At 72.6% G+C, this 57,671-nt stretch carries 36 protein-coding genes, 1 pseudogene and 1 riboswitch (1 of these 38 only partly in view); of the genes and pseudogenes, 14 read left to right on the forward strand and 23 right to left on the reverse strand.

What is annotated here, in order from left to right; all coding sequences use genetic code 11:
• The 4 genes from NQO67_RS33410 to NQO67_RS33425 all read left to right on the forward strand — a co-directional run.
• Positions 1-979: the 3' portion of a putative baseplate assembly protein gene (locus tag NQO67_RS33410; RefSeq protein ID WP_255954127.1), read on the forward strand. It extends 2,990 nt beyond the left edge of the window; only the last 979 of its 3,969 coding nucleotides appear in the window; its start codon lies off the left edge, out of view; it ends in the stop codon at positions 977-979.
• Positions 979-3,207, forward strand: a complete 2,229-nt coding sequence (locus tag NQO67_RS33415) for a hypothetical protein (protein WP_255954128.1) — start codon at positions 979-981, stop codon at positions 3,205-3,207. The genes NQO67_RS33410 and NQO67_RS33415 overlap by 1 nt, the downstream gene beginning before the upstream one ends.
• 95 nt (positions 3,208-3,302) lie before the next feature.
• Complete coding sequence (locus NQO67_RS33420) at positions 3,303-5,003, forward strand: DUF6519 domain-containing protein (protein ID WP_255954129.1); 1,701 nt, start codon at positions 3,303-3,305, stop codon at positions 5,001-5,003.
• Positions 4,996-6,003, forward strand: a complete 1,008-nt coding sequence (locus NQO67_RS33425) for a peptidoglycan-binding protein (RefSeq protein WP_255954130.1) — start codon at positions 4,996-4,998, stop codon at positions 6,001-6,003. Before NQO67_RS33420 ends, NQO67_RS33425 begins: the two co-directional genes overlap by 8 nt.
• Positions 6,004-6,165: 162 nt before the next feature.
• Here the strand turns inward: NQO67_RS33425 and NQO67_RS33430 are convergent, their stop codons facing one another.
• The 5 genes from NQO67_RS33430 to NQO67_RS33450 all read right to left on the reverse strand — a co-directional run bounded on the left by NQO67_RS33430 (position 6,166) and on the right by NQO67_RS33450 (position 13,612).
• Positions 6,166-7,239 (reverse strand): hypothetical protein, encoded by a 1,074-nt coding sequence (locus tag NQO67_RS33430; protein WP_255954131.1) that lies wholly within the window; start codon positions 7,237-7,239, stop codon positions 6,166-6,168.
• Positions 7,240-7,377: 138 nt separating this feature from the next.
• Positions 7,378-8,409 carry a hypothetical protein gene (locus tag NQO67_RS33435; protein ID WP_255954132.1) on the reverse strand — a complete coding sequence of 344 codons (1,032 nt, stop codon included), beginning with the start codon at positions 8,407-8,409 and terminating at the stop codon, positions 7,378-7,380.
• A 192-nt stretch (positions 8,410-8,601) separates the two neighbouring features.
• Positions 8,602-9,795 (reverse strand): VWA domain-containing protein, encoded by a 1,194-nt coding sequence (locus NQO67_RS33440; RefSeq protein WP_255954133.1) that lies wholly within the window; start codon positions 9,793-9,795, stop codon positions 8,602-8,604.
• Positions 9,792-12,479: a DUF5682 family protein gene (locus NQO67_RS33445; protein WP_374119222.1), complete on the reverse strand. Its 2,688-nt coding sequence runs from the start codon at positions 12,477-12,479 to the stop codon at positions 9,792-9,794. Before NQO67_RS33445 ends, NQO67_RS33440 begins: the two co-directional genes overlap by 4 nt.
• Positions 12,476-13,612, reverse strand: coding sequence for an ATP-binding protein (locus NQO67_RS33450; RefSeq protein WP_255954134.1), 1,137 nt, complete (start codon positions 13,610-13,612; stop codon positions 12,476-12,478). Before NQO67_RS33450 ends, NQO67_RS33445 begins: the two co-directional genes overlap by 4 nt.
• A 145-nt stretch (positions 13,613-13,757) precedes the next feature.
• Here NQO67_RS33450 and NQO67_RS33455 point away from each other — a divergent pair, with 145 nt between their 5' ends.
• Complete coding sequence (locus NQO67_RS33455) at positions 13,758-15,128, forward strand: SWIM zinc finger family protein (protein WP_255954135.1); 1,371 nt, start codon at positions 13,758-13,760, stop codon at positions 15,126-15,128.
• A 301-nt stretch (positions 15,129-15,429) separates the two neighbouring features.
• Positions 15,430-17,172 (forward strand): DUF5691 domain-containing protein, encoded by a 1,743-nt coding sequence (locus tag NQO67_RS33460; RefSeq protein WP_255954136.1) that lies wholly within the window; start codon positions 15,430-15,432, stop codon positions 17,170-17,172.
• A gap of 315 nt (positions 17,173-17,487) precedes the next feature.
• On the opposite strand, the gene icmB is transcribed toward NQO67_RS33460, so the two are convergent.
• Positions 17,488-17,904 (reverse strand): coenzyme B12-dependent isobutyryl CoA mutase small subunit, encoded by a 417-nt coding sequence (gene icmB, locus NQO67_RS33465; protein WP_255954137.1) that lies wholly within the window; start codon positions 17,902-17,904, stop codon positions 17,488-17,490.
• A gap of 476 nt (positions 17,905-18,380) precedes the next feature.
• Between icmB and NQO67_RS33470 the strand changes: the two genes are divergently transcribed.
• On the forward strand, positions 18,381-20,396 hold the full coding sequence (locus tag NQO67_RS33470) for a M23 family metallopeptidase (protein WP_255954138.1): 2,016 nt from the start codon (positions 18,381-18,383) through the stop codon (positions 20,394-20,396).
• Positions 20,397-20,543: 147 nt separating this feature from the next.
• On the opposite strand, the gene pcrA is transcribed toward NQO67_RS33470, so the two are convergent.
• Positions 20,544-23,039, reverse strand: a complete 2,496-nt coding sequence (pcrA, locus tag NQO67_RS33475) for a DNA helicase PcrA (protein WP_255954139.1) — start codon at positions 23,037-23,039, stop codon at positions 20,544-20,546.
• A 268-nt stretch (positions 23,040-23,307) separates the two neighbouring features.
• Positions 23,308-23,535, forward strand: a riboswitch (cyclic di-AMP (ydaO/yuaA leader).
• Positions 23,536-23,543: 8 nt separating this feature from the next.
• On the opposite strand from pcrA, the gene NQO67_RS33480 reads away from it, so the two are divergent.
• On the forward strand, positions 23,544-24,677 hold the full coding sequence (locus NQO67_RS33480) for a C40 family peptidase (RefSeq protein WP_255954140.1): 1,134 nt from the start codon (positions 23,544-23,546) through the stop codon (positions 24,675-24,677).
• A 131-nt stretch (positions 24,678-24,808) separates the two neighbouring features.
• Here NQO67_RS33480 and NQO67_RS33485 read toward each other — a convergent pair whose 3' ends face one another.
• Positions 24,809-25,162, reverse strand: a complete 354-nt coding sequence (locus NQO67_RS33485; RefSeq protein WP_255954141.1) for a hypothetical protein — start codon at positions 25,160-25,162, stop codon at positions 24,809-24,811.
• Positions 25,163-25,467: 305 nt separating this feature from the next.
• Positions 25,468-26,514 (reverse strand): annotated as a pseudogene (locus tag NQO67_RS33490) (glycoside hydrolase family 10 protein); the annotation flags it as partial.
• A gap of 789 nt (positions 26,515-27,303) precedes the next feature.
• Between NQO67_RS33490 and NQO67_RS33495 the strand changes: the two are divergent.
• Complete coding sequence (locus NQO67_RS33495) at positions 27,304-28,068, forward strand: polysaccharide deacetylase family protein (protein ID WP_255954142.1); 765 nt, start codon at positions 27,304-27,306, stop codon at positions 28,066-28,068.
• A 255-nt stretch (positions 28,069-28,323) separates the two neighbouring features.
• On the opposite strand, the gene NQO67_RS33500 is transcribed toward NQO67_RS33495, so the two are convergent.
• Entirely contained in the window at positions 28,324-29,355 is a 1,032-nt protein-coding gene (locus NQO67_RS33500; protein ID WP_255954143.1) for a LacI family DNA-binding transcriptional regulator, read from the reverse strand.
• A gap of 193 nt (positions 29,356-29,548) precedes the next feature.
• Here NQO67_RS33500 and NQO67_RS33505 point away from each other — a divergent pair, with 193 nt between their 5' ends.
• Positions 29,549-29,686 carry a hypothetical protein gene (locus NQO67_RS33505; protein WP_255954144.1) on the forward strand — a complete coding sequence of 46 codons (138 nt, stop codon included), beginning with the start codon at positions 29,549-29,551 and terminating at the stop codon, positions 29,684-29,686.
• Between the two features lie 49 nt (positions 29,687-29,735).
• On the opposite strand, the gene NQO67_RS33510 is transcribed toward NQO67_RS33505, so the two are convergent.
• Both NQO67_RS33510 and NQO67_RS33515 read right to left on the reverse strand, forming a co-directional pair.
• The gene (locus NQO67_RS33510) at positions 29,736-30,512 is read right to left on the reverse strand and encodes a LuxR C-terminal-related transcriptional regulator (RefSeq protein WP_255954145.1); all 777 of its coding nucleotides are present in this window, start codon (positions 30,510-30,512) and stop codon (positions 29,736-29,738) included.
• Positions 30,509-31,804, reverse strand: coding sequence for an ATP-binding protein (locus tag NQO67_RS33515; protein WP_255954147.1), 1,296 nt, complete (start codon positions 31,802-31,804; stop codon positions 30,509-30,511). The genes NQO67_RS33510 and NQO67_RS33515 overlap by 4 nt, the downstream gene beginning before the upstream one ends.
• 203 nt (positions 31,805-32,007) lie before the next feature.
• Here NQO67_RS33515 and NQO67_RS33520 point away from each other — a divergent pair, with 203 nt between their 5' ends.
• Complete coding sequence (locus tag NQO67_RS33520; protein ID WP_255954148.1) at positions 32,008-33,501, forward strand: PspC domain-containing protein; 1,494 nt, start codon at positions 32,008-32,010, stop codon at positions 33,499-33,501.
• On the forward strand, positions 33,488-33,826 hold the full coding sequence (locus tag NQO67_RS33525; RefSeq protein ID WP_255954149.1) for a hypothetical protein: 339 nt from the start codon (positions 33,488-33,490) through the stop codon (positions 33,824-33,826). The genes NQO67_RS33520 and NQO67_RS33525 overlap by 14 nt, the downstream gene beginning before the upstream one ends.
• A gap of 51 nt (positions 33,827-33,877) precedes the next feature.
• On the opposite strand, the gene NQO67_RS33530 is transcribed toward NQO67_RS33525, so the two are convergent.
• From NQO67_RS33530 to guaA, 3 genes are all read right to left on the reverse strand, one after another.
• Entirely contained in the window at positions 33,878-34,477 is a 600-nt protein-coding gene (locus NQO67_RS33530; RefSeq protein ID WP_255954150.1) for a DoxX family protein, read from the reverse strand.
• A gap of 266 nt (positions 34,478-34,743) precedes the next feature.
• A complete protein-coding gene (locus NQO67_RS33535) occupies positions 34,744-36,012 on the reverse strand; it encodes a hypothetical protein (protein WP_255954151.1) in 1,269 nt (422 codons plus the stop codon).
• Between the two features lie 1,026 nt (positions 36,013-37,038).
• Positions 37,039-38,622 (reverse strand): glutamine-hydrolyzing GMP synthase, encoded by a 1,584-nt coding sequence (gene guaA, locus NQO67_RS33540; protein WP_255954152.1) that lies wholly within the window; start codon positions 38,620-38,622, stop codon positions 37,039-37,041.
• Positions 38,623-39,464: 842 nt separating this feature from the next.
• Between guaA and NQO67_RS44660 the strand changes: the two genes are divergently transcribed.
• Positions 39,465-39,698, forward strand: coding sequence for a chorismate mutase (locus NQO67_RS44660; protein WP_374119225.1), 234 nt, complete (start codon positions 39,465-39,467; stop codon positions 39,696-39,698).
• 711 nt (positions 39,699-40,409) lie between these two features.
• A complete protein-coding gene (locus NQO67_RS33550; protein ID WP_255954154.1) occupies positions 40,410-42,014 on the forward strand; it encodes a hypothetical protein in 1,605 nt (534 codons plus the stop codon).
• Positions 42,015-42,158: 144 nt separating this feature from the next.
• Here the strand turns inward: NQO67_RS33550 and NQO67_RS33555 are convergent, their stop codons facing one another.
• The 8 genes from NQO67_RS33555 to NQO67_RS44900 form a co-directional block, all read right to left on the reverse strand.
• Positions 42,159-44,108 carry an FAD-dependent oxidoreductase gene (locus NQO67_RS33555; RefSeq protein ID WP_305126598.1) on the reverse strand — a complete coding sequence of 650 codons (1,950 nt, stop codon included), beginning with the start codon at positions 44,106-44,108 and terminating at the stop codon, positions 42,159-42,161.
• Between the two features lie 44 nt (positions 44,109-44,152).
• Entirely contained in the window at positions 44,153-45,841 is a 1,689-nt protein-coding gene (locus NQO67_RS33560) for a succinic semialdehyde dehydrogenase (RefSeq protein ID WP_255954155.1), read from the reverse strand.
• 217 nt (positions 45,842-46,058) lie between these two features.
• Positions 46,059-47,840, reverse strand: a complete 1,782-nt coding sequence (locus NQO67_RS33565; protein ID WP_255954157.1) for a serine/threonine-protein kinase — start codon at positions 47,838-47,840, stop codon at positions 46,059-46,061.
• Between the two features lie 136 nt (positions 47,841-47,976).
• Positions 47,977-49,917, reverse strand: coding sequence for a serine/threonine-protein kinase (locus NQO67_RS33570; protein ID WP_255954158.1), 1,941 nt, complete (start codon positions 49,915-49,917; stop codon positions 47,977-47,979).
• A gap of 178 nt (positions 49,918-50,095) precedes the next feature.
• Entirely contained in the window at positions 50,096-51,865 is a 1,770-nt protein-coding gene (locus NQO67_RS33575; RefSeq protein ID WP_255954159.1) for a serine/threonine-protein kinase, read from the reverse strand.
• Between the two features lie 186 nt (positions 51,866-52,051).
• Positions 52,052-52,801, reverse strand: coding sequence for a class I SAM-dependent methyltransferase (locus NQO67_RS33580; protein WP_255954161.1), 750 nt, complete (start codon positions 52,799-52,801; stop codon positions 52,052-52,054).
• 133 nt (positions 52,802-52,934) lie between these two features.
• Positions 52,935-55,520, reverse strand: a complete 2,586-nt coding sequence (locus NQO67_RS33585) for a serine/threonine kinase C-terminal domain-containing protein (RefSeq protein ID WP_255954162.1) — start codon at positions 55,518-55,520, stop codon at positions 52,935-52,937.
• 347 nt (positions 55,521-55,867) lie between these two features.
• Positions 55,868-57,526 carry a serine/threonine kinase C-terminal domain-containing protein gene (locus tag NQO67_RS44900; RefSeq protein ID WP_508493687.1) on the reverse strand — a complete coding sequence of 553 codons (1,659 nt, stop codon included), beginning with the start codon at positions 57,524-57,526 and terminating at the stop codon, positions 55,868-55,870.
• Between the last annotated feature and the right edge of the window lie 145 nt (positions 57,527-57,671).

Consider the following 57,671-nt stretch of genomic DNA (forward strand, 5'->3'; position numbering starts at 1 on the left):
CGGCGCGCGGCTGCCCACCGGGCAGGAGAACGTGCGCGCCCGCTACCGCTTCGGCACCGGTCACGCCGCCAACGTCGCGGCCGACCGCATCACCCAGGCCGTCACCCGCCCGCTCGGCGTCACCGCGGTCACCAACCCGCGTCCGGCGACCGGCGGCGCCGACGCGGACGGGCCGGCGCTGACCCGCCGCACGGTTCCGCTGGCGGTGGGCGCCCTGGACCGCCTGGTGTCCGTCCAGGACTACGAGGACTTCGCGCGCTCCCGGGCCGGCATCGGGCGGGCCGCGGCGCGTGAGCTCTTCGACGGCCGGCGGCGGATCCTGCACGTGACGGTGGCGGGCACCGCCGATGTGCAGATCACCGAGGACTCCCAGCTGCTGGGAGCGCTACGTGCCGCGCTCGCCGGGTACGGCGACGTCCGGCTGCCGGTGCGGGTGGACGCCCGGGAGCTGGTCCTGCTGCTGCTCGCCGCCCGGGTGAAGGTGGCGCCCGACCACGAGTGGGCCCGGGTGGAGCCGCGGCTGCGCGCTGCCCTGCTGCGCCGGCTCGGGTTCGAGGGCCGGGAGCTGGGGCAGCCGGCGCACCTGTCGGAGGTGCTGGCCGCGGCCCAGTCGGTGCCGGGCGTCGACTACGTGGACGTCGACGTCTTCACCGGCGTGCCGACCTCCACCACCGCGCAGCGACTCGCCGATCTGCTGGGTTCGCTCGACGGCCCGCAGGCGCATGTGCCGGCCAGGACGGCCGGCTACGAGGAGCAGCGGTACACGGTCGCCGACCCGGCCGGCGAGACGCTCTCCTCCGTCGCCGCCCGGCACGGCGTCCCGCTCGCCGCGCTGCTCCGCCTCAACCCCGACATCACCGACACGCGCCGGCTGGCGCAGGGCCGTTCGGTGTTCGTCTTCCGCGGCATCCGGCCCGCGCAACTCGCGCTGCTGACGCCGGACGTCGCGGACACGCTGATTCTGACGGAGGTCAAGTGATGTCCAGGGAGCCGGACGGGCTGATGGAGCTGCTTCCGCAGTGGCACCGGCTACGCGACCAGGAGGGCGGGTCGGGCGAGCCGCTGCGGGCCCTGCTCGCGGTCGTCGCCGAGCAGTTGGACCTGGTGCGCGACGGTGTCGAGCAGGCCTATGACGACCTGTTCGTGGAGACCGCGGCGCCCTGGGTCCTGCCGTACCTGGGCGATCTGGTGGGCTACCGCCCGCTGCCGGGCTACGAGCGGGTACTGGCCGGTGGTCTCGGCGGGGGCCGCCAGGACGCCTCGCGCGAGCAGTTGGCGCGCGCCCTGGCACCGCGCCGCGATGTCGCCGCCACCGTCGCGAACCGTCGCCGCAAGGGCACCCTCGCCCTGCTGGAAGAGCTGTCCGCGCAGGTCGCCGACTGGCCCGCACGCGCCGTCGAACTCTCCCGGTACGTCGCCCACCAGCAGCCGGTGCGGCTGTACGGGACGGGTGGCGCCGCGGCCGACGCGACCCGGCTGTCCCGGGGCCGGACCGTGGACCTGCGGGACTCCGCCGCGCTGGACCTGGCGGGCGGTCCCTTCGGTGCGGTGGCGCGCACGGCGGACGTGCGGCGCGCGGCGTCACGGTACCGGCAGGGCGGGGTGACACCGGCCGGCGTGGGCCTGTTCGTGTGGCGGCTGCGGCCGTACGCGCTGACGTCGTCGCCCGCGTACTGCATCGACCGGGCGCGCAACCTGTACACGTTCTCGATCCTCGGCAACGACAGCCCGCTGGTGACCAAGCCCGTCCCCGAGCCGTCCGCCGGTCACCTCGCCACCGTCGACAACGTCCCCGCCTTCATCACCCGCCGTCAACTGCACGACCGGCTCGCGGACTACTACGGCCCGGGGAAGAGCTTCGTCATCCGGCGGGACGGCGAGGACCGTCCGGTGCCGCCGTCCGACATCGTGGTGGCCGACCTGTCGCACTGGCGGTACCGGCCGCGGCGCGGGCAGGTCGCCGTCGACCCGGAGCTGGGCCGTATCGCCTTCGGCGCGCGCTCGGCGCCCCGGCAGGGTGTCTGGGTCGACCACCACTACGCGTTCGCCACCGCGATGGGCGGCGGCAGTTACCCGCGGGACCGCGGGCCGCGGCCCGAGGTGCCGGTGTACCGGGTCGGTCCCGGCCACGACTACCAGCGGATCATGGACGCCTACCGCGACTGGCGGCACGACCGGCACGCCGGCCGGGCCGGCGCCGAGGGCATCATCGAGATCACGCACAGCGGCGCGTACCAGGAACAGCTCGACTTCGACCTCGACCCGGGCGACCGTCTGGAGGTCCGGGCGGCCGAGGGCACCCGGCCGGTGATCCGGCTGCTCGACTGGTACAGCAACCGGCCGGACGCGCTCAACATCCGGGCCGTGGAGGGGGACGGCGACCACGGGCACGGGGACCACCACGGCCACGAGCACGGGCACGGGCACCGTGCGGGCTGCGGCTGTGCGCGGCCCCGGATCGTGCTGGACGGGCTGCTGGTCACCGGGCGCGGCATCCATGTGACGGGCCCGGTCGGTGCGGTGGTGCTGCGGCACTGCACCCTCGTACCCGGCTGGTCGCTGGAGCCCGGGTGCCGACCGCACGCCCCGCAGGAGCCCAGCGTCGTGCTGGACCGCACCACCGCCTGCCTCCAGGCCGAGCACAGCATCCTCGGCACCATCCAGGTCATCGGCGACGAGGTCTCCACCGACCCGCCGGCGATCCATCTGCGGGACAGCGTCCTCGACGCCACCGCGCACGACCGCGAGGCGCTGGCCGCACCCGACTGCATGCTCGCGCACGCGGTACTGCACGCGCACCGCACCACCGTCATCGGCGAAGTGCACGTGCACGCCGTGCAGATCGCCGAGAACTCCCTGTTCACCGGGCAGCTGCGGGTGGCCAGGCGCGGCGTCGGCTGCCTGCGCTACAGCCATGTGCCGCCCGGCTCGCGCACCCCGCGCCGGCACCGTTGCCAGCCGGACGGGGTGGGCGCGGCGGACGCCGCCCGCGTGCGCCCGGTGTTTGTGTCCGAGCGGTACGGCACGCCCGCGTACGCGCAGCTCGCCGCCTACTGCGCGCCCGAGATCCGGCGCGGTGCGGAGGACGGCGCCGAGATGGGCGCGTTCCACGACCTGTACCAGCCCCAGCGCGAGGACAGCCTGCGGGCCCGGCTCGCCGAGTACACCCCCGCGGGCAGCGACGCGGGGATCTGCTACGTGACCTGAGCGCCGGTCCGGTCCGGCCCGGCGGGCCGGCACCCGCCGCACCCCGACACCCACCGCCTTCGTACGACGTTCACGACCTGGGGGGACTCCCTACGATGCACGCCGATCTCTCCCGCCTCACCTTCCGGCCCGAACGGCACTACTCCGCCGTGCTGGCGCAGCAGGGCCGCGTCCAACTGGACGCCGACGCCAACGAGCAGACCGTGATCGAGCTGGTCGGGCGGCGGGCCCTGACCGCCGATCTGATCGGGCAGCACGGCGGCCCGGCCGGCGCCACCGGCTTCGCGATCACGTTCCAGGGCGGCAAGCGCGACCTGGACGACCTGGTCATCGGCAGCGGCCGCTACTACGTCGACGGCATCCCGCTCGACGCCGACCGACCCCAGCCGGGCGTCCCGGTACCGGACGAGGACGCCGACGCCGACGCCGACGACGCCCAGGTCGCCCCGGATGCCGCGGCACCGACCGCCGCCGCCCCGTGGACGTACTGGGACCAGCCCGACGCCTATCTCGACCGGGAGCGGGCCGGTGACCGGCTGCCGACGCGTTTCCCGTTCGTGGTGTACCTGAAGGTGTGGGAGCGCTCGGTGACGGCGGCCGAGGACCCGGCGCTGCGCGAGGTGGCGCTCGGCGCCGCACTGCCCGACACCGCGGCCCGCGTGAAGGTCGTGTGGCAGGTGCGGCCGCTGCCGCTGTCCGAGCTGCCCGAACTGGCTGCCGCCGGCGGGTCCGACGCCGCCCAGCCGACCCCGGACGAGGTGCGCCGGGCGTTTCGCGCCTGGGCCGACCGGCAGGAGGCCCCGGGCGCCCGCATCGCGCTGCGCGCCGAGCGGCCCGAGCGCGCCGACGAGGACCCGTGCCTGGTCGCCCCCGACGCCCGCTACCGCGGCCCGGAGAACCAGCTGTACCGCGTGGAGGTCCACGACGGTGGCAGCGCCCGGGAGGCCACCTTCAAGTGGTCGCGCGAGAACGGTTCCGTGGTCTTCCCCGTCGACGACCTCGACGGCACCTGGGTCCAGCTCGCCACGCTCGGCGGCGACACCAAGCTGGACCTGGACGTGGGCGACCGGGTCGAGTTCGTCGACAGCGCCTACGCCAGCCGGCTCGAACCGCTGCCGCTGCTGCGGGTCGAGGAGCTGGACCTGCCGGGCCGGCGGGTGCGCCTGTCGGGCGAGCCGGCCCAGGGCGTCGCCCGGCGGCCCGAGCTGAACCCGTACCTGCGCCGCTGGGACCACCGGGACGGGCACCGGCGGCCCTCGGGCGGCACGCGGCCGGGCGCCGGCGCACGGGTGCAGCACGGCGCGGTGCGCATCGAGGAGGGCCGCTGGCTGCCCCTCGAAGACGGCGTCGAGGTGTACTTCGCCCCGGGCGGCAGCTACCGCACCGGCGACTTCTGGTGCGCGCCGGCCCGTACCGCCACCGGCACCGTCGAGTGGCCCACGGACGCGGCGCGCCGCCCGCTGCTCCAGCCTCCGCTCGGCGTCGCCGTGCACCATGCGCCGTTGGCCCTGGTCACCGGCGAACAGGGTGCGGTGGACCTGCGGCTGGCCTTCGGGCCGCTCGCCGGGGCGATCCCTGCGGCCAGCGCGGAACAACTGGCGGCCGAGCGCGAGGCGCGCCAGGAGGAGATCGCCGCGGAGACCACGTCAGGGCAGAACCCGCGCTCCGAGACCACGGCCGGCGCGGAGGCCGCCGCGGCACCCGACGCCGACACAGGGGCGGCCGGTGCCGCCGGGCAGGGCAAGGACAGGGACCCGGGCGCGGGGGGCGGCCGAGGAGGACGACGCCATGGCTGAGCCGCTGACCGCGGCGCAGGTGCTGAAGGCGCTGCGCGACGAGGGCCTCACCGTGCACGAGGTACGCAGCTGGCGCCGGCACAACCGCAACACCAAGGGCCCGTGGGGCCCGCTGAACGGCGTGATGATCCACCACACCGTCACCGAGGGCGTCGAGCCCTCCGTGAACCTGTGCTACGACGGCCGGAGCGATCTGCCGGGTCCGCTCTGCCACGGCGTCATCGACAAGGCCGGCGAAATCCATCTGGTCGGCTGGGGCCGCGCCAACCACGCCGGCCTCGGCGACGCCGACGTGCTGCGCGCGGTGATCCGGGAGTCCACGCTCCCCGCGGACGACCAGGCCGACACCGACGGCAACAGCCGCTTCTACGGCTTCGAGTGCATCAACCTGGGCGACGGAAAGGATCCCTGGCCCGAGGCCCAGAAGGACGCCATCGCCCGTGCCGCGGCGGCGATCTGCCGCGCCCACGGCTGGACGGAGCGCTCCGTCATCGGCCACAAGGAGTGGCAGCCCGGGAAGATCGACCCCCGCGGCTTCACCATGTCCGGCATGCGCGCACGGATCGCCGAACGGCTACGGGCGCCCGCGGGCGCCGGGGATCGTGCGACGGGTTCGGACACAGGCGCGGGCACGGGCACGGGCGCCGGGAAGGCGACGGGTGACGGGGGCGCCGGCCGGGAACCGGCGCCCGAGGACGTACCCGCCAGGCCGGACCGGCCCCCGGAGCCTCCCGCACCGTCCGCGTACGAGCCCTTCCCGGGCGCCGCGTTCTTCCAGGACGGCCGGAGCGACCCCGTGATCACGGTGATGGGCCATCGCCTCAACGCCGAGGGCTGTGGCCGCTACCGCCAGGCCCCCACCCCCGACTGGAACCAGGCCGCCCGCCGCTCCTACACCGCCTGGCAGAAGAAGCTCGGCTTCCGCGGCAGGGATGCCGACGGCATCCCTGGCCGCGTCAGCTGGGACCTGCTGAGGGTGCCGCGCGTGTCCCGCCGGTGACACGCACGGCACTCCGGTGGCCTGCACGCCAGGCCGTCGGTTTGCACCTCAGGCCGTCGGTTTGCACCTCAGGCCGTCGGTTTGCACCTCAGGCCGTCGGTTTGCACCTCAGGCCGTCGGTTTGCACCTCAGGCCGTCGGTTTGCACCTCAGGCCGGTGGCCTCACTGGCCGGCGATGGACTGGCCGCCGAGGCCGGTGGCCAGGTGCTGGACGAGCAGCGCGGCGTCCTGCGGCACGGTGTCGGGGACCCGACCGGACTGCGCGTCGTCCTTGATGCCGTCGACCGTGTAGAGGACGTCACCGACGACCTGCAAGGCGGTGTGCGGCAGGCTGCCGGGCGACACGGGGTCGGCGGGGAGGCCGTCGTGCATCGCGGCCGAAGCGTCGGTCAGCGTCGTCACCACCGCGGCGACCGGCGGGGACTGGAGCACCGCGCCGGTCACGACGTCGGGAAGGTCGGCGGGCTGGAACGCCATGGTGGACGCGTCGGCGGCGGGCGCCGCCATGGTGTGCGCCGGAGCGGGTGCGGCGGCGGACTGGGCGACGGTGGTGTGCGCTACGGCAGGTGCTTCGGCACGCGCGGCGGTGTGCGCCGTGGCGGGCGCGGCGGCGGACTGGGAAGCGGCCAGTTCCGGCGCGAACGCCGACAGGGGCCCGAAGAGGTAGTCCACCTCTTCCTGCACCGCGGCGGGCGCCTGAGCCACGTGCTGTCCGGCCTCCGCCGCCCGCGCCTGAACATGGCCAACGGTCCGGGCGACGGGGCCGGGAGCGACATCGGCGCTCTGGGCGCCCCGCGCCACCTGACCGACGACACCGTGCGCGCCCTGCGCCGCGTCACCGGCGACCCGGTGCGTCGTGTGCCCGGCCTGGCCGGCGGCACCCTGCGCGACTCCGGTGGCGTCGTCGACCGCGCCGTGTGCGGCCGGCGTGGCATGGCTCGCCACCCCCTGGGTCACCTGGGCCACGTGGTGGACAGCGGCGTGCGTGGTCTGGGTCACCGCCTCGTGGGCGGTTTCGGTCACATGGGTCACACGGGCGACGGTGTGCTGGACGTCGACACCGAGATGGACATCGGCGCCGTCCGCGCTGGCGTCCCCGGCGGCTTCGATCGGGCGGTCAGGTTGCGAGACGGAGTGCGCGGGCTGCTCGTCCGCGCTGGCGACGGCCGAGCCGAGCGCCCACGCGCCGGAGACACCGGCGGCGATCACGATGGAGCGTCGGAGGTTCTTGTTCATGCGTACGTCAGATCCTTCGGGACATGGAGAACTTCGAAACTTCGGCTGAGTTCCGGGGCCGATGGTGGCGCCCCGGACGTTGGGCAGACCTGTTCCGCCCCCGCGCGGGCAGGCCGCAGCACGCGGAAACGGCCTGCCCTAGCCGGGGAATTCGACGATGTCACGGTGTCTGTCCCGGATCGAGGCCCCGGCGACGACGGCATGCGCACCGGGCATGAGCCGATGCGTCACCCCCGCCCGGTCCAGGGCCGCACTCTGTTCGGCGTGGCGTTGCGACGCTCCGGAACCGGTGACGGACGTGGCGCCGAGCACCGCGGCGGGAGCCTCGCCCGGCACCGGAAGGCGCCCGCCACCGGGCAGCCCCGAACCGCTTCCCTCGCCGGTGCGCTCGCCGCGCAACAGAGCTCCTGCGCCGGCGGCATCCGCACCGGCGACGCTCGAGCCGTACCCGGCGCCGTACTCCCGCCCGTGGTCCGCAGGGCCGTCCGTGCCCGAACCCGGCAGCGACGGGCCCTGCTGCTCCCCGCCGCCCACCGGGCCCTGTGGCCCGCCGGGCAGCGGCGCACCGGGCCAACCCGCCAGTTCACGCAGCGAGCGCAACAGCTCCTGAGGCAACGCACGCACGACGGCCCGCACCGTGTCCTGCACCTCGTCCGCGCCCGGCGCACCACCCGTGGCTGCCTCGGTGCCCTTGGCATCGGTGGCCGCTGCGCCGCCGGTGGCGCCGGTGGCGTCCGTGGCGCTCACGCTCGTCGAGTCCGCGCCGTCGCCCGGGTGGGTGGCGGGGACGGTCTCGGTGGGCGCCGGTTGCGCGCTGGACGGCGAACGGGGCGCGTGTGCCCGGGAATCCGAGGGTGCGGAGTGCACATTCGGTGTGTCCTGGCCGGGGGCACCCTGCCGTGCGGTCGCGGCGGGAACGGGAGCCGGAGCCGCAGCGTGACCGGGGGTCTCGACGGTCCCCGCGTACCGGATGTCCGTGTGGGTGCGGACGGTACCGGTACGGACCGAATGATCTGCCCGCGTCACCGCCGTGGACGGCGCGGCGTCCGCCGTCGGGCGACCGTCCTCCGCTGCGTGCGCCTGCTCACCGAAGACCAGGCCCAGGACGACCAGGGCACCCAGCAGCAGCGTCACGTGCAGCACGCGCTGCCCGGCCGCCTGGCGCACCATGCGCAGGGCGGCACCGGACTGGGGTGCTGCACAGCTCAGGATCTCGGCCCTTCCGTCGGGAGGTTCGTGCGACGGTGTCCGGAGCGGGCGCTCCGAGCGGGGACGCTCCCGTCGCGGCGTCGATCCTCGCATGGGACTCGGGAGGTTGCGCAAGCCCCGGGTGACCGTCGTGGGTTGATGTGCGGTGTGCTATCACCGCCCGGCGGACGCATCTGGTATGGGCAAGGGGCGCTTCTCGATGGCCGCGGCCATCACCTCGGGGAAGAGGTCGGGCGTGCAGGCGAAGGCGGGTGCGTCCAGTGCGGCGAGCGCTGCCGCATGATCCCTGTCGTACGCCGGCGCCCCCTCGTCGGAGAGCGCGAGCAGCGTCACGAACTGCACTCCGGACGCCTTCATGGCCGCCACGCGCTTCAGCATCTCGTTGCGTATCCCGCCCTCGTAGAGGTCGGAGATCAGTACGACCACCGTGTCCGCGGGGCGGGTGATCTGCGACTGGCAGTACGCCAGCGCCCGGTTGATGTCCGTGCCGCCGCCGAGTTGGGTGCCGAAGAGTACGTCGACGGGGTCGTCGAGCTGATCGGTGAGGTCCACGACGGCGGTGTCGAAGACGACCAGCCGGGTGGCGATGGACCGCATCGACGCCAGCACGGCGCCGAACACCGAGGCGTAGACGACGGAGGCCGCCATCGACCCCGACTGGTCGATGCAGAGGACCACCTCTTTCTTCACGGACTGCGCCGCCCTGCCGTAGCCGATCAACCGCTCGGGCACGACGGTGCGGTACTCGGGGAGGTAGTGCTTGAGGTTGGCCGCGATGGTGCGGTTCCAGTCGATGTCGCGGTGGCGTGGCCGGCTGACCCGGGCGCTGCGGTCGAGCGCACCGGTGAGCGTCGCCCGGGTACGGGTCGCGAGCCGCTTCTCCAGGTCCTCCACGACCTTGCGCACCACGGCCCGAGCGGTCTCCTTGGTGGTCTCCGGCATCGCCTTGTTGAGCGAGAGCAGGGTGCCGACGAGGTGCACGTCGGCCTCCACCGCCTGGAGCATCTCCGGTTCCAGCAGCAGCGCGGACAGGCCGAGCCGGTCGATGGCGTCGCGCTGCATGACCTGCACCACCGAGGACGGGAAGTAGCTGCGGATGTCGCCCAGCCAGCGGGCGACGGACGGCGCTGACGCGCCGAGACCGGCCGATCTGTCCCGGCCACGCTGCCGGCCGTCCCCCGTGTTGTAGAGCGCGCCGAGCGCCTTGTCCATGGCCGCGTCCCGCCCGGCGAGTCCGTGCCCGGTGCCGTCCGCCGCGTCACCGCCGAGCACCAGCCGCCAGCGCCGCAACCGCTCGTCGGTGCCGTCGCCATGACCGTCCGGCCCTGCCGGCGTCCCCGTGCTCATCCCACCACCCCCACGGTGTCCTGCGCCGGTTCGGCGTCCATGTCGGTGCCGGTGCCGGCCTCGATGCCGGCTCCGGTCCTGGTCCTGCGCCCGGGTGGGCCGTCCGGGGCGGGCAGGCCGAGCAGCAGGGACAGCACGGGGAGGACGGCGTCAGCCCGGTCGACGTCCAATTCCGGGGCGAACCCGGGCAGCGCGGCACCGCTGCCGGTCACCGCCGCCGGCGCTCCCGCCGGGCCACGGCGGATCAACTCTCCGAGCGTGCGCCGCACCCCGGCCTCGTAGGCGGAGAACGTACGGCGCAGCAGCGGCAGTACGTCCGTGAAGGCGATGTCGGAAACGGCGGCGAGCCAGCCGTCCACCAGCGCGAGGAGGCGTTCGTCGTGCACGAGGAGCATGCCCGAGCCGGCGCCGCCGCCCACGAAGCCGTCGATCCACGCGGCCGCGTCGGCGGGCTCGGTACCCGGTGACAGCGCCAGCCCCATGCGTCGGGCCGCCTCGTCCTGCGTGGAGTCCCCCTCGTCCAGCAGGATCCGGGCGCTGCGCCCGCGCAGCACCCCGGGCATGGACTCCCGCTCGGCAAGCCCCCGCAACACGGCGTGCCAACGGCTACGGACGCCCGGCTCACGCTGCCCGCCGCCGTCGTCCGGCGCGTGCGGTACCTCTGCGTTCTCGCCGGCTCCGGCTCCGGCTCCGGCGGCATCGTGGGCTGCGTCGTCGACGGTCACGGCGGGATCCGGGGTGGCCGGGGCTTCCCGGGCCTCCTCGAGGAGTCCCACCGCGCCGTGCACCGCGTCGAGATGGCGGCGCATCTCCGCTGCGGCGTCCGCGTCCAGGGATGCGCAGGCGGGTGGCAGGCCGACGAAGATCCGCTCGGCGAGGCCGGCGGCCACGTCGCCGAGGGCGCCGGTGTCGGTGCCGCGCACGTCGCCGTAGCGCACGGAGCGGACCAGGGCCGGCAGGGCCTGGGCGAGATGGCCCACGTCGGCGTCGAGCGCGGCACGGTCGGCGAGGGTGCGCATCACCACCGGGAGCGCTTCGGGCAGATCGGCGAGCAGGCACTGCTCGGCGAGCGCGGTGACGTCGGCCAGGGTGTCAGCGGCGGCCGCGTCCGCCGCCGCCTTCGCCGCCGCGGCAGCGGACGCCGTGGTCCCCCACACACCGGCCTCGGCGACCCGCACGGACAGCTCCGGCTCCCAGCACAGCCGCCAGGTCTCACGGAAGGTGCCGGTGCTGCCGCGCGCGGAGACGGCGGGCTCGCCCCAGGGCACGCCGAGCAACCGCAGCCGGTGCAGCAGCCTGCTGCGCGCGGCGTCGGTGTCCCGCCGCAGGTCCAGGTCGAGCTCGCGCTCCGCTGCCGCCGGTTTGAGCCGCAGGGCGCGCTGCTGCCGGGCGAGGTCGCGCTGCAACGGCACAGCGGGCGCGTTCTCCGGCACCTCGCCGAGTACGTCCCCGACCACCAGCCGATCGTGTACGAGCGCGAGCGGTACCTCGGAGCCGTCGCACATCACCGCCTTGACCGCCTCGCTCGTCTCAGCGAGCCCGGCGAGCGGCCGGCCGCGCAGCGTGGCGAGCGCGTCCGCGAGCCGCACCGCCTCGATGACATGGGCGGAGGACACGATGCGGTCCTCCTCCCGGAGCAGCCCGGCGACCTTCGTCATCCAGCGCTCCAGCGGGCGGTCCGGGGACCGGAACAGATGGCCGTACCAGCCGGGCGAGTCGATGCCCGCGCCGTAACCGCTGTCCTTGGAGAGCCTGCGGTGCGTCCAGGGCACCCACGTCATGTCGGCCTTGACCTTCGGCAGCCCCTTCAGCAGCGCACGGTCGCCGGCGGCGGTGCTGCGCTCCTTCAGTGCCGGGACGTGCCAGGCGCCGCACACCACGGCGATCGCGTCGCCGAACTGCCGCCGTGCGGCGCGTACCTGAAGGCGCATGTACGCCTCGCGCACCAGGTCGCGGTGCGGCTCGCCGTCGCCGTACGTCTCACGGAGCGCCGTCATGGCGTCGGCCAGCGCCTCGAACGGGGCAAAGGCGTCCCCCACCACGCCCCGATGCTCGACGACGTCCTCCCACCAGCGCTCCGGGTCGTCGTACCCGGCCGTCTCGGCGAGCACGGCGAGCGGATCGATTCGGACGGCCTCCTGCGTGTCGGCGCCGCCGTGCCCCTCGCCGGTGCCGGCGTCCCCCTCGCCGGCACCGGCCTCCCCCGGATCCGCACCGGCTTCCCCCGCGTCGGTGTCGGCCGCCCTGTCCCGCCAGGCGAGTGTGTGGGCCGCGGGAAGGTCGATGAAGCGGACGGCAACGTCATGGGACAGCGCCCACTGGAGCGCCACCCACTCGGGGGAGAACTCGGCGAACGGCCAGAACGCGGACCGGCCCGGCTCGTCCACGACATGGGCGAGCAGCGCCACGGGCGGCCGCATCTCCTTCTGCGCGGCGAGTGGTACCAGCGCGTCCGCCTCCGGTGGGCCCTCGATCAGCACCGCCTGGGGCAGGGCCTCGTCCAGCGCGGCACGCACCGCACGGGCGGAACCCGGCCCGTGGTGCCGCACCCCGAGCAGCAGCGGACCGCTCCGGCGCGCCCGGAGTCGGGCGTCACCCGCCGCTTCCCCGGCTGCCGGAGAGCCGGCCTCCGCCGCCGGCGCCCGCTCTTCCTCCGGGTGCGTCTTCTCCGCGTCCACCGTCATACGCTCACCTCACGGCAGGCCCGGTAGAAGTCCTTCCAGCCGTCCCGCTCCCGTACCACCGCTTCCAGGTACTCCTGCCAGACGACCCGGTCGGCGGCCGGGTCGCGGACGACGGCGCCGAGGATTCCGGCGGCCACGTCGCCCGGGCGCAGCACACCGTCGCCGAAGTGTGCGGCGAGCGCGAGCCCGTGGGTCACGACGGAGATGGCCTCCGCGGTCGAGAGGGTGCCGCTGGGGGACTTCACCTTCGTACGCCCGTCGGCGGTGACGCCGTCGCGCAGCTCGCGGAAGACGGTGACGACTCGGCGGATCTCGTCCATGCCCTCGGGTGCGGCGGGCAGATCGAGCGAGCGGCCGACCTGGTCGACCCGGCGCGAGACGATCTCGACCTCGGCCTCGGCGGTCTCGGGCAGGGGCAGCACCACCGTGTTGAAACGGCGGCGGAGCGCGCTGGAGAGGTCGTTCACCCCGCGGTCGCGGTCGTTGGCGGTGGCGATGACGTTGAACCCGCGGACCGCCTGGACCTCCTGGCCCAGTTCCGGTATCGGCAGGGTCTTCTCGGAGAGGATGGTGATGAGGGTGTCCTGCACATCCGCCGGGATGCGGGTCAGTTCCTCGACACGGGCCGTCATGCCGTCCGCCATGGCACGCATCACGGGGCTCGGGACGAGGGCGTCGCGGCTGGGGCCCTGGGCGAGCAGCTGGGCGTAGTTCCACCCGTAGCGGATGGCCTCCTCCGGGGTGCCTGCGGTGCCCTGGACGAGCAGGGTGGAGTCGCCGCTGACGGCGGCCGCCAGGTGCTCGGAGACCCAGGTCTTGGCGGTGCCGGGCACGCCGAGCAGCAGCAGGGCCCGGTCGGTGGCGAGGGTGGTGACGGCGACCTCGACGATGCGGCGCGGGCCGATGTACTTCGGGGTGATCTCGGTGCCGTCCGGCAGCGTGCCGCCGAGCAGGTAGGTGGCGACGGCCCAGGGGGACAGGCGCCAGCGGGGCGGCCTCGGTCGGTCGTCCTGCGCGGCGAGCGCCGCGAGCTCGGCGGCGAACGCGTCCTCCGCGTGCGGCCGCAGTGTCTGTGTGCCGTCGGCGGGCGCGGGTGTGGACGGTCGCTCGGTCGGCTCTGCGGACACGGGCATGGCTCTCCCCCTCATCTCCGGCCGCCTGCGCGGGCCGGCTGCGCTCACGTCCCCAACTCTGCATCACTCCACTGACAATCGACCTGACCTGCACTGATACCGCTATTCGGAGTGATTGTCAGTGGGGTGACCTACCGTCGGAGACATGACTGAGCAGGGGGTGCGCTGGACGGCGGACCAGGTGCTGGCACTGGCTCCTGACGCCGCCTCACGCAAGGCGGGTAGCAAGCTCGGTGCGGCCGGCCCGTGGTCCGACACGGGCGGCGACGAGGGGGCGATCTGGGGGCTGTGCAAGGGCAGCGGCAGCAAGCCGTACCAGACGGTGGTGGACATCGCGGGGAGCACCGGCCCGGCGTACAAGTGCAGTTGTCCGAGCCGGAAGTTCCCGTGCAAGCACGCGTTGGGCCTGCTGCTGCTCTGGACCGGCGCCGACGACTGGGGGTCCGCGCCCGAGGCTCCGGCCTGGGCGGAGGAATGGCTGACCGGGCGCCGCAAGCGAGCGGCCGAGAAGCCCGCAGCGCCGGCCAGGCGGGACCAGGGGGCGCCCGCGGACCCGGCCGCCCAGCGGCGCGCGGACATCAGGGCGCAGCAGCGAGCGGAGCGCGTCAGCGCGGGCGCCACCGAGCTGGAGCAGCGCCTGTCCGACCTGCTGCGCGGCGGCCTGGCCGGCGCCGAGCAGGCGGGGTACGGCCTGTGGGAGGAGACCGCGGCCCGCATGGTCGACGCCCAGGCGCCGGGGCTCGCGGCACGGGTGCGGGAGTTGGGACCGGTCGCCACCTCGGGACCGGGCTGGCCCCTGCGGTTGTTGGAGGAGTGCGCCCTGATCCATCTGCTCGACCAGGGCTGGCTGCACCGGTCGGACCTGCCGCCCGGCCTGGCCACCACGGTCCGCGCCCGCATCGGCCTTCCCACTCCGGCCGACGGCCCCACGGAGCGCGACCAGTGGCTCGTCCTCGCCCAGTACGACACGGCCGACACCAAGCTCACCACCCGCCGCATCTGGCTCTACGGCACCGGTTCGGGCCGTACGGCGCTGCTGCTCTCGTACGGCGCTGCGGGCCGCCCGCCCGCGCTCGCGCTGCCGGTGGGCCTGGCGTTCGACGCCGAGCTGTCCGCCCACCCGGGCCCCGCCCAACTCCGCGCCGAGCTGGGCGAGCGGTTCAGCGCCCCGGTCCCGACCGCCGCCCGGCCCTCCGCCGTCACCACGTCCGAGGCCACCGCCCGCTACGGCACGGCGCTCCGCGACGACCCGTGGCTGGACTCCTGGCCGGTCACCCTGGGCCCGGTGATACCCGCCCCGCTGCCGGACGGCTCCGGCTGGCAACTGGCCGACGCGGACGGCGGCCTGGCCGTGCCGATCACCGCCTCGGCGCCGGCCGCGCCCCCCGGCCTGTGGCGCCTGGTCGCGCTCTCGGGCGGCGCCCCCGTCACCGTCTTCGGCGAGTGCGGCCACCGCGGCTTCACCCCACTCGCGGCCTGGCCCCAGGGCCCGGGGGAAACGGTGGCCCTGTGCTGACGACGAGGAGGGCTCCCGCAACGCCGAAGACGACAGGAGCCGACCCGCGGACGACACCCACCGCCGCCGCAACGACCGGGGCGGCACGTGCTCTGACCGCGGACACCGGCACCCCGGACACCGGCACCGCTGAGGCATGGACCACAAGGGCACGGACCACAAGGGCACGGACCGGAACCACATGGACCGAAGTCGCACGGACCGCAGGGGCACGGACGGCCGTCCTGCCCACGAGGACAGGGCCGCTGCGCACCGGGCCCCCACGCGCCAGGACCGCACGCGCCGAGCGAGGTACAGGGTCATGAGCAACACGACGAGCACGACAGGCACGCCTGACGCCGGTGCCACGGCGGCGGGATGGGATGACCTGGTCACCGCCGCCCTGCTCGGCACGGAGCGTCGCAGGCCACCCGTGACCGCCCACGGCAAGGACGCGGCGACGGCACTGCTGGACGCGGCCGCCGTGCAGACGGTGCGGCGGCGCGCGGGCCTGCGTCCGGCTCCCGCCGCACCGCTGCCCGGCCGCGCCCCGGCCGACGCCCGGCCCGCGCTGCCGTCCGCGGCGGTGCGACGCTTGACGCTGCTGCTGGCGAACCGCCCGGGCGCCGGAAGCGACGGCCGCCGCGGCACGGCACCCGACCTCATGGAGCTGCTGCCCCAATGGCTCCACGCGGCCGACGACCAGGGCTTCGCCGCTCCCCCGCACCTGATCCCGGCCCTGCTGGACGTCGCCCGGGCCCGCACCGACCTGCGCCCGCAGGTCCTTTCCTTCGCGGGACCGCGCGCCCTGTGGCTGGCCCGGCTGAACACGGACTGGAAGTTCGCGCTACGGGCCACCCCGGGCGGCGGCGCAGCCCTGCCCGCCGCCGAGGACAGCGCCCAGATCGAGCGACTGTGGGAGGAGGGGCTGTTCGCCGAGCGCGTCGCCCTGCTGGCGGCGCTGCGGGCGCATGCCCCGGGTGCCGCCCGCGACCTGCTCGCCGGCACCTGGCCCACCGAGCGGGCCGAGGACCGGCTGATGTTCCTCGACGCACTGCACACCGGCCTGTGCGGCGACGACGAGCCGTTCCTCGAACGCGCCCTGACCGACCGCAGCCGCAACGTCCGCGCCATCGCCGCCGAACTGCTCTCCGCACTCCCCCGTTCGGCGCTGGCCCGGCGCATGGAGGCCCGTGCAGCGGCCTGCGTGACGTTGGACCGTACGGGTCCCTCACCGGTACTCGTGGTGACGGCACCGCACGAGTGCGACGCCGACATGGAGCGCGACGGCATCATGCCGAAGCCGCCGACCGGACGCGGCGAGCGCGCCTGGTGGCTGGGGCAGCTGGTGGAGGCGGCACCGCTGGCATCGTGGAGCGCTGGGTTCGACGGTCGCTCGCCCGAGGAGATCATGGCGCTGGCCGTGGCCGACGACTGGCAGAGCGAGCTGCACGCGGCCTGGTGCCGGGCGGCGGTCCGCCAGCGGGACGCGGCCTGGTCCCGGGCGCTGCTCGGCGCCCCGACCGCGCAAGGCGCCGGCGGCCCCGGTGCGGTCTCCCTGGCCGAGCGCGCGAAACTCCTCACGACGCTGGCCGAGACGGAGCGTGCCGAGTGGGTCGCCGCCTTCATCGCGGCGCACGGCCTGTCGGAAGCGTTCCAACTGCTGGGTTGCTGTGCGGCCCCATGGGCGGAACCGCTGGGACGGGCGGTGGTGGACGCGTTGAACATCGCGCGGGACGCCGGAAGTTACCCGTGGAGCTTCAGCGGGGTGATGGGCCTTGCGGAGCGCTGCCTGGACCCGGCGGAGGCCACCCGCCTCGAAGCGCTCACCGCGATACCCGAGGAACGGGAGGACGCGTCGCCCGGCGCCGGAAGCTACTGGGCCGAGGCGTTTCAGCGGCTCACGAACACGTTGCAGGTACGGGCGGCAATGAGCGCCGAGCTGATGACACCGACAGCCGAGGACCCGGAAACCGAGGGCCCGGAAGCCGAGGAATCGATAGCCGAGGAATCGATGGCCGAGGGCCCGGCGCACGGGTCCCTGGAGCCACCCCTTGAGTCCTGAACCCTGCGGGCCCCTACGGGCCCTACGCGTCCCGTCCGTGCACCCGCTCCCCCGAGGGCTCCTGCGTTCGAGGGCGCTGGACGGCTCCCGATGGCTCCTGCGTTCGCGTGGCGAAACCCCGTACCGCAACCGCCCCACGTCCCTGGACATATGCACTCACCCAGGGCCGCGGGGCGGCGAACACGCTGCCTGACATGGGCCGACGCCTGCGGAACCGCACGGCCGGCGGAGCACGGAATCAGCCGGCGAACCCAGCGGAATCGGCGGAACCTGGCGGTATCAGCCGAACCGGCGGTATCGGCTAGTCCGGCGGAATCAACTGACCGCCGGGGTGCGGACGTGCGCCTGGACCCAGTCCACGATGGAAGCCGTCGTGGCCCCGGGCGTGAAGATCTCAGCGACGCCCTTCTCCTTGAGCGCCGGAATGTCCGCTTCCGGGATGATGCCGCCCCCGAAGACGACGATGTCCTGCGCGTCCCGCTCGGCGAGCAGCTCGATGACACGGGCGAACAGGGTGTTGTGCGCGCCGGAGAGGATGGAGAGGCCGATCGCCTCGGCGTCTTCCTGAATGGCGGTGTCGACGACCTGCTCAGGGGTCTGGTGGAGGCCCGTGTAGATGACCTCCATGCCCGCGTCACGCAGTGCTCGCGCGATGACCTTGGCCCCGCGATCGTGGCCGTCGAGTCCCGGCTTGGCCACGACCACCCGGATCGGCCCGGCTGCCACACTCATCACTGCCTCCATGTACCGACGACGTTGTCCCCAGGATCCCGCACGGACCGGTTTCGCGCCGCTGAGGGAGGGCGAAATCACACGGCGGGAACAGTAGGGACACCGTAGCGACCGCCCGAAGCCTGCGGGCCGCCTCCCCGCCGAGGCTCGCCACCGCCGCCCCGTCCGAGGTCACCACCCGCCACGGCCCATCGGAGCACACCGGCGGCGTGACCCAGCCGAGACCTTCCGTCCCCCTAAACGCAGCATTTTTCGAACGGGCCTCGAACGCAACACCAAGGATGTCTCTGCGCGGCGCCGAAAGAAGGCCGAATGCCCGTTTCTCCTCGGCCGGAAACCCAGCCGAAGATTGTCGCGCCCACGTACTGCCGGGTACAGTCGCCGCACTGCTCCGCCTCTGGGGGGCGGTGACCTCCGTGGCTCAGCCCGAATTGACCAGCCCCCCAGCCCCTGCTGTCGAGGCGAAAGAGAAGTAGGTGAACGACCGTCACCCGTCGGGGGATTCCCATCCCTCGGCCCCCGATGCCGGCCATGCGTCGTACGGGTCGTACGACCAGCAGAGCCTCCATTACGGCGACGGTTATCCCGCATACGGCTATGACGGCTATGACGCCTACGGGACCGGTTCGGTTGCGCCGGCGAGCACAGCCTTCCCTCCGGACAGCGGTTACCCCGCGAGTCACACCGCCACCACGGCTTACCCGGCTGACGGTTTCGCCACCGGCAGCTTCACGCCGGGCGCTTTCGCGGGCGCCAACGACTACGACTCCGACCCGCTGTTCGGCGACCTCCCCGGTACCGCTCCCGGCGCAGCCGCTGGCTACGACATGACCGGCCAGTGGGACACCACCGGCGCCTACGCCCCGCCGACCGCCGACCCGTACGGCACCCAGTCGCAGGCCCAGCCACACGGCGCGTACGACACCGGCGGCTACCCCACGGGGACCACGGGGGGTTACCCCGACGCGGGCTACGACCTGACCGGCCAGTGGGACGCCACCGCCTGGGCGGGCACGGACCAGACCGACACCGGTCTGTGGGACACCACCTCGTACGCGCAACAGGTCCCCGAGCAGGTCCCCCCGCAGTACGACGGCTACGCCCCCCAGGACTTCGCAGGTCTCACCGCCGACCCGGCCGAAGCGGCCGACGCAGCGGCTTCATACGCGCCCACCGGCTATGACACGACCGGCCACGAGACGACCGGCCACGAGACGGCCGGCTACGAGACGACCGGTTACGAGACGCTCGGCTATGAGACGACCGGCCATGACACGGCCGGCTACGAGACCCCCGCCCACGAGTCGGGCGGTCACGACGCACACGGCTACGACCCCAACGCCCTCGATACGCACGGCTACGACCCCAACGCCCTCGATACGCACGCCTACGGCTACGCCCCGCACGGCTACGAGTCGTCGCCCTACGGCGGCCTCGAGCCCGAACTCGCGGACTACGAGCGTGAACTGGCCGACATCGACGCCACCGGTTTCGACACCGGCACCGACCACGCCGCCTACGCCGACGCCACGGACCCGTACGCCGGGCCGACCCCGCACGACCACGCCTCCCCCGCCCCCGGCACCGTCGACGACGAGCCCGCGGGCATGCATGAGGACGGCTACCGGGAGTACGACGACGCGGGGTACCAGGACGAGGCCGAGGACCAGGGCCAGGACGAGGCCGACGACGGGTACCGCGACGGAGACGGCAGGGACGAAGGACGGGAACTCGCGCCGGTCTCGCGCCGCGCCCCCGGCCGGGGTTCCGGCTCCCGGCGCCGTAGCCCGGCGAAGCGTTCCGCCTTACTGACGGTGGCCGTGCCCTCGGTCTGCGTCATCGGGGTGGCGGGTGTCGCCGCCGCGTCGGTGGGCGGCCTGGGCGGCGACGACAAGCCGGCCACGGCGGCCTCCGACATCAAGCCGGCCGAGGCCAACAACAAGCTCGACACCCAGCTCGACAACCTGTCCGCCGACACGCGCGACTTCGCCGACCGGGCGAGCCGTACGCAGGAGCGCATCGACCTCAAGGCCCAGGAAGAGGCCAAGCGGAAGAAGGCGGCGGAGGACGCGGCCCGCAAGGAGCGGCTGCGGCCGAAGTTCGTCCTCCCGGTCACGCAGAAGGGCCTGAGCGCCACTTTCGGCCAGGCGGGCGTCAACTGGATGTCCGTGCACACCGGTATCGACTTCCCGGTCGCCTACGGCACCCAGGTGATGGCGGCGACCGACGGCACGGTGCGGTTCCAGTACAACACCGCGTACGGGAACATGGCGATCCTTACCGCCAAGGACGGCACCGAGACGTGGTACTGCCACCTCTCCAGCTACCGGGTCAACTCCGGTACCACGGTCAAGGCCGGCGATGTGATCGCCTTCTCCGGAAGCTCCGGCAACTCGACCGGGCCCCATCTGCACTTCGAGGTCCGCCCGGGCGGCGGCGACGCGATCGACCCGCTCCCGTGGCTGCGCAGCCACGGCCTCGACCCGACCTGAGCCACGAGCCCGAGAGCCCACGCGTCAAAGCCGGCGGGTATCAAGAGGGCACGTCAAGCAGCGAGCTCCCCCACTGCCTGAAGGGCGTGGGAGGTACCCCCAGGGAGAGCGCCGCGCGACGCGGCGCTCTCGGGCTACGCCGGCGGACTACAGCTTCTCCACCGGCGCGTACCGCAGCAGCAGCCGCTTGGGCTTGCTGTCGCCGAAGTCGATGGTGGCTTCCGCATTGCCGCCGCTGCCCTTGATCGCGACCACCGTGCCGAGGCCGAACTGGTCGTGGGTGACGCGGTCACCGATGGCCAGCTGGACCACCGGCTTCTCCGTCGCGCGCCGGGTGGCGAAACCGGACGCTCCCGACGCGGCGCTGCGGGACCGCGACGAGGAGAGCGAGGCGGCGACCCCGGACGCCGCGGATCCGGATGTGCCGGCCGCGGCCGCCCTGGCCGAGACCGTACGCCGCCAGTCCAGATGGCGGTCCGGGATCTCCTCGAGGAAGCGTGACGGCGGGTTGTACGACGGCTGTCCCCAGGCGCTGCGCAGGGCGGCCCTGGTCAGGTAGAGACGCTGCTGTGCACGGGTGATGCCGACGTACGCCAGCCGCCGCTCCTCCTCCAGCTCCTTGGTCTCCCCGAGGGCCCGCATGTGCGGGAAGACGCCGTCCTCCATGCCGGTGAGGAAGACCACAGGGAATTCCAGGCCCTTGGCGGTGTGGAGGGTCATGAGGGTGATGACGCCGGTGCCGTCCTCGTCCTCGTCGGGGATCTGGTCGGAGTCGGCGACCAGGGCGACCTGCTCGAGGAAGTCCGCGAGGGTGCTCTCCTCGCCCTCGCCGCGCTCCTGCTCGAACTCCAGGGCGACGGCGGCCAGCTCCTGGAGGTTCTCGATACGGGTCTCGTCCTGCGGGTCGGTGGAGGCCTGGAGCTCGGCGAGGTATCCGGTGCGCTCCAGTATGGCTTCCAGCACGGTCGCCGGGCCGGCGCCGGACTCGACGATGGTGCGCAGGTCCTCCATGAGGGTGTTGAACTTCTTGACCGCGTTGGCCGAGCGGGCCGCCATGCCGTAGGCCTCGTCGACGCGGCGCAGCGCCTGGGGGAAGCTGATCTTCTCGCGCTGGGAGAGGGCGTCGATCATCGCCTCGGCGCGCTCGCCGATGCCGCGCTTGGGCACGTTCAGGATGCGGCGCAGCGGTACGGAGTCCTCGGGGTTGGCGAGGACGCGCAGGTAGGCGAGGACGTCACGGACCTCGCGGCGCTCGTAGAAGCGGACACCGCCGACGACCTTGTAGGGCAGGCCGACGCGGATGAAGATCTCTTCGAAGACACGGGACTGGGCGTTGGTGCGGTAGAAGACGGCGACGTCGCCGGCGGTGGCGTCGCCCGCGTCGGTGAGCCGGTCGATCTCCTCGGCGACGAACTGTGCCTCGTCGTGCTCGGTGTCGGCGACGTAGCCGGTGATCTGGGCGCCGGCGCCGGCGTTCGTCCACAGGTTCTTGGGGCGGCGGCTCTCGTTGCGCTCGATGACGGCGTTGGCGGCGCTGAGGATGGTCTGGGTGGAGCGGTAGTTCTGCTCGAGGAGGATGGTGGTGGCGTCCGGGTAGTCCTCCTCGAACTGGAGGATGTTGCGGATCGTGGCGCCGCGGAAGGCGTAGATCGACTGGTCGGCGTCGCCGACGACACACAGCTCGGCGGGCGGGATCTCGGCGGCGCCGTGCTCGCCGTCGTCGTGTCGCGCGGGCGCCGTGCCGACCAGCTCGCGCACGAGGGCGTACTGGGCGTGGTTGGTGTCCTGGTACTCGTCGACGAGGACGTGGCGGAAGCGGCGGCGGTAGTGCTCGGCGACGTCCGGGAAGGCGCGTAGCAGATGGACCGTCGTCATGATCAGGTCGTCGAAGTCCAGCGCGTTCGCCTCGCGGAGGCGGGACTGGTAGAGCGCGTAGGCCTGGGCGAGGGTCTTCTCGAAACCGTCGCTCGCCTGCCCCGCAAAGTCCTCCTCGTCGATCAGCTCGTTCTTCAGGTTGGAGATCTTGGCGCTGAAGGACTTCGGCGGGTACCGCTTCGGGTCGAGGTCGAGGTCACGGCAGACCAGGGCCATCAGACGCTTGGAGTCGGCGGCGTCGTAGATGGAGAACGAGGAGGTGAAGCCGAGCTTCTTGGACTCGCGGCGCAGGATGCGCACGCAGGCGCTGTGGAAGGTCATCACCCACATCGCGGCGGCCCGCGGGCCGACCAGCTGCTCGACGCGCTCCTTCATCTCGCCCGCGGCCTTGTTGGTGAACGTGATCGCGAGGATCTGGCCGGGGTGGGCGTGCCGCTCGGCCAGCAGGTGGGCGATGCGGTGGGTGAGCACCCGGGTCTTGCCGGAGCCGGCTCCGGCGACGATGAGCAGCGGGGAGCCGCTGTGCACGACCGCGGCGCGCTGCTGTTCGTTCAGCCCGTCCAGGAGGGCGGCCGGGTCCACCGCGGGGCGCGGGGCGCCGTCGCGGTAGTACGCCTCCCGGGGTGGGGGCGTGTCGTACTTCCCGCCGAACAGGTCGTCCGGAACCTCTTCCGGGCGCTCGTCGTCGGGCGGCGGCGGGGGCTCCTCCTCCGCGGCGTGCGGGGCCTGGAGACTCGCCAGGAAGTGATCGTCAAAGAGGCTGCTCATCGTCTACGAGTCTAGGCCGCGGCACCGACACCCCGCCCCGGGTCCAGCGCGCTTCCCCCGTTCTCGCGTCCCGATCGTGCTCCGCGATGCGGCCTGGGACACATCACCCGACCGAATCGAACACAGTGCGGCTCGATCTGCTCACCGTCAGCGAAAGTCACGAAAATGTATCGGGCATATCGCACACCAACCTTCACAGTGGTCACACCGGTTGGCTACGGTTTCCCGACGGGTGGCCCGTACCCCCGCCGGCGAGAAGCGCCGGGACGGGTTGCCCCCGCTGAGTCCGGTGCGCCCTGGCGGGCAAGCCGGAGCCGGGGACCCATCGGGGCCGTGCTCGTGCGGCCTCTGGGGTGAATCGGTCCTGCACGGCACGACCCGCCAGTTCCCGCCCTGCGCGGGCACCGAAGGGCCGCCGTACGGGACCGTAGGGCAACCTTCCGGACCACCCGCCCGAACCCGACAGCTAACCCGGTAGGCGGCGCACGGAAGGAGTCGCCTGCTGTGGCGTCGCACCGCAAAACGCAGAGCCCGGGCTTTCGCTTCGGCGGCCTCGGCACGTCCTCCGGCCGCTTGCCGGCTCTCGGCATCACCACCGCGGCCCTGACCTCGGTGGCCCTGCTGGCCTCCACCGCGCAGGCCGAGCCCGCGAAACCGAAGCCGAGCCTCGAAGAGGTGCAGAAGAAGGTCGACACCCTGTACCACCAGGCCGGCGTGGCCACGGAGAAGTACAACGGCGCCAAGGAGCGGACCACCACCCAGCGCAAGCACCTGGACCATCTGCTCGACGACGTGGCCAAGCGCACGGACGCCCTGAACACGGCGAGACGCGAACTGGGCTCCATCGCCGCGGCCCAGTACCGCACCGGCGGCCTCTCCGACACGGCCACCCTGCTGCTCGCCAAGGACCCCCAGCAGTACTTCGACGAGAGCCACCTGATGAACCGGCTCACCGACCGGCAGAAGGCGGCAGTCGACACCTACCAGAAGCAGCAGACGGCGACGGCGAAGAAGCGTGCGGAGGCCTCCAGAAGCCTCCAGGACCTGACCAAGTCGCAGGCCACGCTCCGCAAGAGCAAAGAGGACGTTCAGAAGAAACTCGGGTCCGCCCGAAAACTCCTGTCGAAGCTGACCGCCGAGGAGAAGGCGCGGCTTGCGGCGATCGAGCGGAAGAAGCGGGAGGCGGCCGAGCGCAGGGCTCGTGAGCTGGCCCGCAAGCAGGCCGCGGCGGCGCAGAAGGAGCAGCAGTCCGGGTCCGGCACCTCGTCCGACGCGACGAGCTATGCGGCACTGGGCGGCAAAGCGGTCTCCTTCGCCAAGAACCAGCTCGGTAAACCGTATGTGTGGGGGGCCACCGGACCCGATTCGTTCGACTGCTCGGGCCTGACCCAGGCCGCCTGGAAAACCGCGGGCATTTCCCTTCCGCGCACCACCTGGGATCAGGTCAAGGTCGGCAAGACGGTGTCGGCGGAGGAGGCCCAGCCCGGCGATCTGGTCTTCTATTACAGCGACATCAGTCACGTGGGCATCTACATCGGAAACGGGAACGTCATCGACGCGCCGAAGCCCGGCGACAATGTCAGGACGGTACCGATGACGTATATGCCGATTCACAGCGTGGTGCGGCCGGTCGCGTAAACCGGGCACAGACCGGAGAGGGTCGGAAACGGGAATCGGGAAAGCGGACGGGCGCGACGGCGGTGCCGGCTGATACCGGCGAATTCCGCCGTCGGCCGCTGTCGAGGACCGTCGACAGCCGTCGGCAGCCGTCAGGTCCAGAGCACCGCGATGAAGATGTTGGCCATGGTGAGCCCCCCGACCACGCCGAACGACGCCTTGTCGACGGTCTCCTCGTCCCGCTTCACGTAGACCAGCGCGAGGATCACCACGAGCAGGACCAGCTTCAGGCCGATCTTGACCGTGTTGATGTGGTGATCGTCGGCTTCGTTGAGGCCGACCAGCAGTGCGCCGGTGACGAGCATGGTGCCCGCGCCGTGCAGCATGGCCGGGCCGAACCGTGCGGTGCCGGCCCCCATCGCCTTCATCTGGGTGAGGAAGCCGCCCAGCAGTGCTGCAATGCCGATGATGTGCAGGCCGACGAGGAGATGGATGAGTATGTCCATGGACGCGGAGCCTAACGGGGGCCGTCGGGACCGCGTCCCCGGGGTCCGCGCCGCCCCGTCGACTCCGCGCCGCCCGTTCCGGGCCCGCCGGGGGCTTTGTCGCGAACATGCCGAGGCGCGGCGACCCGGAGGAGGTCGCCGCGCCAAGGTGCCACCGTCATCACCCGGCCGGCCGCAGGGCCCGCCGGGTGATGAGCCGGCCCACTCGCTCGGCGGGGGCAGAGCCGATCGAGCGCGTGGCATGTGCCGTTCGTGGGTCAGCTGTCATCGCTGGTCAGCTGACCGGTGGGAGACGGGGGTGCTCAGCCGTTGAGGGCGTTGAGGACGGAGGTGTAGGCCTGCTTCTTCTGGTAGTTGCCGTCGAAGAGCAGCGGCGTGTCACCACTACGCCAGGAATACTTGTCGGTCACGCCCCATACCGTGATGCCGTCGCACTTCGAAATGGCCAGGCATGCGTTGACCACCTTGGCGTAGTTGTCCGCCTGGGACGTGCCCGAACCCGCGATGTCCAGCTCGGTGATCTGAACCGACACACCGAGGTCGACGAACCGCTGAAGGTTCGACTGGAAGTCACTGGGTACCGGCGACTGGCTGTTGAAATGCCCCTGGAAACCCACGCAGTCGATCGGCACACCGCGGGACTTGAAGTCCTTCACCATGTTGTACACGGCGTTGGACTTCGCGTTCACACCGTCGATGTTGTAGTCGTTGTAGCAGAGCTTGGCACTCGAATCGACCGACCGCGCCGTCTGGAACGCATGCTCGATGAACGAGTTACCGATCTTGTCCTGGAACGGCGAACTGCGCCGGGCCCCACTGGAACCGTCCTGGAACGCCTCGTTGACCACGTCCCAGGCATAGATCTTGCCCTTGTAGTGCGACATCACATTGGTGATGTGATTGTCCATCACCTGCGTCAACTCACTACCGCTGCTGATCCCGCTGACCCAGCCCGGCAACTGCGAGTGCCACACCAGCGTGTGACCACGCACCTTCATCCCGTGCGACGTCGCATGGTTGAAGATCGTGTCACCACCGCTGAAGTTGAACTGCCCACGATTGGGCTCGGTGGCATCCCACTTCATCTCGTTCTCGGGCGTCACCATGTTGAACTCGGCGTCCGCCGTCGCCGCATACTGCGACTCACCCAGGTGACTGGTGCTCAACGCGGTGCCGAAGTACTTGCCCTTCGCCGCGGCCGCGGCGCCCAGGGTGTCCGCCGCGTGCGCCGACGGCCCGGTCAGCGCCACCAGGCCAGCTGAGGCCAGCGAACCGGCGAGGCCCAAGACCAACGTCCTACGCAGGCCACGCCACGACCCACGCCTACTGCGCTCGGGGGTGAGCTCGGTCATTGCTTTCCCTTCGTCCATGGGGGGCCGGACGAGCGCTCGACTTCAGCGCCGTCCGGGGATTGCGGTGATGCAAGCGTCAGGGTCATGTCGCGCGACCCAGGCGGTGCGCGGCATGGCCCTGACAAGACACGAGGCCATGAGGCTTGTGCGGGGAGGTGGTGCGGGGAGGGGTGGAACCGGTGGAGCGGTAAGCCTGCTGTGCGCGGGTCGATGGGGGGCGGGTCCGGGGCGACGCGGATGGCGGCTCCCGTCCCCGGCGACACGCTGTGGCGCTGCGTGACGATGGTGGGGAGTATGGACCCCGCCGAGGGCCAGCGTCAACGCACCTACCGGAAATATTTCGATGCTCTACGACCCCCCGACGGCCACAAAAAGCGCTTTGACCTGCGCATACAATCCCTCAAGCGGGTTCGTGCACAGCACGAGACGGAACACAACCCGACAGCAGTCGCGAAAATTTCGACAGCAGCTCCGAGATCAAGGAGTGTGGGTCATCTGGACCCCTGCTCGACGACTCCCGCCTCCGCTGCGGGAGGAGGTCCGCCGGGGTCCCGGGCTACGTCATGACCAGCAGCGCGACCCGTTTCCGAAAGATTTCGACCTCTTCAGCGTCTCGATCCGGAGCCGCTGACTGCCGTACCACGTCGTGATTCCGGGAGTTTCCAGATTGCCTCCGGTCCCGGCTCGACCGCTGCCGAAGCTCTTGCAGCGCGAAAACAATCGGTGCACACTCCGGAACGTTTCATTGCCGTTGCGGTGCGGAGTGCGCCGCGTTACCGAGGAGGAAGCGTGTTCCGTCGTACTCGCAGCTCCCTGTCGTCAGGGCATTCCACGCGGTCGACCCGGCCGGTACGCACCGCGCTGGTCGCCATCGCCGCGGCGGTGACCACGGCGGCCACCGCGCTCACGGTCACACCGTCCGTCGCCGCCACCAGCAGCACGGCCGGGGTCTGGGCCAGCTGCCCCAACGGCTACGTCGGCCTGACCTACGACGACGGCCCGAACCCCTCGTCGACCAGCGCCCTGCTGAACGCCCTCAACCAGGGCGGCGCCAAGGCCACGTTCTTCATCTGGGGTGCACACGCCCAGCAGTACCCGAGCCTGCTCCAGCAGGAGGCCTCCGCCGGCATGTGGATCGGCAACCACACCTGGGACCACCCCCACATGACGCAGCAGAGCACCCAGACCATGACGAACGAGATCTCGCAGACCCAGAACATCATCCAGCAGACCATCGGCCAGCGGCCGGTGCTCTTCCGGCCGCCCTACGGTGAGACCAACAGCACGCTCAAGAGCATCGAGCAGCAGCAGGGCATCCAGGCCGAGGTGATCTGGAGCCACGACTCCCAGGACTGGAACGGCGCCAGCACCCAGCAGATCGTGCAGACCGCCTCGACCATGACCAACGGCAGCATCATCCTGATGCACGACGGCGGTTACCAGACCACCATCCAGGCCGTCCCGCAGATCCTCAGCGGTCTCGCCTCGCGGGGACTGTGCCCCGGCAAGATCGTCCCCGGCCAGAACCTCCAGCCGGTGGTGACGGCGCCGTAGCCGTGCGGCGCCATGGCCGATGGTGACGCGTCATATCCGGTGACAGCGCGTCCTCGTCGGCAGGCTGGTCAGGCCGGTACGACCGGCGGTTCCGGGCTTTGCGCGCGGGACCGCCGGCGGTGCCGGAGCCGCATCGGGCCGTCACCGCCCGATGCGGCACACCGGGCGGTCGGCGGTACGTCGGGGCCGCCGACCGCCCGTTGGACGATCCGCCGTCCGTCGGGTCACCGGGTCACCGGGCGGAGGCCGGGGACGTCAGACCGGCGAGGGTGGGGCGGTGCTCTGCCGGATGACCAGTCGGGTGTTCAACTCCAACCGGGTGGTGGCGGCGTCGCCGGCCCTGAGCCGCAACAGCATGTTCGCCGCCTCCTCCGCCATCTTGCGCAGCGGCTGGTGAATGGTGGTCAGCGCCGGACTGGACCACTGGGCCAGCGGTACGTCGTCGAAGCCCACCACCGACAGGTCGTGCGGCACGCGCAGTCCCGCCACCCGGGCCGCCTCGAAGACGCCGAGGGCCTGTAGGTCGCTGCCCGCGAAGATCGCCGTGGGGCGATCCGGCCGGTCCAGCATCTCCACCGCCCGGGCGTAGCCGCCCTGCACATGGAAATCGCCGAACGCGACCAGGCTCGGATCCGCCTCCAGGCCCGCCATGCTCAACGCCGAGCGGTACCCGTCCAAGCGCGCCATCGAACACAGCATGTCCTGCGGCCCGGTGATGATTCCGATCCGCTGGTGCCCGCACTCGATGAGATGGCGGGTCGCCGCCAGTCCCCCGGACCAGTTGGCCGACCCGACGGACGGCACATCAGGTTCGGGATCACCCGCCGGATCTATGATCACGAACGGGATGGAACGCGACTTGAGTTGCTTCTTCACCGCGGGCGGCAAGGTGGAGAAGACCAGCACCACCCCGACGGGACGACGCTGCACCACCCCGCCGACCCAGTCAGGTCCGGGCAGATGCCGCGTACCGCTCTCCGTCAACACCACGCTGGCGTGGTTGGCCTTGGCCACGTTCTCCACGCCGCGGATCAGCTCCATCCCCCAGATGCTGTCCAGTTCATGGAAGACGATCTCGATGAGCGGCGCTTCCCACGCCGACCGGGGCGTACGCCGATAGGCGTGCGCCTCCAAGAGTCGTTCCACCTTGAGCCTGGTCGGCCGGGAGACGTCCTGTCGGCCGTTGAGCACCTTCGACACTGTCGAGATGGAGACACCGGCCTGCTCGGCCACCTGGGCCAGGGTCACTCGCCCTGTCTCCTCGTCTTCGCGCACGGCATGCAGCATATGCCGCCGCACGAAAGTTTTCGAGGGGGCCTCGCCGTTTCTTGATGCCGAGTACATCCGCCCCACCCTCGCCGATCAGGTGCGATACGCCCGGCGAGGCAGACTGGTGTGACCCGGTTCATGGACGCGGACGGCCGCCTAGGGCCAACCGGACGGGACAATGGGAACCGTCCCCGACTGGAACGAGGCTCTGATGCGCGACCATGTCCATGTGCGCGTCCCCCATGGCGTGGGCCTGACCGAGGACGGCGAACTGGTCGAGGAATCCCGCTGCCGGTGCGGCGCCGTCTGGACCAGGACCTACCGCTCAAAGGACCCGACCGCCGAGTGAGTACGGGCCGGCGCCCGCTGCCCCGGGCTTCCCACCCGGCCACGGCCGGTCACACCAGCCGGCGGGCCGTGGCCCAGCGTGTCAGCTCGTGACGGTTGGACAACTGGAGCTTGCGCAGCACCGCTGAGACATGGGACTCGACCGTCTTGACCGAGATGAACAACTGCTTGGCGATCTCCTTGTACGCATAGCCACGCGCTATGAGGCGCAGCACTTCGCGCTCGCGCTGGGTGAGGCGGTCCAGGTCCTCGTCGACGGGCGGGGCGTCGGTGGAGGCGAAGGCGTCCAGGACGAAGCCGGCGAGGCGGGGCGAGAAGACGGCGTCGCCCTCCTGCACGCGGAAGATCGAGTCGATCAGATCGGCACCGGTGATGGTCTTGGTGACATAGCCACGGGCGCCGCCACGGATGACACCGATGACGTCCTCTGCGGCGTCCGAGACGGAGAGGGCCAGGAAGCGGACCGGACGCTCGGTGTCGGCCATCAGCGGGGCGCAGCGGCGCAGCACCTCGACGCCGCCGCCGCCCGGCAGGTGCACGTCCAGCAGGACCACCTCGGGCCGGGTGGAGCGGATGACCTCGACCGCCTGGTCGACGTCGGCCGCCTCACCGACGACTTCGACTCCGGTGAGGTCGGTGCGCCCGATCTCGGCGCGGACGCCGGTACGGAACATCCGGTGGTCGTCGACGAGGACCACGCGCGCATGCCGGTCGGCGACGGGATCCGGGGTGCCCGACCCGGCTGGGGCGCCGCCTCGGTCCGCTCCCACCGGTCCCACCGCGCCACCCGGCCCGCCCATGGCCCTGGGCTCGCTCGCCTCGCTCATGACGTCGTCTCCGCCCTCTCCATCGTCAGCTCGACCTCCGTGCCGCCGTCCGGCACCGCGCGGAGCCGGGCCGTGCCGCCGTGCCGCTGCATCCGGCCGATGATCGATTCTCGTACGCCCATCCGATCGGCGGGCACGGCATCCAGGTCGAAGCCGGGTCCGCGGTCCCGCACGGACACGAAGACCGTCTTTCCGTCGACTTCGGCGAAGGCCTGCACGGCGCCGCCCTGGCCACCGTACTTGGCCGCGTTCACCATGGCCTCACGTGCGGCCTGCATCTGTGCGGACAACTGCTCGTCGAGGGGGCAGTCTCCGACGACCACCACCTCTATGGGGACACCGTGCTTGTCCTCGACCTCGGCGGCGCTGCGCCGGACGGCCTCGGCGAGGGTGCCCGGCCCCTCGTCGGCGGCTTCGCCGGACGGGCTGGAGACGGCCGGCTTGTAGAGCCAGGTGCGCAGGTCACGCTCCTGGGCACGGGCCAGCCGGCGTACCTCGCTCGCATTGTCCGCATTGCGCTGGATCAGGGTCAGGGTGTGCAGGACCGAGTCATGGACATGCGCGGCGACTTCGGCACGCTCCTGGGCCCGGATGCGCATCAGCCGCTCCTCGGAGAGGTCCTGCATCATGCGGACGAGATACGGGCCGGCGAGCAGCGCTATGCCGACGATGACGGCGAGCGCCGCCTGCATCACGGAGCCGAGGTGCTCGACGGAGCCCTGCATGATGAACATGCCGGTGACGCCGGTGCCGACCAGCAGCACACCGGCGGCGGAGCGCAGCAGCGTCAGCGTCCTGCGGCGGCGCCCGACCTCCATCCAGCGGGCCCTGCGGGCATTGTCCGCCTGCCGCCAGACCAGGGCGACACCGGCGCCGACCAGCACGGTCGGGCCGAGGTAGGCCTTGACGGGGCCGCCGAGGTCGACCTGGCCGACGAAGACCATGGCCACGACGACCATGGCGAGCAGGGCGACGACCTGGCCGCGGTCCGGCCTGCGGACGCCACGTCTGCGACGGCCGTCACGTGTGGTCTCGGTCATGGTGGGGCTGCGGCCGGCATCGACGCCACCGATGCCGAGCGGGACGAAGAACCAGAAGGCCGCGTACAGCAGACTGCCGAGCCCGTCGGCCATGATCAGGCCCACGAAGACGATGCGCACCCAGATCACGGGCAGCCCGAGATGCCCGGCGAGCCCACGCGCCACGCCTCCGAGCCAGCGACCGTCGCTGCTGCGGTAGAGCTTGCGCGGGGGCCGCGGGTCCTCGACGGCTGCGGTGGCGGCTTCCGGCATACGTCGATGGTCACATGCCGCGCTGACGGTGACATCAGGGTCGGACCCCGAGACGTCCCTGATCACTCCCGGGCCCGGCTTCGGGGGCGAGAGCAGGGATGTAGGGATGTCAGGGGGGTGCCGTGGATGTCAGGGAAGATTTCAGGGTCGGGCCAGGGTCTTCCCGACTGCCGTACGCCGGTCTCGGCCGTCACCATGGACGTATGACAGATCAGCAGCATGCCGGGGGCGGATCGCAGCCCAGGCCCGGACCCGGCACCGGGTCCGGGGGCGGCGCGCGCCCGGGCCCGGGCGGCGGTCCGGGCTCCGCCGCCCGCGGCGGCACGGCGCTGGCCGACGCGGTCTCGGCGCCGGGGGGGCCTGCCGGCGGTGCGGAAGCGGGCGCGGCGGGGACCGGGGGCACGGGCGCCGGCGGGCCGGGGGCCGAGCCGGGTGCCGGTCGTGTGCTGGACGGCCTGCGGCGGGTGCGCGAGCAGAAGATGTTGGGCGGCGTCTGCGCGGGCCTCGGGCGGCACTGCGAGCTGGACCCGGTGATCTTCCGGATCGTGCTGGCCGTCCTGTCCCTCACCGGCGGCCTCGGCCTCATTCTCTACGGCCTCTTCTGGCTCTTCGTCCCCTTCGACGGCGAGGAGGAGAACGAGGCACGCCGGCTGCTGTCCGGCCGGGTGGACGGCGTGACGCTGACGGCCGTGCTGTTCGCGCTGGTCGGCTGCGGGTTGTTCCTGTCCATGCTGGGCAATCAGGGCGTCCTCACCTTCGGCGCCAGCGTCGCCCTGCTGCTGGCCGGTGCCGGCTACTGGGCCCGGCGGCGCGGCACCCTCGACTCCGACCCGCTCGCCGCCCAGGCCGTGGCGGACGCCCCGCCGGAGGCCCAGGCCCCACCGGCACCGGCGTCCTACCCCGCCTGGTGGCGCGACCCGATCGTCAAGGACGGCACCCACGAGGGCGGCACCGGCTACCTGTGGGGCCCGCAGAACATGCGCGACCTCAAGGCCGCCCGCAATGTCGCCCGCACCTCACGCTGGGACACCGCCCCTCGCCCGCCACGGCACCCCGCACCCTCGGGGCCGCACTGGATAGGCGGTTGGGTGTTCCTGCTCGCGCTCCTCGCCGGCGCCGCTGGCACCGGCCTGACCTGGCGCACCGAGGCGCTCGGCACCAGCCTGGAGACCGGTTTGGCCGCCGCCCTCGCGGTGTTCGCCCTGGGCATCGGGATCAGTGCCCTGCTGGGCAGGACCGGCGCGGGCTCGATCATGCTCGCGGTGATCACGGCCGCACTGCTGGCCGCCTCCTCCGCCCTGCCGAAGAACATCACCACGGACTGGATACGCACCACCTGGCAACCCCCCACCGCCGCGCAGGTCCATGAGCACTACGCGTTGGGCACCGGAGACGGCACCCTCGACCTCAGCCGCGTCCACGTCGCCAAGGGCCACACGGTGAGCAGCCACGCGGAGGTCGGCGCCGGCCGTCTGAAGGTCGTCGTGCCGAAGGACACCACCGTGCGCCTGCATGTGGTGGTGGACCTCGGCGACATCCAGCTGCCCGGCGACGGCCGTCAGGACGTGGACGTCGCGCCCGGCAAGGAGAAGGACGTGACCCTGCATCCCTCGGTTGACCAGGCCCCCGGCGGCACGGTCGACCTCAGTCTCAACGTGGGCATCGGACAGGTGGAGGTGGCCCGTGCTGCGGCATGACGTCCAGCCGGGAAAGCTGGTTGCGGGTGTGGCCCTGCTCGGTGCGGCGGTCGTGTTCGGAGGAGACGCCCGGGGGCTCTGGAGTGTCCCGTGGTTCGTGATGGCGCCCATCGTGGTCGGCGGCCTCTGTCTCGCCGGCGCCACCGGCACCATCGCCTCCGCCGTCCGGTACCACCGGCGCCGCGCGCGCACCGGAACTCCCGGTGTGCAGAACCCGAGCGTCCAGGGCGCGCACATACCCGAGTCTCCGGTCCACGCACGCGTGCCGGGGGCGCAGGCCGGTACGGACCCGTCGGAGGCCCGGCCTCGGGGATCGGGCGGCTGAGCGCGTCCGTCCCTGATCCGATCCGGCGTCGGGCCCTGCCCTGCTGGCAGCCTACGGTTGAGGCAGGTCCGAGGCCTTGCGGCGACGCGCGGCACGCACCAGCGCGTCGAGGGACAGCTGCGGCGCCCCGCCGATCACCAGCGGCAGCCAGGCCATGAGGTACGCGAGGTCGTTGCCGTAGTAGTAGGGCGTGACGGCCCAGCTCATGGTGAGCCACAGGCTCAGCGAGATGAGCGCGCCACCCGTGGCGGCCAGCCGGGTCAACAGGCCGAAGAGAGCTCCGAGTCCGACGGCGAGCTCGCCGAAGGCCATGGCGTAGCCGAAGTCGACGGGGTTCTTCAGAGCCAGGTCGACCATGGCGGGTATGGCCGCGGAGTCACGGACCGCATGCATCGTTTCGCCGATCGAGCCCGCGCCCGACGCGGACAGGAAGGAACCGTCGGTGAGCTTGTCGATTCCCGCGTAGATGAAGGTGACGCCGAGGAAGATCCGCAGCGGAAGAAGCGCGAACAGGGCGGCACCGCCGCCCCTACCGCCCGCCTGCGTGCCCGAGTACGCCGGGCTCACCGGGCTTCCGAGGGAGTCCCGCAGACCACCGCTGCCCGGGCCGCCTCCCCCGACGAACAGCCGCTGCGTGTCGTCCTGAGCCATCGGTTGCCACCCCTCGCCCGCCAGATCCCGCCAACATTCGTATGACTTTCAACAGAGACTACGGATGCCAGGACGGGGCGGCTCACCCGCGTACGCAAGGGATTGATGCGGGAGATGCGAAGGAACGGCGACGAATTCCGGGAGACCTGCGGGACGGATGCGGGACGGATGCGGGTGAACGCGGAGTGAATGCGGCGGTGAAAGGCGACCGTCCCGCGGGGCAGGGCACCCCGGGGCGGCACCCGGAGACGTACCGGCGGGTGCCGTCAGTCGGTGGTGACGTCGATGGTGCAGCAGTTCGTCTCGGTACCGGCGGCGGTGATGACCTGGACGTCCACGCGGCCCGGTTCCACGTCGACGGGGACCGGCACGGTGAGGACGGTGTCCGAGGGGTTGCTGAAGCCGCCGGGCACCGGCACCAGCGGCACGTGCACATGCACGCTCCCGATCCGCACCACGGTCCGGGCCAGCCGGTCCGCGCCCTGTGCGCCGGGGGGTACGAAGCCCGCGCCGCGGATCTCGATGTCGTCACCGGTGCGGATCGGTCCGTCCAGATCGCCCGCCTCCCGGGCGCGCACCACGGAGAGGATCACCGCGCGTCCGCCCTCCGCGTACTTCCCGGCGAGATACGTGGCAGCCGACACCAGCACCAGCAGCGCCAGGCCCCAGGGCACGTCGGGCAGTTGCTCCGGTCGCCGGGCCAGCCGCACCGCGCTGAACACCAGGGCCACGGCGGTGATCACGACATACTGGGTGTCCGCGAAGTCCGCACGGCCGGCGTCGTCGGTGAGCAGGTCGGCCGCGCGCGGCCGGTCGGCGCGCACCTTCTGCAACCGCTGGCTGCGCACCCGCAGTGCCACGACGCGCCGCACCAGGACGGCCACCCCGCACACCACCGCCACCACGGCGACCACGCCGGCGCCACGGGCCAGGTCCAGCCCGTCGATCAGGGTGTCGCGTGCGTGGTGACTGGAGGCCCCGGCGAGTTCACCGGCGAGTACCAGCACGGCGAAGACCGCGAACAGCACCCAGGAGGCGGCAACGGCGCGCGAGGTGGACAGCCGGTTGTCCTCGCCGATGACCGGCGCGAGGATGCCGCCGCGCGCCCTATGCAGAAAGCCGGCGGCGGTCAGCGCGATCGCGATGACCGCCGCGGCGAGCAGGCCCGCGGTGCGGGCGATGGTCCAGCCCACACCGATGCCGGTGAGCGCCTGTACCAGCACCAGCACCAACACCCCGGCCCACACCGCGCCCAGGGTGCGCGGCCACAGTGACGCGGTCCAGGCCTCGCCCTCGGCGCGACTCCGCTCGGCGACGACGGACGCGGACTGGGTCAACTCGTCCGACACCCACTGGCGGGCCGCGCCCACCGAGTGCGCCACTGCCGACGGCAGCCCCTTGCCCTGGGCGAACCCCTCACGCTTGGCGAGGAATGCGGCCACCGCACGCCGATGACCCTCCCGCGCCCCGCGCGGGCAGTCGCCGCATGTGCAGCCACCCTCGTGCGTGCCCTGCTCCGCCTGCTGCACCGCCACGCGCCAACTCCGCCTTCCGCGCCCCAGCGCCCTCATGGTCCGGTTTCCTGCCGCCGGCCGACCTACGGCACGAGCGGGGCGACCGCGGCGCTCGTGCCCCGGACGACAGGGACTGATTGTGCCGTACGCACCCGGGGAGTTGGCCGACAGGTCGACCGGCGCGCGTGGCGAGGGTGACGCAGAGAGACGCGGATTGACTTCCGGGCGCTGCCGCGGACGTCAGGGTCGCTCCCACTCGCCCACTGCCTTAAGGGCGTGGGCGGTACTCCATCGGCATGGAAAGGTCTTGTTGAGGGGGGTGTCGTGGGTGCCGAAGGGCCGCGTTCGGTGGGGTGGTGGGTCGGTGTCGCGGGGGTATGTACGTGCTCGGCCGGCGCGATTGCCCTGGACCGCCAGTTCACCGGCACCCAGCGGCGGTCCTGCGCGCGCACATACCCCCACGACACCTCCCGTCTCACTCGCGACTCTCCCCCGGTGGTTCGTTTTTCCTTCCTCCACCCCTTTCGGGGTGTCGCCCCGCTACGGGCATGGGACAAGCCCCACCGGCGAGGCAGGCGCGTACGAGACGGGAGGGGGCGTGGGGGATGTGCGCGCGCAGGACCGCCGCCGAGTGCCGGTGAACTGACGGTCCACGATCATCGCGCCGGCCGAGCACGTACATCCCCCACGCCCCCGACCCACAACGAAACAGAAGGCGACGCCGCCGGAGGCGCCGGCTGACGGACCACGCACCTCACCCAGGAGGGGGCAGGTGGCTTCCCTGCCGCGGTCGGCCGGTCACGCAAGGGGCGCGGGGCTGGGCAGGACGCGAAGCCCGCCGTTGTGGCTACGTCGGCGTTTCCGGCAACCGGGGGGTTCGGGGACCGAGGGTTCGGAGGTCGGGTCTTCAGACGTTGAGGAGGCGGCTGCGGCGCCGGAGGCCATGGCGCCGAAGGGCTCGGAGGCCGAGGGGGGCGGGCTCGGGAACGTCGACCGCCGGCTCCGTCGCTTCGGGTCCGGGCGGGCACCGCCCGGGCCCGCGCGTCCTCACTCCCACTCGATGGTGCCGGGCGGCTTGCTCGTGATGTCGAGGGTGACGCGGTTGACGTCCGCCACCTCGTTGGTGATCCGGGTGGAGATGCGGGCCAGGGTCTCGTAGGGCAGCCGGGACCAGTCGGCCGTCATGGCGTCCTCGGAGGAGACGGGGCGCAGCACGATCGGGTGGCCGTACGTGCGGCCGTCGCCCTGGACGCCGACGCTGCGGACGTCCGCGAGCAGCACGACGGGGCACTGCCAGATGTCCCGGTCGAGGCCGGCCGCGGTCAGCTCCTCACGGGCGATCGCGTCGGCCTCGCGGAGCAGGTCGAGGCGCTCCTTGGTGACCTCGCCGATGATGCGGATACCGAGACCCGGCCCGGGGAACGGCTGGCGGTGGACGATCTCGTCCGGCAGGCCGAGCGCGGCGCCGACCATGCGCACCTCGTCCTTGAACAGCTCCCGGAGCGGCTCGATCAGCTGGAATTCGAGGTCCTCCGGGAGGCCGCCGACATTGTGGTGGGACTTGATGTTGGCGGTGCCGGTGCCGCCGCCGGACTCCACGATGTCGGGGTAGAGGGTGCCCTGGACCAGGAACTCCACCGGGTGGTCACCGGGCGCCTCGGCGACGATCTCGGCCTGGGCCTGCTCGAAGACCCGGATGAACTCCCGGCCGATGATCTTCCGCTTCTGCTCCGGGTCCGAGACCCCGGCCAGCGCGGCGAGGAAGCGGTCCTGGGCGTCGACGACCTTGAGCTGGACGCCGGTGGCCGCCACGAAGTCCTTCTCGACCTGCTCGGTCTCGCCCTTGCGCATCAGGCCGTGGTCGACGTAGACGCAGGTCAGCTGGGAACCGATGGCCTTCTGGACGAGGGCGGCGGCGACCGCGGAGTCCACTCCGCCGGACAGGCCGCAGATCGCGCGAGCGCTGCCGACCCGGGCGCGGATCGCCGCGACCTGCTCCTCGATGACGCTGCCGGTGGTCCACGACGGCTCGATGCCAGCGCCGCGGTACAGGAAGTGCTCCAGGACCTGCTGGCCGTAGGTGGAGTGCATCACCTCGGGGTGGTGCTGGACGCCGTAGAGCTTCTTCTCGTCGTTCTCGAACGCGGCCACCGGGACGACGTCCGTGGAGGCGGTCACCGTGAAGCCTTCCGGTGCCGCGCTGCACGCGTCGCCGTGCGACATCCACACGGGCTGCTCGACGGGGGTGCCCTCGAACAGGGTGGAGTCGGCCTTGGAGACCGCCAGGCTGGTGCGGCCGTACTCCCGCGCCCCCGTGTTGTCCACGGTGCCGCCGAGGGTCTGGGCCATGAGCTGGAAGCCGTAGCACATCCCGAAGACGGGGACACCTGCTTCGAACAGCGACCGGTCGAGACGCGGGGCGCCCTCCGCGTAGACGGACGAGGGGCCGCCGGACAGGATGATCGCCGCCGGCTTCTTGGCCAGCATGTCGGCGACCGGCATGGTGCTCGGCACGATCTCGCTGTACACCCTCGCCTCACGGACTCGGCGGGCGATGAGCTGGGCGTATTGCGCACCGAAGTCGACGACCAGGACGGTACCGGGAGCGGCGGCAGCGGGGGACGATGGCACGGGCACGGCCTTCCGGCGTGGGACTAGCGGACACAGCCCCCGACCGCCGGCGCCACTGGCTCCGGAACCGGGTGCTGCAAGAGGGTCTGTGCCTCGATTCTAACGGCGCCGGCGCGCGACCCTCCGAGCCTGTGGATAACCTCGCCCCGACCCGCTGACCTCCGTTGACCTGCGGCGGCTTCCGTTGACCTCCGCTGGTCTGCGCTGGCTTCCGTTGACCTCCGCCGGTCTGCGCTGGTCTGTGCTGAACGATCTCCCGCAGGGTAGGGCCGTGGACGGGAACCGTTTGATCCCCCTGTGCCCGGCCGCCCCGGCCGGGCACAGGCCGCGCAGCGTGGTCGTCTGCTTGCGCGGTCCGTGCGCGGTGACGCGGTCCCCGCACCGCCCGTGCCGTCTCGGCATCCGGGCCCGCGACCGTCCCCGCCTTGACCGGGTGCACCGGCGCCCGTGCATACTGTGCACGTGATGCAGCAGCGCGCGTTCTTTACCTATGGCAACCGGCCCACCGGCTGCCGTAGTCGCGCTGCCTGATCCACCAGCGACTTCCCAGGCGCCCCGGGCCGACAAGGCTCGGGGCGCCTGTCGCATCTCCGGGCCTACCGCCCCGGCGCACCTCATCCGCACATCCACACCAGCGACGACGAGGAGCCCGCACCATGACGCAGAGCACGAAGGCCGCCGAGACCGCGACGGCCACCACCGGCAAGGACAGCCACGCCGCCAACGCGAGCGGCGCCGACAAGACGACCGAACCCGCCGGAGGCACCAAGGCGACCCCGTCCACCACCACGGACGACTCCACCGCGGACAGAACCGGTGCCCGTACCGTCGACGCCGCCGACGTGATCACCGGCGCCCGCGCGCGGATCGACGCGCTCGACGAACGGATCATCGGCCTCGTCCGGGAGCGGATGGCCGTCTCCGCGCTCATCCAGGAGTCACGCATCTCCTCAGGAGGTCGCCGGGTGAACCTCTCCCGGGAGATGGAGATCCTCAGTCACTACCGGAACGCGCTCGGAAGGCCGGGCACCTCACTGGCGATGACCTTGCTCGAACTCTCCCGTGGCCGTATCTGAAGCTGAGACCCGGACCGCTCCTGCACATCCCCGCCTCTCACCCGTACGGCGCGTGACCGCCCGCGCGTCGCTTCGTTGGTCCCGGTGTCCGTGCCGGCCAGGGGCGGTCCCCAGGGACCGCGAACGGCACTTCTGGAGCGGTGGAATGCACGGGTCGTGCCGTGCGCCGTGGGACACCGCTCCGGGCATGTGACCGGGCGGCAGGGGACAGCGGCCCGGTCACCGGGAAACGGCCGGCTCCGGGGACGCCCGGAGCCGGCCGCAGACCCCCCTCACACCCAGCGCTCGCGCCCCGCGCCCCCGCACTGCCGACATACGCGACGCGCTCTCCGCGCCTCCGTCTCCGGCACCGGCACCGGCACCGGCACCGGCACCGGCACCGACCGGAACTCCCCGGAACCTCCGAGCCCATCCGGCATCGACCGGAATGCTCCGGAACCGGCCTTCGCCGCGCGCCGCCCTCCGCGGCCGGCCCATGACGGCTTCTCCGCCGGCGACTTGCCCATAGCTGTTTTCAAGCCATGTCGAAACAGAGACTGTACGGGTTATGGTGACGCATATCACATAGGAAGAACGGAAGTTCATGGGCAACCCTTCCCAGTAACCGCAGGTCATCCATGCATAATCAACGCCCGTCCTCACCTACGGCGTATACCTACCCCCCACCCGCGTGCTGAGCGACCGGAGCGCGCCGGACAACTCCGAGGTCCTATGAAGCTTCGCCGAGCCATCGCCGCCACGGCCACGGTCGCCGCGCTGGCCGCGCCGGTCCCGCTCACGCTGCTGTCCGTATCGGCCCCCACGGCGTTCGCGAGCACCGCCTCAGGCGGCACGGACACCGCGGCCGGCGGCACCGACCAGACCGCCGGCGCCACCCCCACCCCGGCCGCGTCCGACGAAACCCCGCTGAGCGCGAGCGGCACCGCCACCCCCAGCGCCACGGCAACCGATCCGAGCACGCCGCAGACCCCGACACCGACCGGCTCGCCCACGCCCAGTGGGAGCGCATCCACGGAGCCGCCCGCCGGAGCCACGCAGCCGCCCTCCGGCACCGTCCCGAAGCCCGGCTCCTCCCCGACCCTCGACATCGACCGCGATCACGACGCGACCTCCGACGAGCCTCAGGACACCGGTGACGGGACGGGCGAGGGCGACGGCAGCGGCGGCCAGGACGAGGGCAAGAACAGCAAGCCGCCCCTTCCCGGCGACGGCTGGTCCCCCAGCCAGTGCAAGGAGTTCGTCCCCGACGACCGGCTCTCCGTGGACGTGTCGGGACTCCCGAGCAAGATAGTCGCCGGCTCCGGCTGGCACCCCTTCACCTTCGCCGTGACGAACCACTCCGGCGCACCCCTGCGGAACCTCTACGTACAGAGCTTCACCGAGTACACGACCGGCGTGAACGAGCAGGCGTCCCTGCAAAGCAGCCTGGCGCAGCTACAGTTCCACGACCCCGCCACCGGACGCTGGACCGACGCCTTCCAGGACTCCTACCAGGACGGCACCGGCCGGCACCCCTACACCGGCACCTTCGTCGCCCGCATCCCCAGCCTGGCCACCGGCCACCGGGTCGACCTCCTCCTGCGGGTACGGGTCGCCACCCGCGCCCCGGCCGGCGCCGCCTTCGCGCTCAGCACCGCCGTCTACGCGGGCCACGGCTCGAGTTGCAACATCAACGGCGACACCTACGACTTCACCGTCCTCAAGGCCGGCAGCCACCTGGGCAACGTGGACGACGCCCGGCCCACCGGCGAGAAGCCCATGGACGGCCACGGCAACGGCACCCACCCCCAGGGCGCCACCCAGATCGTCCCCGTCACCGGCGCCATGGCGGACACCGGCACATCCGAAGCGGTGCCCATCATGGGGGTCATCGGCGCCTGCGCCGTGCTCCTCGGTGCGCTGCTCGTCTTCGCCTCCCGCCGGCGCGCGATCGCTCTCGCGCACGCCCAGGACGCCGATGTCGCGGAGCCCATGGGCGACACGGAAGACCCAGCCGCCACCGAGGACGCCGCGGACCAGGGCGACACCACCGGCGCGGAGAGCTCCACCACGGACGAGACAGCCACGACCACCCCGCCGGGCACCACGGATCCGGCCGACCCCGCCGATCCGGCCGACACCACAGCCACGTCAGACTCGGCCGAAGCAACCGAAGCAACCGAAGCAACCGCAGCGACCGAAGCGACGAAGGCAACAAAGGCAACGGAAGCAAGCGACGCGACGGCCACGGCCGACGGCGACACCGCCCCGCGCCCCGACGGCTCGCCGAAGCCGCAAGACCCCGAAGACATCTCAGGCAATTCAGACACCGCCTGAGACGAGCGCCGCTCAGCGGCGAACGAGGGGACCTGCGCTAGGAGGGGGGCGCAGGTCCCTTCGTATGAGTTCAGTCAGGCAACTGCATGAGTTGGGCGGGCGGCCGCACGGCGCGCCGCCGCAGCGACGCGCCCCGCGGGCAGATCACTCCACGCCGGAAGCCCCTCGCGTCGAAGCCGCCGCGGCCTTCGAGCCCTTGGACCCCTCCGAACGCTCCGGCGGCTTTGCAGCCTCCGAACCCTTCGAACCCTTCGACGGCACCGTGGGCATCCCCAGGAACGGCAGTTTCAGCGCGCCGAACGCATCGGCAGGGACCGCGGGGGACTTCGGGGCCACCGCGGCAAGTCGCCGGTAGGGCTCGCTCTGGGCCGGGCGCTGGTCGTCCTCGCCCCTGTTCGGCCAGTACGACATCGCCCGCTCGGCCTGCGCGGTGATCGTCAGGGACGGGTTGACCCCCAGGTTCGCGGAGACCGCCGAGCCGTCCACGACCGAGATGCCCGGGTGCCCGTACAGACGGTGGTACGGGTCGATGACGCCCGTGTCCGCCGAGTCGCCGATCGGGCAGCCGCCCAGGAAGTGCGCGGTGAGCGGGGTGCCCATCACCTCGCCGATGTTGGAGCCGGGCACGCCGCCGATCTCCTGGGCGACCTCCACCGCTGCCTGCGTGCCCTCGGGGACGTGTGCCGGGTTCGGCTCGCCGTGTCCCTGCTCGGCGGTGAGCAGGCCCTTGCCGGGGCTCCGCTTCTTGCGTCGGGTGGTGAGGGAGTTGTCGCGGTTCTGCATGACCAGGGCGATGATGGTCCGCTCCGACCACCGGTTGCCGGCCACGATCCGCAGCACGGCCATCGGGTGGCGCAGATAGCCGGTGAAGACGGCGGAGAGCGCCCGGCCCAGCAGGGTCCGCCGGTTGTGGCTGCGGGGGACGCAGATCAGGGCCATCAGGTTCGAGCCCTTGCCGTACCGGACCGGCTCGATGTGGGTGCTGGGGTTCGGATGGATCGAGGAGGTGATCGCCACCCCCTTGGTGAAGTCCAGCTCCGCGTCCGCGCCCTGCTTCCTGCGGAAGGCGCGCGGGAAGGTGAACGCGCCCGTGAGCGCCTCGGAGTTGGTGCGGGTGAGCTCTCCGAGCCGGGCTGACAGGCGCGGCAGCCGGCCGGCGTCGCGCATCGTGTGCAGGAGCGTCTGGGTGCCGTACGTGCCGGCCGCGACCACCACGCGTGCGGCACGCAGCACGGTCCGCCGGCCGCGGCGCCGCTTGTCGGTGGGCACGGTGGTGACGGCGTAGCCGCCCTCTGGGTGTTCGGCCAGCTCGACGACGGTCGTCATGGGCTTGATGACGGCGCCGGCCTGCTCGGCCAGGTGGAGGTAGTTCTCGTTGAGGGTGTTCTTCGCGCCGTGCCGGCAGCCCGTCATGCACTCGCCGCACTCCGTGCAGGCCCGGCGGGCCGGCCCCTTGCCGCCGAAGAACGGGTCGGGCACCTCGGTGCCGGGCTCGGCCCGTGCCCCCCCGGCGTCCTCGCCGTCGCCGTAGAAGACCCCGACGGGCGCCAGGTGGAACGTGTCGCCGCAGCCCATCCGGTCGGCGGCGGCCTTGAGGTACACGTCGGAGGGTGTCATGTGGGGGGAGAGCCGGGCGCCGAGCATGCGCTGGGCCTGCTCGTAGTACGGCTTCAGCTCGTCCTGCCAGTCGGTGATGTGCCCCCACTGGAGGTCCTCGAAGAACGTCTTCGGCGGCACGTAGAGGGTGTTGGCGTAGTTGAGCGAGCCGCCGCCCACCCCGGCGCCCGCCAGGATCATGACGTTGGACATCAGGTGGATGCGCTGGATGCCGTAGAGGCCGAGCTTCGGTGCCCACAGGTAGCGGCGCAGGTCCCAGGAGTTCCTGGGCAGCGTCTCGGGCGTGTAGCGGCGGCCGGCTTCCAGCACGGCGACCCGGTAGCCCTTCTCGGCCAGTCGCAGGGCGGAGACGGCGCCGCCGAAGCCGGAGCCGATGACGACGACGTCGTAGTCCACGTCGTGGTCGTGGTCGCCTCCGGCGGCGGGTGGGTCGTCGTGCGCCGCCATGTCCCTCTGGGCGGGCTCGTCCTGGGGCATCGGTACCTCCGGTGACGTACGTGCGTGAGGAGTGTCCGGACCGGTCAGCGCAGGCCCAGGGCCTTCATGACGCGCAGGCTGCGGCTCATGAACGCGGCGTACGCGGCGTCGTCCATGCCGAAGGACGGAGCCATCGGCAGCAGCCGCTGGTGGGCGACGGTCTGGGCCTCGGTGTACTTGTGGATGCCCTCCCCGCCGTGCCGGCGGCCGAGGCCGGAGTCCTTCATGCCGCCCATCGACGACTGGACGCTGCCGTACGCGGCGGCGTACCCCTCGTTGATGTTGACCGAACCGGTGCGCAGCCGGGCCGCGACCCGGCGTCCGCGTGCGGCGTCCTTCGTCCACACCGAGGCGTTGAGGCCGTACGGCGTGGCGTTGGCGAGCGCGATGGCCTCGTCCTCGTCGGTGAAGCGGTAGACGGAGACGACGGGCCCGAAGGTCTCCTCGCCGCACACCGCCATCGGGTCCACCACACCGTCCAGGATGGTCGGCTCGTAGAAGTACGGGCCGATGTCCGGGCGGGCCACGCCGCCGGCGAGGACCCGGGCGCCCTTCTCGACGGCCTCGTCGACGTGCCGGGTGACCGCCGCCAGCTGCCGTGCGCCGGCCAGCGAGCCCATGTCGGCGCCGTAGGCGAGGCCGCTGCCCAGACGCAGCGCCTTGGTGCGGGCGGTGAAGCGGGCCAGGAACGCGTCGGCGATGGACTCGTGGACGTAGAGCCGTTCGACGGAGATGCACAGCTGGCCGGCGGAGGAGAACGCGGCGCGCACCGCTCCGGCGGCGGCCTTCTCGACGTCGGCGTCCGCCAGCACCAGCATGGGGTTCTTGCCGCCGAGTTCCAGCGAGGCACCGACCAGCCGGGCGGCGGCGCCCTGGGCGACCTCGCGCCCGGTGCGGGTGGAACCGGTGAAGGAGACGTAGTCCGCGTGCCGCACCACCTCCGGGCCCACCACCGGTCCTTCGCCGATGACGACCTGGAAGACCTCGCGCGGCAGACCGGCCTCGATGAGCAGGTCACGGGCCCACAGCGCGGGCAGCGCGGTCTCGGTGTCGGGCTTCATCACCAGCGCGTTGCCCGCGACGAAGGCCGGCAGGGCATCGTCGGCGGCCAGCTCGAACGGATAGTTCCAGGGCACGATCTGGCCGACCACGCCCCGCGGATGCCGGAGTTCCGTCACCCGGGTGAGCACCGGTACGGCGCCCGTGCGGCGCCGTGGCCGCAGATATGCGGCGGCCTTGCGGCCGTAGTGCCGGGCGGTGACGAGGACGCCCTGCACCTCCTCATGGGCGTGCAGCCGGGCCTTGCCGGTCTGCACCTGGATGAGGTCCAGGATCTCGGCCTGGCGCTGGAGGACGAGATCGTGGAAGCGCAGCAGTACGGCGGCGCGCTGCCGCACCGGCAGCGCGGCCCACGCGGGCTGGGCAGCGCGGGCCCGCTCGAAGGCGGTCGCCACGTCCTTGGGCGTCGACTCGGGCAGGTCGGCCAGCGTGTCGCCGGTGAACGGCGCGTGGCAGACCGTGTGGCCGGAGCCGACGACATCACGGGTGAGCTGCGCGATCAGCTCCGGCGTGACCACGTCGGCGGGGGTGCGGGAACCCGCGGGGACCGGCGCGAGGGGATTCGTGCCGGCCGTCTCCGACGCCGGACCGGCGACCGGAGCCGCCGCGGCGTCCTGGGCGTCCTGACCGTCCTGGGCGTTCTGGGGGGAAGCGGGGGCCTTCGAGTCCGTCATGGCCGTGAGGGTAGGCCCGCGCGCGGTGTTTGGGTACCCGTCGGTAACGACGTTCACCATCCACTCACACCCTGCCAGTGATCGCTGGCAGCAAAGGCGGTGATCAGGGCGGTCACGATGACCGAGGAAGCGGAATGCAGGGTTCAGTCACGCGGAAGCCCCGGGCCGCGGTCCCGGGGCTTGCGCAGGTCGACCTCGGCGGATCGGACGTCCGGGGTCACAGACCGTCGATCTCCAGGTTGTCGACGGCGTCCTGGTACAGCTGCTCGCCGACCGGGTGCGCCCAGCCCTCCCCGGGCATGCTCACCTGGAGCCGCCAGTACACCTTGCTGTCCTTGGTGCCGTCCTTGGGGATCACGATCTGGTGGTAGAAGTACCGGAACGGGGGCTCGTCGGTGTCGGTGGGATCCGTGTAGTTGACCGAGGTGTCGTACGCGGTCGTGCCGTGGAAGTCGACCTTCTTGCTGCTGACCTTCTCGTTGGACATCTCGGTCTGGTTCTCGCCGCCCTTGCGGTAGTAGGCGGCCCAGCCGTCGGGCTTGATGATGTCGTCGGTGCTGGGGTCCTTCTGGGAGTTGTCGACCTTCTCCACGTAGATGTGGAAGACACCGCTCGGGTCGTAGAAAGTGACGCCGCTGTTGTCGTCGTTCGGGTCGCGGTGGTAGCCGTGGGGCACCGCGATCGTGGCCCCCACGGTCTCCGGCTCCGGCCTGGTCTCCCAGTTCTTCGGCAGCCCGCCGCCGCCGAACGGGTCGAGCAGCAGCAGGACGAGCGCGAGCGCCACGACGATCACGCCGGCCCCGAGCCCGTACTGCGCCTTGCGGTTGCCCTGGAGCACCGGCGGGACCCAGCGGTTGCCGCCGGCGGACGCCGAGCCCGACGCCCCCGGGTACACCTGGGTCGGCGGGAGCGCGACATGCGCGACGGACTCCAGGGACTGCCGGACCTCCGCCGCCGAGGGGCGCGCCATCGGGTCCTTGCGGAGCAACTGCATGATCAGCATGGACATCGGGCCACCCGCACGGGCCGGCGCCTGCGGCTCCGCGGACAGCACCGCCTGGAGCGTGGCCGGGGTGTGCGAGCGGCGGAACGGCGACATGCCTTCCACGGCCGCGTAGAGCACCACGCCCAGCGACCACAGGTCGGACGCGGGACCGGGCCGCTGGCCCAGCACCCGCTCCGGGGAGATGAACTCGGGCGAGCCGACGAACGCGCCGGTCTCCGTGAGCCGTTGCTCCCCCTCGACCTGGGCGATGCCGAAGTCGGTGAGCACCACCCGGCCGCCCTGGCCGAGCAGCACGTTGTCGGGCTTGACGTCACGGTGCAGCACACCGGCGCCGTGGGCGGCCTGGAGCGCGCCGGCCACCGCCAGGCCGATCTGGGCGGCCTCCCGGGGGTCGAGCGTGCCCTCCTGGAGCCGGTCGGCGAGCGACTGGCCCCGCACCAGCTCCATCACGACCCACGGCTTGCCGTCCTCCACCACGACGTCGTGCATCGTGACCACGGACGGATGGTCGATCCGGGCGGCGGCCTGCGCCTCGCGTTCCATGCGCTGGTAGGCGGTCTGCCGCTCGGCCTGGGTCAGGTTGTCCGGCAGCCGCGGTTCCTTGATGGCCACCTCGCGCTTCACGACGAGGTCGCGCCCGACCCACACCGTGCCCATACCGCCGTGACCGAGGCGTGCGGTGAGCTGGTAACGGCCGCCGATCACCCGCTGCTCCTGCGGGGCGCCACTGACCTGGGTGGGCGCACCGTACGCGACCGAGGGAGGGTAGCCCGGGTGCCCCTGGCCCTGGGCTCTCTGGTCGGGACTCCCCTGCCCACCAGCCGCCTGCTCGCCGCCGCGGCCGTCCTGCGTGGCCTGCGTCGGGTCATAGGCGCCGGCCCCGGGCGCGTACGGGCCGCCCTGCTGGGGCACCGGCCCGCCGGCCGGCGGCTGCGGTGGTCGGAGCCCGTAACTAGTGGGCTCGTTGGGATGTCCTCCCCGATCGTTCGTCATACACCCCATCCTGGCGACGCGGACCTTGCGATTTCCACCGCCCTTTGCCAGCAGATGCAACAACGTGACAAAGCGTGGTCGCCGTCCGCACAAAGTGCGCGGTGGGTGAGCGGGCGACCGGGTGGTGTCACGAGGATCAGCCCGAGCGAGGTGCCGAGGGTGAGGACGGCACGGAGCCGGTGGCCGCCGGCGGTGCGGAGGGAGACGACGACACGGAAGCGGAAGGTGGTCGTGACGCGGACGGGGAAGGGGACAGGGGCGGGGACGGGGACGGGGGCGCCGAGGTGCTCGCCGGAGCCGAACTCTTCGGCGCATGGTGCCCGTTGCCGTCCCCGTTCACCAGCAACGCGATCGCGGACACCCCGGTTCCGGTCACCGCGACCACCAGCACGGCCGTCACCAGCATGGTGCGCGCGGTGCGCCGCCGGCCGGGGGACGACCGGTCGGCGTCCGCCGTGCGCGGTGAGCCGGCAGGTACTGCGGAGCCCCGCACCCCGCCGGCCTCCGCGGCGCCGTTTCCCCCACCGGCCTGCGGCGACGTCCGCTGCCCCGCGCTCCCCGTCGACCAGGGCTCCGCGTCGGCGGGGGGCCAGGGGCCCATGGCGTTCGGTGACCACGGGGCGGCCGGGGACCGGGGCTCCCGGCCGGCCGCCGGTGGGAGGTGCCGGCCGCCGGTGGCCGGTGGCCGCCGGGCGGGCTCCGGTGCGGCGGGGTGCGCGACGGCGGTCGGGCGTTCCTGTGCGGCGAAGGTGTGGTCGGAGGGCTCACGTTGTTCCGGCACCCCCGCCGCCCCCGCCGCCCCCGGCGGCTCCTGGGTCCCTGCGGGTGGCTGGTCCTCGGGCGCTTCCCACACGCGTGGCGACTCGCGTACTGCCGGCGGCTGCGGGAACTCGTCCGTCCCGGAGTCCCCGCGCCGTTCGCCATCCGCCGGACGCCCCTTCTCTCGTCCTGTCCCCGTGTCCCCCGGCCCCCCGTGCGACGGGTCGGACGGACGGGTTCGGGTGCCGCGCCAGGCGGCACGGTGGGGGCGCCGGAGCACACGGGGCGTGGGTGAGGAGGCCGTCGGCGCGCCGGCCGTGCCGCCGCTCAGGCCCTTGAGGCGGTGCGGAAGCGGCAGGTGGGACAGGCGGGTGCCGAGCGGCGCCCGTCGGGCGCGTGCCGCGCCACGCTCAGCGGGCGGTCCTGCTCCCGGCGGCAGCGGCGGCACCCGGCCGGTCTCGGCGTACGCGCGCAGCATCCGCTCGGCCTCCGCGGCGTCCAGCCGCCGGTCCGGGTCGCGCTCCAGCAGACCGCGGATGACCGGCAGCAGCTCCCCGGCCTGCGCCGGCACCCGGATCTCGTCGGAGACGACGGCGAGCAGCACGGCGCTCAACGAGTCCCTGCGGAACGGCGATATGCCACTGACCGCAGCGCACAGCAACGCGCCCAGCGACCACAGGTCCGACTCGGGCCCGGTACGCGACCCCGACATCCGTTCCGGAGCGGTGTATTCGGGCGAGCCGAGGAACGAGCCGGACTCCGTCAGCGTCGCCGCGCCGGTGACCTGCGCGATCCCGAAGTCCGTGAGCACCACCCGACCGGTGTCGGTCTCCAGCAGCACATTGGCCGGTTTCAGATCCCGGTGCAGTACGCCGGAGTCATGCGCCTTGCGCAGCGCGCCCAGCAGGGCGATCCCGATCCGGGCCGCCTCGCGGGCGTCGACGGGCCCCGTCCGGGAGATCAGCTCGGCCAGCGAGGGACCGTCGACCAGCTCCATCACGATGTACGGGCGACCGTCGGCCTCGATGACGTCGTGCACCCCGATGATGTGCGGATGGCCGAGTTGCGCCAGGGCGCGCGCCTCGCGCAGGGTGCGCTCGCGCCGCTGGCCGGCCTCGTCCGCGTCCAGCGCGTCGCCCTCGTCCACCGAGAGCTCCTTGACGGCAACCTGACGGCCCAGCAGCCGGTCGGTGGCGCGCCACACGACGCCCATGCCGCCTCTGCCGAGTCGACCCTCCAGACGGTACCGTCCCACCAGAACGCGGGCGTTGCCGTCCGGTCCGGGCCCCTCGGCCCACGCGGTCCCGTCGGTCCCCATAAGCTCATGATGCCCCAGCGCCACCGCCCCGAAGGGGGGCCTTAAGGCCAGGTCGCACGGGGTTGTCCGAAGATCGCCCATCGCCCGCGCGAGCGTCGTGGGCGCCGCGCGTGGCGGCAGCGCCGTGGATGCCGTACGCGCCGTGCGCACCCCGAGGTGGGCCACGCCCCCGGCGTGGTCAGGACGCGGGCGGCTGCCAGCTGCGCAGCATCACGTCGAACTGCTGGCGCGCCTTGGTCCAGCCGGCTTCCGGGGACGACACGTAGATCGCGTACTCGACGCCGTCGCGGTCGTAGTAGGTCTGCTCGATGGCGTGCCGCGGGCCGGGGAAGTCGTCCTGATTGGACCTGGCAGTCCAGGTGAACTCCCACAGCGAGCCGGTCCGGTCCCGGAAGATGTTGGCGGCCAGACTCACCTTCCGGTAGTCCGGCAGGGCGCCCAGCTGCTTCTCCAGGTCCAGCTGGTGCTCGTAGGGGCTGCCGAAGTCGGGCGCGCGGTCGATGCTGATCCGCACGAAGTGCTTGCCGTTGTCGGGCGTGTAGTCGATCTGGGTGCCACTGGGCTTGCGCTGCCAGCCGTGCGGCACCGCCAGGCTGAACCCGGCCGGGTCGTCCACCTGCTTCCAGCCGTTCGGCACCGTGCCGCCCGGCTGTCCGCTCGCCGAGGTCGACGGCGCCGAGGGCGAGGAGGACGACGAGGTGGAGGGGGTGGAGTCCGGGGGGAGCGCGCCGTTGCTGCTGCTGCCGTTCGCGTAGTGCAGTCCGAGGAACGTGCCACCGCCGACGAGCGCGACCGCCGCGACCGTGGCCGCCACCACGGTCCAGCCGCGCCGCCCGCTCTTGGCGGGTCGGTACTCGCCGGCCTGCGGTACCGCGGTGTTGTGGCCGAGCCCCGGCACCGGTGTCCCGGACGGCCCGTAGGCGTCGTACGGACCCGGAGCGTGGCCCCCGCCGGGGTGCGTGGGCGCTGCGCCCTGGGGTATCGGGGGCGCTGCGCCCTGCGGTATCGGGGGTGCCGCGCCCTGCGGTATCGGGGGCGCTGGCGGGTAGCCGGTGGGCGGTGTGCTCTCGTATGACGGTGGCTGGTACTGGTGGACGCGGGTGGGCTGGTCGTCCGGCTGACCGGAGGCGGGCCAGCGGCCCTCCGCGGCGGCGGCGAGCATCGCTTCCGTCGCCGCCGCGGGGGGCCGGCTGGCCGGATCCTTGTCCAGCAGTGCCGCTATGACGGGGCCGAGGGGGCCCGCGTTCGGCGGCACGGGGGGCTCGTCGTCGACCACGGCCTGCATGGTCGCCAGGGGGGTCGCGCGTCGGAAGGGGGAACTGCCCTCGACGGCCGTGTAGAGCGTCGCGCCGAGCGCCCACAGGTCGCAGGCGGGTGTCGGGTCGGCGCCGTGCACCCGCTCGGGCGCGAGGTACTCCACCGAGCCGACTATCTCGCCGGTCTTCGTGAGGGTCGTGTCGCCCTCCATGTAGGCGATGCCGAAGTCCGTGAGCAGGACCCGGCCGTCGTCGGAGAGCAGGACGTTGGCCGGCTTGACGTCGCGGTGCAGCACACCGGCGGCGTGCGCGGCGCGCAGCGCGCGCAGCACCCAGAGGCCGACCCGCGCGGCATACGCGGCGTCGAGCGCGCCGGAGTCCCTGACGACGTCGGCGAGGGAGGAGCCCTCCACCAGTTCCATCACGATCCACGGCCGGTCGTCGTGTTCCAGGACGTCGTGGATGGTGACGACGGCGGGGTGGTTGATCCGGGCGGCGGCGCGTGCCTCCGTCTGGGTGCGGGCCAGGAGGACGCGGCGGTCGCTTTCCTGTGCGTACTGGGCGGCCGTCAGTTCCTTGACCGCCACGGTCCGGTGCAGTACCTCGTCGTGGGCACGCCACACCCGCCCCATGCCACCCCGACCGATGGACTCACCGAGCCGGTAGCGACCCGCAAGGAGCAGGCTCTGCATCTGATTCACGTTCCCCCGCAAAGTTCTTGACAGGGCCAGCCTAGGGAGGCCGCCGCAGACAGGGAACACGGCAGGCCGCACGGAAACCGCACTGTGACGCACGATACGCCTGCGACCTGTCATCCTTGTGCGGCCCTGAAACGGCCTTACGGGACATGGGGACCGAGAAGGTCAACTGTCCGGGAATCAGGTGTCCTGAGGCATTCGGTAGACGGAGACGTGGGAGCGTGAGTCGGCGGTGAACTCTGCTCCGGACCAGTCGGCGTGCCGGGACTCCTTCTCGAATCCGGCCAGTTGGGCCATGAGGTCCAGCTCGGCCGGCCAGATGTAGCGGTGCGGGCTGCGGAAGAGCTCCGCCGCATGGCCGTCGCCGAAACGGAAGTGGTGGGAGACGACCCGCTGGTGCAGGTGGTCGTAGGTGTCAAGACCGATGTAGCCCGGCTCGCAGTGCCAGACCGTGGCCTGCTGATCGGCCGGCAGCTTCCGTAGCTCGGGCACCCACAGCTCGATGACGAACCGTCCGCCGGGTGCGAGGTGGCGGGCGGCGTTGCGGAAGCAGCTGACCTGCTCGTCCTGCGTGAGCAGGTTCGAGATCGTGTTGAAGACGAGGTAGACGAGCGGGAAGGATCCCGCCCCCGGCGCCGTGGCGGTCGCCATGTCGCCGACGACGACCGGGATCGTCGCGTCGTCCGCCTTCGTGCGCAGCTGGTCGATCATCGGCTGCGAGAGCTCGATGCCGACGACCGGGACGCCGCGCTGGGCGAGCGGAACGGCCACGCGGCCGGTGCCGACGGCGAACTCCAGCGCCCGTCCGCCGTCGGCGAGTTCCGCAAGGCGGTCCACCACCGGATCGAGCACGTCGGGTGCGAACATGCCGGTGCCGGGCGTGTCGTACCTCTGGGCGGCCTCGGCGTCCCAGATCTCATCCTGTCGCATGGTGTCTACGATGCCCGGCACCCTGCGTCGCCGTCGACGCAGTTTCCGCCGCCCCTCCGCCGGCCCCGGCCCGCGCACCGATGCAGCTGCTCGACCGGATGCGGGTACGGGGGCGGGCGGGTACGGGTACGGCTCAACCCGTGTACTGGTACGTCGCCGACGCCTGCTCGTACAGGGCGTCCACCTTGTCGCGCTGCGACTCCGGGCCCCTGATCTGGACGATGTGGTAGCGGCCGTCGAGGAGGAGGGCGAGGTTGCGGGCGTAGACCTCGCCGTCGCCGGAGCCCTGCCAGGTGAACTGGCCCTCCGCCATGACACGGTCGCCGACCTCGGTGGTGCGCATGCCTCCGCTGGTGGCCCAGCTGGAGTCGCGGTAGGGCTGGAGCTCGTGCTCCTTCTCGCGCTGGTACACCATCGGGTCGGTGCCGTCGGACTTCGCGGTGTCACGGCCGGGGACGACGATCAGCTGGAAGCCGTCCTTGCTGTAGACGACCTGTCCCAGGGAGTTCCTGGCCTGGCGGTGCCAGCCGTTGGCCACGGCTATCTGGAAGCCTTCGGGGTCCTTGTGGAGGGTGTAGCCCGAGGGGAGCCCGGTGTGCGAGGTCTGCGGTTGGTCGGAGCCGGTGCTCTGGCCGCCGCTGCCGCCCTGACCGGGCGTGGCGCCCTGGGTGCCGGTGCCGGCGGACCGGCCGGGCTCCGCGCTCGCGCCGCCGCTCCCCCCGGCCTGCTGGTCGCCGGTGCCGGCCTTCGGCATGAACAGCATCGCGTACGCCACGGCCGCCGCGAGGCCCAGGAACACCAGCGCGAGCAAGGTGCGGCCGAGCCGCCGCGGCGCCGGCTTGCCACCCCGCTTGTGCCGGCCGCCGGTGGTGACGACTATCCCCTTGCGACGGCGGATCAGCTCGCCGCGGCGGCGGACGATCGGCAACCGCTCGGCGTCGGCCGGCGGGGCCGGGGCGACATGGAAGCCGGCCTCCGGCTCGGGCGCGGAGCGCACGAGGGAACGCAGCCAGCCGCGCAGCTCCTCGAAGTCGGGCCGCTCGGAAGGGTCCTGACGCAGCAGCGACTCGACCACGGGACGCAGCGGGCCGCATTCCTCGGCGAATGCGGGCGGCTCGGAGCACACCATCTCGACCAGCTCCGGAGCGCTCTCCTCCGGATAGGGCGCATGGCCCTGCACGGCCCGGAACAGCAGCGCGCCCAGCGCCCACAGGTCGGTGGCGGGGCCGATGGGCGGGGCCAGCTGCCAGTTCTCGTGCACCGGCCCGGCCTGCTCGGGGGCCCAGCGCTCCGTGACGGGGCCGACGACGGCCATCCGGGCCTGCCGGGCACGCTCGGCGGCGAGCGGCGTGGCGGGCCCGCGGCGCACCGCGCCGCCGGCGCCCCAGCCCGCGGGCTCGCCCCCGTCGGTACCGCCGGGCACGGGCAGGCCCGTGCCGGCCCCGGGACGCTGGCCGAGGTGGCCCGTGACGGACGGGTCCGGCTCGCGGCGCGGCGGCCAGGGCCCGACCGGGCGCACTCCGTACGGGTCGGCGATCTGTCCGGGCGGCCCGCTCGGCTCGTCACCCTGGGCGGGGGGCAGACCGGGCGCGGCGTCGCCCTGGGCCGGCGGCAGGCCGCGGCGCCCGGCCTCGCCGCGCTGCTCCTCCTGGCTGCGGGCGGCGGCCCGGGCACCGGCACGGTAGGCGGCGATGGCGCCGGCGCGGGCGGCTCGGGCATCCATGCCGTTCGACCCCGGGTAGGGGCTCGACGGGCCGGGGCGGCCCGCGGCGTCGAGTCCGGCGGGGCCGGTCGGGGGGCCTGCGGGGCCGGTCGGGCGGGCAGCGGGCGACAGCCCACCGGTGGTCCCGTACGCCGGACCGCTCGAAGGGTCGCCCGGACCTCCCGGACTGCCCGGACCGCCTGAACCCCCCGGGTCACCGGGGAAGACGCCCGGTCGATCCGGGTAACCGCCGCCCGAACCGCCCCCAGGACCGTCTCCCCGGTCGCCGAACCCGCTGCCCGGGCCGCCGCCGTGGCTCCAGGAGCCGGTGTCGCCCATGGGCGACCGGGGCAGCTCGCCGCTGGGAGCGAGGGCGAGGGCGGCGGGGTCCGGAGTCGGGTCGTACCCGCACAGGGCCTCTTCGGCGGCGCCGGCCGCCAGGCCGGTGAGCAGCACCCGGCCGTCGTCGCAGACCAGGACGGTGCGGGTGGTGATGTTGCGGTGCACCCAGCCGTGCGCGTGCAGGGCGCGCAGGGCGGTCAGCACGTCGGCGGCGATCTCCGCCGCGCGGTACGGCGACAGGGGGGACTCGGCGAGGAGGGCGTCGAGCGGGCTCGCGGCGACCACTTCGCTGACGATCCACAGCGAGCCGTCCTCGGCGAACACGTCGAAGACCTGGTCGAGACGGGGGTGGTCGGGGATCTGGGCGGCGGCCTGCGCGGCCTCGATCGCGCGCCGTACCGCCGGGTCCGACGAGGTGCGGACGGCACCCGCCATGGCCCGGCTGCCGGGCCGCCGCGCCCCCGGCAGGCCACCGCGGGCGGTGAAACCCTCCGGAAGGCCGTCCGCGTCCAGCACTTCGGCCTCGACGACCTCGGGCAACGGGACCTGGCGGACCAGGACTTCCTGTCCGCTGTAGGTGTCGAATGCACGGGTCTGGGCGAGTTCGTACTCGTCGGACGGGGGAAGCGGCAGGCGGTAGCGGTCGGCGAGTACCCGGCCCGCGTAGTCGTCCACGGCGCGGCCCCCTTCCGATCGTGGCACTTTCCGTTCTCACCGGAACCGAGCGCAGTCCGTCGAATGCGTACGGTCCACAACCACTCACGATACGTGCCGAACCACAACCGTATCGAGCAGATGTGGATAACAGATCGGACCAGCCGTCACCGCGCCCTCACGAACCCCACCTGACCTGCCGATACGTCACGTTGCCCGGTCCGTCGCCGAACCGGCCTGCGTGGCGCGGCGGTTGCACTGGATCGGCGCGGCGCCCCCGGCTCACCCGGCGATCGGTCACCCGTGGCGATCAGCGTGGACGGGCACGGCAGGGGCCGGGGCCCCGGACTGCGGGCCCCGGGCGCCGCTCAAGACTTGGGCTGGAAGGTGCGGGTGAAGGTGTTCCAGGTGTCGTGGCGCAGGTCCGAGCCCCAGGAGTCGGCCTTGGCCGTGTACATCATCGCGTACCCGAGGTGGGAGTTGACGACGAATCCGCGGTCGATCCGGCGGAACTTGGTGCCGTCCTTGACGAAGGTGAACTCCCAGTCGGCCGCGAGCCAGTCGCGGTAGCCGACCGGCTCGATGCGGATGCGGTGGTACTGGTCCAGGTGGATGTTGTCTTCCTGCTGCTTCCAGTCGAGGAACGGGTTGGCCTCCGGGGACGCCGTCGTGCCGATCAGCAACTCCTGCTGGTCGGGGCCGGTGAAGTGGACTCCGGCGCCGTCGGTGGAGGTCACCTTCCAGCCCGCCGGCAGCCCTATCGAGAAGCTGGTCGACTTGTACGTCCGCGCGGCGGCGCCCTGGTCCGTGTCGCCGGAGCCGCCCCCGCTGCCGCCCTTCCCCGAGCCTCCGGACGCCTGGCCGTCGGAACCGCCGGAGTCCTGGTGCTGGCCCTGGTCGTTGTCGGTGCCCTTGCCACCGTCGGTGCCCTTGCCGCCGTCGCCTCCCGCGCTGGCCCCGCCGGACGTGCTGGTGCCTCCGGTGTCCTGGCCGTGCGCGGTGTCGTCGCCACTGCCGTTCGTGAGCTTCAGCGCCAGCACGGTGCCGAGCACGGCCACCACGACCACCAGGGCCGTGATCATCAGGGCGCGGCGGGTCGCCGGCCGCTTGCCGGACGGCCGGGCGTGGGTGTGCGGCACGGTCGGCAGGGCCCCGGGAGCCGTCGGGCCGGCGGGTCCAGAGGTCCCCGTCGACGCCATGACCGCGGACGGGTCACCGGATCCACCCGGGCCGTCGGTCCCGGTCGAGCCATGGGCCTGCGACGGGTCGGTGGGCGTGCCGAACGGGTCGGGAGCCGGGCCGAAGCCCGGCAGCGAGGTGTCCGCCACCGGTGTCTCGGAGCCGTCCGCGGCGGGCGCCGCCGCGCCGTGGGCTGCCGTGTCGTGGGCCGGCTTGTCGAACGACACCGGGCCCGCCGTACGGCCGGACGCCTCGGCGTCGACCGGCAGCGGCTGACCGTTTCCGCCGAGAACGGTGGTCATCTCGTCCTGGTAGTCCGCGACCGCGTCGTGGGCTCCGAACGTCCGGTACGCGTTCGGGTCCGGATCACCGGGGCTCGCCTGGTCGGCCGGGGCCGCGCCGGAAACGGCGTCGTCCCGGCCGGAAACGGCGTCGGCAGGCGGGGCGTCGAAAGGAGCACCCGACGCCGCTTCCGGCGACCCGGACACCTCGTCCGCCCGATCCGTGGGCCGGTCCTCCGCCTTGTCGTGGGCCTGGACTCCGTCGGAGCCGGCCGGTACCGAGGCATCACCCGTCGAGGCCGCGGAGGCGTCCGCCCCCGTGGACGGCACCGCATCCCTGCCGCCCGCGCCGGCACCGCGGTCGTCCGCGACACCGGCGGGGCTCGGATCGGGTGCCGCGGTGGGATCGTGCTGCCCGGCAGCCGGATCGGACGGGGCGTTCCGATCGGCGACGTCGACATCGCCATACTGCCCGGACACCGGGTCCCGCCCGGGGACGGCGTCGTTCGGTGCGGAGACGGCATCCTGGCGTGACGCCACCGCTGCCGCGGCACCGGCGGCGCCCATCGCGACCGCTCCCTCAGCCGCCGCGGTGTGGGAGGGGCTCGCGGCGCCGGCATGCTGCTGTCCGGCGGCGGGCGCGGTGTCGGCCTCGGCGTCCGCGCCGATGTCCGCGGCGCCCCCGCTCGACGCATCCGGGGCCGGGTCGGAC

Origin of the sequence: Streptomyces odontomachi (genome assembly GCF_024435355.1) — a bacterium.
GTDB lineage: Bacteria > Actinomycetota > Actinomycetes > Streptomycetales > Streptomycetaceae > Streptomyces > Streptomyces odontomachi.

Bases quoted from the DNA above. Each gene is read 5' to 3' on its own strand.
- NQO67_RS33415 (WP_255954128.1), top strand. From the start codon at position 979: ATGTCCAGGGAGCCGGACGGGCTGATGGAGCTGCTTCCGCAGTGGCAC.
- NQO67_RS33420 (WP_255954129.1), top strand. From the start codon at position 3,303: ATGCACGCCGATCTCTCCCGCCTCACCTTCCGGCCCGAACGGCACTAC.
- NQO67_RS33425 (WP_255954130.1), top strand. From the start codon at position 4,996: ATGGCTGAGCCGCTGACCGCGGCGCAGGTGCTGAAGGCGCTGCGCGAC.
- NQO67_RS33430 (WP_255954131.1), bottom strand. From the start codon at position 7,239: ATGAACAAGAACCTCCGACGCTCCATCGTGATCGCCGCCGGTGTCTCC.
- NQO67_RS33435 (WP_255954132.1), bottom strand. From the start codon at position 8,409: ATGGTGCGCCAGGCGGCCGGGCAGCGCGTGCTGCACGTGACGCTGCTG.
- NQO67_RS33440 (WP_255954133.1), bottom strand. From the start codon at position 9,795: ATGAGCACGGGGACGCCGGCAGGGCCGGACGGTCATGGCGACGGCACC.
- NQO67_RS33445 (WP_374119222.1), bottom strand. From the start codon at position 12,479: ATGACGGTGGACGCGGAGAAGACGCACCCGGAGGAAGAGCGGGCGCCG.
- NQO67_RS33450 (WP_255954134.1), bottom strand. From the start codon at position 13,612: ATGCCCGTGTCCGCAGAGCCGACCGAGCGACCGTCCACACCCGCGCCC.
- NQO67_RS33455 (WP_255954135.1), top strand. From the start codon at position 13,758: ATGACTGAGCAGGGGGTGCGCTGGACGGCGGACCAGGTGCTGGCACTG.
- NQO67_RS33460 (WP_255954136.1), top strand. From the start codon at position 15,430: ATGAGCAACACGACGAGCACGACAGGCACGCCTGACGCCGGTGCCACG.
- icmB (WP_255954137.1), bottom strand. From the start codon at position 17,904: ATGAGTGTGGCAGCCGGGCCGATCCGGGTGGTCGTGGCCAAGCCGGGA.
- pcrA (WP_255954139.1), bottom strand. From the start codon at position 23,039: ATGAGCAGCCTCTTTGACGATCACTTCCTGGCGAGTCTCCAGGCCCCG.
- NQO67_RS33485 (WP_255954141.1), bottom strand. From the start codon at position 25,162: ATGGACATACTCATCCATCTCCTCGTCGGCCTGCACATCATCGGCATT.
- NQO67_RS33500 (WP_255954143.1), bottom strand. From the start codon at position 29,355: ATGCTGCATGCCGTGCGCGAAGACGAGGAGACAGGGCGAGTGACCCTG.
- NQO67_RS33505 (WP_255954144.1), top strand. From the start codon at position 29,549: ATGCGCGACCATGTCCATGTGCGCGTCCCCCATGGCGTGGGCCTGACC.
- NQO67_RS33510 (WP_255954145.1), bottom strand. From the start codon at position 30,512: ATGAGCGAGGCGAGCGAGCCCAGGGCCATGGGCGGGCCGGGTGGCGCG.
- NQO67_RS33515 (WP_255954147.1), bottom strand. From the start codon at position 31,804: ATGCCGGAAGCCGCCACCGCAGCCGTCGAGGACCCGCGGCCCCCGCGC.
- NQO67_RS33520 (WP_255954148.1), top strand. From the start codon at position 32,008: ATGACAGATCAGCAGCATGCCGGGGGCGGATCGCAGCCCAGGCCCGGA.
- NQO67_RS33530 (WP_255954150.1), bottom strand. From the start codon at position 34,477: ATGGCTCAGGACGACACGCAGCGGCTGTTCGTCGGGGGAGGCGGCCCG.
- NQO67_RS33550 (WP_255954154.1), top strand. From the start codon at position 40,410: ATGAAGCTTCGCCGAGCCATCGCCGCCACGGCCACGGTCGCCGCGCTG.
- NQO67_RS33555 (WP_305126598.1), bottom strand. From the start codon at position 44,108: ATGCCCCAGGACGAGCCCGCCCAGAGGGACATGGCGGCGCACGACGAC.
- NQO67_RS33560 (WP_255954155.1), bottom strand. From the start codon at position 45,841: ATGACGGACTCGAAGGCCCCCGCTTCCCCCCAGAACGCCCAGGACGGT.
- NQO67_RS33565 (WP_255954157.1), bottom strand. From the start codon at position 47,840: ATGACGAACGATCGGGGAGGACATCCCAACGAGCCCACTAGTTACGGG.
- NQO67_RS33570 (WP_255954158.1), bottom strand. From the start codon at position 49,917: ATGGGGACCGACGGGACCGCGTGGGCCGAGGGGCCCGGACCGGACGGC.
- NQO67_RS33575 (WP_255954159.1), bottom strand. From the start codon at position 51,865: ATGCAGAGCCTGCTCCTTGCGGGTCGCTACCGGCTCGGTGAGTCCATC.
- NQO67_RS33580 (WP_255954161.1), bottom strand. From the start codon at position 52,801: ATGCGACAGGATGAGATCTGGGACGCCGAGGCCGCCCAGAGGTACGAC.
- NQO67_RS44900 (WP_508493687.1), bottom strand. From the start codon at position 57,526: ATGGGCGCCGCCGGTGCCGCGGCAGCGGTGGCGTCACGCCAGGATGCC.